Genomic DNA, 57671 nt, shown 5'->3' on the forward strand with positions numbered 1-57671 from the left:
ATCTATTCAATAAATCTATTGAATAGTTGATTTTCTTTTCTTACATTTGCCTTGTTAAAAAATTATATCATGAACACTCAGGCAATAACAGTAACCGAACTTCAGAAAATGCTGGAGAAGGGAGAAGAGGTAACTATTTTAGATGTACGCCCTCAAGATCAGCGAGACGAATGGCAGATTGCCGGCAGCCATTATGTGGATGCTTACAAGCGACTTAACGAAGGTGATCGCTCGGTATTGGATGAGGTTGATCTACCTGAAAACACAACAGTTGTTACTGTATGTGCCGCAGGCAGGACAAGTCAAATGGCATCGGATGCATTAAGAAAAAAAGGCTTTGATGCCTATTCTTTGGAAGGCGGTATGAAAGCCTGGAACTATGCCTGGAATACTGCAGAAATAAAGGATGGAGATGTGACCATCATCCAGGTAAGAAGAGTGGCTAAGGGATGCCTATCTTATATCCTTGGCTCCGATAATGAAGCGATTGTAGTGGATGCTTCATTAGACCCCGAGGTTTATGCCGCCATTGCAGCAGAAAATGGCTGGACAATCAAATATGTGATGGATACCCACATCCATGCAGATTACATCTCTCGTACCATCGAGCTGGCAAAAGCCACAGATGCCGTGCATTTGTTTACAGAGAATGCAGGCGTTGAATATGATTTTACCCCGATTAGTGACAGAGACGTTGTTCCTTTTGGTTCAGCTAATCTAATGGCTGTATTTACACCAGGCCACACACCTGAAAGTATCTCTTATCTGATAAACAATAATTACCTGCTTACAGGTGACATCCTGTTTACTGATGGTGTGGGAAGGCCCGATTTGAAAGCTGATCATAAACAGGGACTAAAAAATGCCGAGCAACTATTTACATCACTCGGAAAGATTTTAACCCTCAGCGATGAAGACCTGCTCATCCTGCCTGCGCACACTTCAAGCGCAATTGCTTTTGATGGTAACATAATCGGAGATAAACTCTCTAACTTATCCGTAAAGATAGAATTGCTTCAATTGGAAAAGGACGCTTTCGTAGAGCAGACCATGAAGCGTATTCCTCCCACACCTCCCAACTATCTTCAGATTGCTTCACTTAATAAAGCAGGAAGCTACGAAGGTGTTAACCCGGCAGACCTTGAAGCAGGTGCTAACAGATGTGCCGTTTCATAATAATCCTGTAATTCAAAAAGAGCCATTCAATGAAAAAGATACTCGTTATCATCAACGATGCCCCTTATGGAACGGAAAAAGCCTACAATGCTTTTCGCATCGCCAATCAGTTAAATAAAAATCATGCTGACGTACAGGTAAACGTCTTTCTGATGGCAGATGCTGTGAGCTGCGCTATCGCAGGACAGAAAACGCCGAACGGATATTATAACATTGAACGCATGATGAAATTTTCTCTTACCAAAGGGGCAAAAGTGAAACTGTGTGGAAGTTGCGCTGAAGCGCGGGGGCTTACTGCCGGGCAGATCATTGAAGGTTCAGAAATGAGCTGCATGGATGACCTCGGAAAATGGATTGCCGAGGCAGATCAGGCGATGACTTTTTAATCTATTCATTACGTAAAAAAAAATCATGAAAGTAATCACATTTATCCCGACGCTGTTTATCTGCGTATGGTCGTTGACAGCCTGCGGGCAAGAACACCCCGCAAATAAACAGCAGAACGCAAAACAGCTTACTGCAAGTGAGCTTTCCGCTGGTGTGAGCGACTATGTAAAAAAGGAGCAAAAAGAAAACAATGGCTATTATACAGTTTATGATTCAGTTGCAAAAAATCTGTTGAAATTAAAGCTGGATAAAATACATGACGACCGACTGGCGCATGTAGGCGACAACAATTATTTTGTTTGTGCAGATTTTAAGGGCGACGACGGCAGGCTGTATGATATTGATGTTTTTATGAAATGGGATGGTAAAGAGCTTACCCCAACGGAAAGAAAAGTGCATAAAGTGAACAGTGTTGCCAGATATGATTGGTACAAGGACGGCAATACCTGGAAAACCAAACCGGAAGGGAAGAAAAAAAACGAACACCCCACCTCAGAACATCCAAACTCCGAACATCCGAAGTCTGAGCATCCCAAACAATAGGTGGTACTGCTAAAAATATAATACTTAAAATGAATTCTCCTGATGTGGAATGGAAGGCTACATAACACCATAGTAAAAGTGGATACAATTAGATTAGGATTAAAAGAAAACTGGCGACAGTTCACCTTACTGGTACTTGTCAATATGATGGTGGGCGGTATGGTTGGGCTGGAAAGAACCGTAGTACCGCTTGTAGGAACCGATGAATTTAAGATCGGTTCTGATGTTGTCGTATTCTCTTTCATTATTGCTTTTGGTGTCGTAAAAGCGTTTACCAACCTTATTTCAGGCACCTTGGCGGACAGGTACACTCGTAAGAAAGTGCTGATCATAGGCTGGTTGATCGGGATGCCTGTTCCTTTCCTGCTTGCCTGGGGGCCTACCTGGAATTGGATATTATTTGCCAATGTTCTGTTAGGCGTAAGTCAGGGTTTAGCCTGGTCAATGACGGTCAATATGAAAATTGATCTGGTTGGCCCTAAAAAGCGGGGCTTTGCAATGGGGCTTAACGAAGCTGCCGGTTATGGTGCAGTTGGGCTTACTGCTTTATTAACAGGCTATCTCGCTTCCTATTACGGATTAAGACCGGAACCTTTCTATATCGGTATTGCCTATACTGTTATCGGGATACTCTTGTCCATTTTTGTTGTAAAAGACACACGCAAACATGCACGACTTGAGGCTGCGCAAGTAAAAACGACTACTTCAGGTGAACACGCGCATAAACCCAACCTGCTTTGGGTTTTCAAAGAAACTTCCTTTAAAAACAAAAACCTCTTTGCCGTATCACAGGCAGGGTTGATCAATAATCTGAACGATGGTATGTCGTGGGGAGTATTCCCATTACTGTTTGTATCAATGGGTGTCGGCTTGGAAGGTGTTGGATGGATAAAAGCTATTTATCCGGTAGTATGGGGTGCAGGTCAGATCATAACAGGTCCTTTAGCCGATAAGATCGGCAGGAAACCACTTATTGTTTGGGGGATGTTCGTACAGGTGTTAGGGCATATCGTTATCGGTCTTGAAATGTTTTCTCCTATGACTTCAGGAATTGTTGGTTCTATATTGTTGGGATTGGGAACGGCTATGGTTTATCCTGCTTTACTGGCTGCGGTAAGCGATACGGCACATCCTTCATGGAGAGCATCTTCTTTAGGTGTTTATCGCTTTTGGCGGGATATAGGCTATGCCGTTGGAGCATTAATGGCAGGCATTGTTGCTGGTTTACTCGGCCTCGTTTGGGCAGTACATATCGCAGGGATTGTCACCTTTTTATCAGGTGTTGTGGTTTGGATTCGGATGAAAGAGACAATGAATAAGAAATAATCAAGGAAAGGCTTGCGATACTTTGTGTCTGTAGTGAAAAAACCATATAATGATTTTTGCTCTCCTACGCCGATTTAGAATTTCTGAACTTTCGTTGGCTGATGTACAATATGTTGCTTACCTGTAACAATTTTCTCAAAGATCGTTACTATTTTATTTATATAAATATGTTGTATATCTCGCTTTTTTTACTAAATTGCGAAACTGATGAAGTCTTTCCTAAAATATTGCCTAATTATTCTTATAGGTATTTGTTACTTTAATTCAGTTTTTGAATTAGATAGTAATGAATGCAAGCAGAATTATGGGAACGAAACACATGTCTATACAAATGCTGAAAAAGACGGCAAAACCTTTACATTTAAATCTGTAAAACAACTCGATGACCTTTATCTGGTTGTAAACTTCTGCTACCGTTATTTAGTTGCTGCTGATAAAGGCAACAAATTCTATTTCGGTTTATATAACTCCCCGCCACCGAAGCCAGATAGGCTTTACCTGTTCTACTCTGTTTTCTTGATTTGATTTTATCTTCTTAATTCCTGCACGCCGGATTAATGCATAATCACGGTGAAAATTTTCATTTCCGAAAATAAGCCGGGATAATACCATTTGTCTTAAAGATTTCATTCAAATCATTATCTATATCAATATTCATGATTGATAACCTCATAGGCTTTTCTATAAGAAATAAAGCCATTATTATATTCTTTGTACTGGCATTGATTGGTTGGGGAGTTTATTCTGTAACAAAGCTCCCTATTGATGCTTTACCCGATATTACTAATAACCAGGTGCAGGTACATGCCATTGCTCCTGCTTTATCGGCACAAGATGTTGAACAAACTATCACTTCTCCTTTGGAGATTACAATGGCTAATACGCCGGGTATTATCGAAATCAGGTCTATTTCTCGTTTTGGCCTATCGGTAATAACCATTGTATTCAGAGAGGATGTTGATATTTACCGTGCCAGGGAACTGATATTTCAAAAAATTCAGGGTGCTCAAGATTTAATTCCGCAAGGTGTCGCCACTATAGAGATGTCTCCCATTGCTACAGGGTTGGGCGAAATTTATCAATATGTATTACAACCCCAGCCGGGCAGCGAAAAGAAATATTCCTTAGACGAACTCAGAACAATACAGGATTGGGTTGTAAAAAGACAATTGGAAGGAACACCCGGTGTAGCCGAGATAAATAGTTTCGGCGGCTATATAAAACAATATGAAGTGGCTGTTGATCCTGAAAAGCTAAGAAGCCAAAATATTACCGTCAATGAAATATTTAATGCACTGCAACAAAATAACCAGAACACAGGTGGAGCATACATAGAAAAACTGCATAGCGCCTATTTTATAAGAGGGATAGGTTTGGTAAAAACGCTTGATGACGTTGGAAAAATCGTTGTAAAAAATAATGGCGGTATTCCGGTTCTTATCAGAGATGTGGCGCAGGTGCAATTTGGACATGCTATAAGGTATGGTGCAATGACAACTTCAGAAACCGGAGAAGCAGTGGGTGGTGTGATACTGATGTTGAAAGGCGAAAATTCGATGCAGGTAATTACTGCTGTAAAAAATAAAATAACCGAAATTCAAAAAGCGTTACCAAAGGGTATAATCATAAAGCCATTTATTGACCGGAGTAATTTAATAAACAGGGCTATTCACACTGTAAGCCGCAACCTTATTGAAGGAGGATTGATAGTTATATTTATATTAATCTTGTTTTTAGGCAATCTTAGAGCAGGCATTGTGGTGGCTTCCGTTATCCCTCTTTCTATGTTGTTTGCTTTGGGAATGATGAGCCTCTTTGGGGTCTCTGCTAATCTAATGAGCCTGGGAGCCATTGATTTTGGATTAATAGTAGATGGGGCAGTAATTATCGTAGAAAGTATTGTTTTTAGCGTTCACCATAATTCCCGGCTATCTAAACTTAATGAATTATCACAGTCCCAAATGGATGAGCAGGTATTTCAGTCTGCTGTACGTATCCGTAAATCAGCCGCTTTCGGAGAAATAATTATCCTAATGGTTTACATTCCAATTCTTGCTTTGGCTGGTGTAGAAGGAAAGATGTTTAAACCTATGGCACAAACCGTAAGCTTTGCCATTGTGGGCGCATTAATCTTATCTCTTACCTATGTTCCCATGATGTCGGCAGTGCTGCTAAGTAAAAAAGTTTCCCATAAAATAACCCTTGCAGACAGGATAATGAGCTTTTTACATCGTATATACCGGCCAGTAATATTATTTGCCTTGCGAAGGAAAATTATAATAGTTATTACGTCTGTTACACTATTAGTAATAAGTTATTTTGTTTTTAACCAGCTTGGCGGTGAATTCATTCCTACACTACAAGAAGGAGATTTTACGGTAGAGCTTCGCTTACAACCGGGTAGCTCCTTATCACAAACAATAAAAACAACAATAGAGGCGGGTGATATCTTAAAGAAGCAATTCCCGGAAGTTAAAGAAGTTGTATCCCGTATTGGAGTGGCGAGCATACCAACGGATCCTGATCCGATTGAAACAGCAATGTTTACTATAGTATTAAAGGATAAAAGCGAGTGGGTAAGCGCTGCTAACGAGGCCGAGCTGGCTGATAAAATGAGACAGGCATTATCGGTAATCCCAGGGGTGAACTATGAATTTTCTCAGCCTATTCAGTTACGGTTTAATGAATTATTAAGTGGTTCCCGGCAGGATGTATCGGTTAAGATTTACGGTGATGATTTGGATATGCTGGCACAATTGGGAACTCAGGCTGCGACTATCATAAGCAAAGTGAGCGGTGCGCAGGATGTTTTGGCAGAAAGAACAAATGGGCTGCCGGAAATAACCGTAGCCTATAATCGTGATAAAATCGCTCAAATGGGATTATCTATCGCGGAAGTAAATACCGCCTTGGAAACTGCCTTTGCAGGGGCAAAGGCAGGCATTGTTTATGAAGGAGATCGGCAGTTTGATTTAGTAATACGTTATGATGAGCAACACCGGAAAGATTTATCCAATGTTCAGGATTTATTCATCTCACTATCAAACGGCAGTCAAATTCCATTAAGTGAAATTGCTACTGTAAAATATCAGGAAGGTCCTTCTCTGATTTCAAGAGACAACACTAAACGTAGAATAGCGATAGGGTTAAATGTTCGTAACCGGGATGTTCAAAGTGTTGTGAATGACATCCAAACTCAATTATCATCGCAGTTGAAATTGCCAACTGGATATCTTATAACGTATGGCGGTGCCTTTCAGAATTTAATTGATGCAAAACAGCGACTGATGATTGCCGTTCCTGTCGCTTTAGCCTTGATTTTTATGCTCTTATTTTTCACATTTGGCTCGCTTAAAGAAACGCTGTTAATATTTACAGCAATACCCTTTGCAGCTATTGGTGGTGTGTTTGCATTGCTGCTAAGGGGTATGCCTTTTAGCATCTCTGCAGGTGTTGGCTTTATTGCCCTTTTTGGTGTGGCAGTACTCAACGGCATTGTACTCGTCAGCTTTTTTAATCAATTAAAAAAAGAAGGAAGAACTAATATAAATAGGCGCATTTTAGAAGGCGTTAATGTACGGCTTCGACCTGTAGTGATGACAGCCACTGTTGCTTCACTTGGCTTTTTACCTATGGCAATTTCTGCCTCTGCCGGTGCTGAAGTGCAGCGTCCTTTGGCAACTGTTGTCATTGGAGGTTTAATAACATCCACTTTGCTCACCTTAATTGTGCTGCCCGTTTTATACAGCTTATTTATGTCAACCAAAAAGCCTAAAAAAGTTAAAGGCATAGGCAATGCAATCGGAATTTTATTCTTATTGGTGGTTCTTTGCTTTCCTTTTACTGGTAAAGCACAATTACCTGTCTCATCTGGTTTTCAGCCTTTACAGCTATCTCTTGATGATGCAATCAAACTTGCTTTAAAAAACAATCAGACAATTAAAAGTGCAGAATATGGAGTAAGTCAACAACAGGCTTTAAGAAAAACCGCAGTTGACCTTAATAAAACCGGATTTCAATATGGCTTTGATAACACCGTTCCAAATGGCAATAAAAGTATTGGAGTTCAGCAGTCTTTCAGTTTACCGACTGTCTATAACAGGCAAGGGAAGCTAATAAACCAGCAGGTTGTTTTAAGTGAAAAATATTTGACTATATCAAAAGCCGACCTGATAAGAAATGTAAAGACGGCCTATTATCAACTTGTATATGGGCAGAATTATTTAAAGGTGCTTATTTATCAGGATAGTGTTTATAGGAATTTTACCAATGCAGCAAATTCGAGATATACAAATGGAGAAACAGGCTATCTGGAAAAGGTAACTGCCGATGCCACCTATCAGCAAATTGTATTGCTCAGAAAACAAGCACAGGCAGATATTATCATCTACGAACAGGAATTGCAAAAATGGCTTTTTACTAATACGCCTGTTGAACCAACAGTTAACCGAGTAGAAAAGCTGCCAACGCCCATTTTATTAGATACACTTCCTGCATATCAAAATCCTATTCTTAATTATTATCAGCAAAATATAAATGTTGCGGCTGCAAACCTTGCATTAACAAGAAGCAGAGCCTTGCCCGATCTCTCCTTTGGTACTTCAAAGTTTATAGGTAATTCCGGCTTTGGTTTTAGTGTGGGGGTAAACATTCCTCTCTGGTTCCGTCCTTATCAGGGCAGAAATGAAGCGGCTAAGATGGGTGTAAAAATTGCCGAAGCAGACTACGCCAATGTTATTGACACCACAAGGGCTGCTTATAATCAACAACTCCAACAGTATCAAAAATGGCATGAGCAATTGAGTTACTATGAGAGTGCAGGCTTAAAACAGTCGGATGAAATAATAAAAAACGCAGGCGTGAACTATAGATACGGAAACATCAGCTATATAGAATATATACAAAACCTCACCCAGGCATTTAATATAAAATTGCAATATCTGGGAGCGCTCAATCAATATAACCAAAGCATCATTAATATAAACTACTTGTTAGGAAATAACTAAATTTTAAAAGATGAAACATTCAATTATACGGATTTCACTACTCTCATTTGTGTGTGTTTTCGTTTTATACTCTTGCCAGATGGAAAGCGAGGACAAGGAAAAAAAGGAAAAAGCGCAGGAGGAAGCTACCAAAGAAAAAGCAGGTCTAAAACCAGACGAAGTAATGCTTACTAAAAAGCAGTTTGACATAATGAAAATAGAACTCGGCAATCCTGTTCAAAAAAATCTCACAAACATTATAAAAGCAAATGGATTTATTACATCGCCACCACAAAATAAAGCAAATGTTTCCCCGGTAATGGGTGGGGTTATCAGATCTGTATCGGTTATCCCTGGCAGCTATGTAAAAAAAGGGCAGGTGCTTGCTTATTTAGAACATCCCGATTATATACAGTTACAAGAAGATTATCTGAAAGCTAAAAGTTCGCTTGTGTTTTTAGAGCAGGAATACGATAGGCAAAAAAACATGTTAAGCGACAGTGCTACATCTAAAAAATTAGTTCAGCAAACGCTAAGCAATTATAATACTACAAGTGCAACTGTACTTTCCCTGAAAAATAAACTTAATTTATTGGGCATACCGATTAATAGTATTGAAAATGGAAGAATACTGCAAGCCGTGCCACTGATTTCACCCATTAGCGGATACGTGCAGAAAGTAAATGCGAATGTTGGAAAGTTTGCTGACCCAACCCAAATAGTTTTTGAAATTTACGATAATAGTACTTTATTCATAGACCTTCAAATTTATCAGCAGGATTTAGGTAAAATACGCATCGGTCAAAAACTCACTTTCACTACTCCATCATTAAGTACTGCCAATACAATGGCAACTATTTACGCTATAGATAGAGCTTTTGACAGCACCAATAAATCAATAACGGTTCATGCAAGAGTTGATCGCAATACAATAGGAGACTTAATGCCTGGCATTTATGTAAATGCGTTTATTGAAACCGGAAATGAAAATGTCACTGCCCTTCCGGAGGAAGCAATCTTTAAAACAGGCGAAACAGAAAACATTTTTATCCTCTCCCGAACCTACGTCGAAAAGCAGGATACCAATTATATTTTTTCAGTGAAGGAGGTGAAGACTGGCGCTTCCGAAGCAGGCTATACACAGGTCAGTTTTTTAGAAAGCGTTCCTCCTTCTGCTAAAGTCGTTACAAAGGGAACATATTTTCTGGTGTCGGAAAAGAATAAATCGCAGGGTGGGGAACAAGATTAAAATTATTAACATTTTGAAATGGTTGTTATGAAAAATTTATTAACTATATTTTTACTACTGCATACTTTCTTGGGGTTTGCTCAAACTAATGATACTCTTCCCAAAATTAGTTTTAAAGCGGGCGGTAATCATCCTTTGCGGCAATTGTATGCTCCTTCAGCGCTCATCTTTGGTGGCATCATTTCGGAGGTCAATTTTAAAAAGTCCTTAAACTTTGAATTGTATAAAGAGAGGAATAATGACATTCCTCATTTTCAAACGGGTGCTGACGACTACCTACAGTTTTCGCCTATTATCTTGGCTTATAGTTTCGATGCATTAGGAATGCCATCAAGAACTGATTTCTACAACAGATCAGCAATATTGATGAAAAGTGAGTTGCTCATGCTAAGCACTGTTACAGTTCTTAAAAGCACTATTTATGAAACTAGGCCCGATCATAGTGCTAATAATTCAGCCCCATCAGGACATACAGCCCAGGCATTTGCTGCTGCTGCTTTTCTTTCTGAGGAGTTTGGTGCAAAATATAAGTGGGTTCCGTATTTATCTTACAGTTTAGCATCTTCAGTTGGCGTACTTCGCATAATGAATAATAAGCATTATTTAAGTGATGTATTGATAGGTGCAGGGATTGGAATATTATCAACAAAAATTTCTTACTGGACGCATCAATACAAATGGGGTAAAAGAAAAAGGAGTATCAAACGGTTTTAAATGGTATCCTTGGACTGCCACATCATAGCCATTTCTCGGATTAAAATATTATTACTACCTTGCAAACTTGAAGTCTTTCTTTAAATATTGCCTCATTCTTATAACAGCTATTTGTTATATGTCTGCCACGTTTGAAATATGCGAGGCAGAAAGAGTGCAGAATTATGAGAAAGAAACCCATACTTACATTCATGCAAAAAATCAAGCTGAAAGTTATCATCTCAAAATATTAAAACAGCTTGATGAGCACTTCTTATTAAACGACTACTGGAATATAAATTCAAATCTTTATAGCAGCGTTTATAATACTTCTTCTTTCTATAATCGTATTCGGCCTCCTAAGCCTGACAAACTCTATCTGCATTATTCTGTTTTTCTAATTTAAGATTTTTCTTTTAAAAGTCTGCTTCCGTTTCTACTAGGAACCGGCAGCAGTTCAATGCATTGCATTTTAAGCAATTAAATGGCGTCTGGTGTTTTATGATGTTTCATAAGACACCAGTATGTCCTATTTGATAGTCTGCATTATCAGAGAGTAATCTATTAGAGCATGAATAAAGTCCAACGACGGGATATGTTTCCAGTCTATCATTATTTGAAAATATTGATTCCATTAAGCACTCTAACTTTTATAATAACCGGGTGTGCTTTCCAGCGGTATCAGGCTAAGCCTATATCGGCTCAGGAGAAAATTTCCTTTTATCAGAGCCGGGGTTTGGATGATCCTCAATTAAAACAATACCTCAACAAATATTTGGATGCAATACCTCCAGATACAGTATGGGATGCTAAAGTTTTGACTTTTGCCGCTTTTTATTATCATCCGGATTTGGATATTGCCCGCAGCCAACTGGACATTCAAAAAGGAAAATTGATTACAGCCGGGCAAAGGCCCAATCCACGTGTAGGGATAAACGTTGGCTATAATTACACGCCAGGGCAAATCCCCCTTAGTCCCTGGCTTTTTACTCCTTCGTTTGACTTTATTATTGAAACAGCGGGTAAACGAAAGTTGCGTATCAATCAGGCAAATTACCTCATCGAGGCTGCACGCCTAAATGTAGGTGTGGCTGCATGGCAGGTAAGAAGTCGTCTGCGCCAGCAACTGGCAAGTTATATACTTTTTGAAAACGACCTTGAATTGCTAAAGAAGGAAGTGGTACTGCGTAGTGAATTTGTAGACAGTCTACAGACCTTGTTTGAGTTCGGTGAAATTACTATTACAGATATGGAACTGGCGCGTATTACGCTAAACGACGCCCGTTTGCGCATGATTACTGGCGAAGGATTGATGGCGGAAAGAAAAGTGTTCCTCGCTAACAGCCTCGGCGTTCCTCTAACCGCCTTGTCTGGTAAACAGTTTATCTATCCAGATTTATTTAATCCACCCGCATTAATGGAGTTGGATACACTTGAAAGTCAGGTACTGATAAATAACCTGAATATCCGCCGTGCTTTAATGGATTATTCAGTTTCAGAAGCAACCCTCCAGTTAGAGGTAGCCAAACAATACCCTGATGTTCAACTTGGCACAAGCCTCCGTTTTTATCAGGGGCAGCAAAGGTGGCAGGCTACTCCAGGTATGGATTTGCCCATATTTAATAAAAACCAGGGGCCAATTGCTGAGGCTAAAGCAAACAGGGACGTAATTGCAGCTACCTTTTTACAATTACAGGCTAACTCTCTAACTGAACTGGAAAGAGTGCAGGCAGTATATCAATCAAATTTGAAAGAATATGAAGCAGCGCAAACAATACTAAAAATAAATGAAGATCGGGAAAAGAAAATTACCGGAGTTTTTAATTCAGGCGACTTCACTTACCTGGATGTGTTAAGCGCAAAGCTGGAAACTGCATTAGCCCGGAGGGCTCTGCTTCAGGCATTGATACGGCTGCAAACCACGCTGGGCAGCTTAGAAAACATAGTACAAAAGCCATTAGATAACTCTTTTGAAACATTGCCGGATTTAGAAGTTAATGCCCGTAAACCGCAAACAATTAATCAATGAGCAAACTTTCTGAAACACTCAAAAAAAATATTCCGCTGATAGTTGTAGCTACTATTACGGCTGCATTATTCATATACCCTTACTTGGGTATCGGCGACAAATCCACACAAACAACAAATGCGAATAAAAGCCCGGTGCCTGTAGTTGTTGCCAGTGTAAGTAAAACCACCTTAAATCAACAATATAAGGCAGTAGCCACCGTACATGGAAAATCGGAAATCCCTGTGCTTTCCCAAGTCAGCGGCGTATTGCAAAAAGTAAATGTAAAAATAGGCGACCGAGTAACAAAGGGACAATCACTGGCTATCCTGGACAGCCGCTTGCAACTGGCTGATTTACGCCAGGCACAAGCGCAGCTTGTACGTTCCACTGATGAATTAAAACGTGCCCAGGCTCTTGTTGATCGTAGACTGGCGAACCAAACAAGGCTTCAGACTGCCATAGCGCAAAAATCTGCTGACCAGGAGAATGTTAAACGGTTAATGACCCTGCTTTCCTTCACCAACTTCCCAAGCCCTATCACGGGTATCATTACAGACCAACAGGTATTTACAGGGAATACCGTACAGGCAGGTAGCCCTTTGTTTACCGTTTCAGATATATCCGGTTTATTGGTTGTAGCTAAAGTTCCAGAAACAATTGCCTCAACTTTAAAAGTGGGTGATGGAGTACTCTTGCAGTCAGAATTTACGAATGATCCATTACCTGCGAAGATAGGTCACGTATCTCCCGCTTCCGATATTGTATCTCATCAAATTGGCGTAGAACTGAATGCAGGGTCAGTGTTCCCGAAACTTAAACCCGGCTATCAGGTAAGCGTATTGTTTTCAACTGCTATACGGGAACAAGCGATTACACTTGATCGAACGGCGATTACCGAAGATACACAAAGTGGTGAAGTAACGGTTTTTGTAGTGAAAAACAATAAGGTGGAAAAGCGAAAAATAGAGCTGGGAGCGGTACTTGAAAATCAGGTTGAGGTTATTCAAGGTCTTTCTGAGGGAGAACTGGTTGTTACAAAAGGTATGGAACAACTTAAAGATGGTGCTCCTGTAAAAATAATAACCGGTCCAAGTACAGATAAAAAATAAAAGTATGCCAGAAAAGAAAAAACATATTTTGGAAGTGCCTATCAATCATCCGATGGGTACACTTGCCGCTGTTATCGTGATGGTCGTTCTTGGGCTGATCGCTTTCTTAAAATTGCCAACCAACCTGATGCCTGATATTGTTTATCCAATGGTCAGGGTTCAGGTAAACGCCGGGCAAACGCCGCCGGATATTCTGATCAATACGGTTACACGTGTATTGGAACAGCAGCTTACACAAGCTGAAGGTGTGGAACTGGTTGAATCTACCACCGTACAGGGCGAGGTGCAGATTAATTTGTCTTTTAATTACAGCAAAGACATTGATGCTGCACTTCAGAACGTAGCTTCCCTTGTTGACCGCGCCAAAGGGCAATTGCCTAATGATATTGAAGCTCCCATCATCTTTAAATTCGACCCGCAAAACCTGCCGGTACTGGAATTGGTAATGACTTCTCCAACGATGAATATTATTGAATTAAGGAGCTTCGCTGACAAAGATCTGGTCTATCGGTTTGTAGGCATCCCCGGCGTTTCTGTTGTCCGTCCTGCCGGTGGCAGGATTCGCGAAGTTCAGGTGCAGGTCAGTCCTGAAAAACTGAAGCAATATAATCTCACACTTGCCGAACTCAATACGCTTCTTGCTACAGAAAATACCCAACGTTCCGTAGGTAGATTAGATGTAGCCGGCAGAGAACATTTTGCTTTAGCCACTTCTTTGGCTGACAGTGTGCAGGAAATCAGGGATTTGAAATTAAAGCTCTCTGGCGGCAATCTCATTCAACTAAGCGATGTAGCAGATGTACAAGACACATATCAGGAACAGCGGATTATAACAACCGCTAATGGAACTGAAGGAGTAAAGCTAAGTTTTTTTAAAAACCCACAGGCTAATTCAGTTGATGTTGCGCAGGCAATTACTACACGACTCGAAGCACTTAAAGCTTCAGGAGCACTGCCTTCAGGATTGAATATTGCCATTACCAGTGATGAATCTACTTATATCGTTAACAGCATTAGCGGAGCTAAACATGCTCTGCTGCTGGCTATCGCTTTGGTAGCACTTATCGTGCTTATCTTTTTAAAGAATTGGCGTTTTACAATGATCAGCATGGCTGTATTGCCCGTAGCATTGCTGGCAACCATATTTCTGATGAATGCATTCGGCCTCAGCCTTAACCTGATGTCCATCGGCGGATTGATCGTAGGGGTTACTTTGATGATTGATTATGGAATTGTTTTTATTGAAAATATTAACCGCCATTGGTTAGAAACAAAGGATGTGCGGGCTTCTGTCCGGCTTGCTGCCAAGGAAGTATCTTCCCCTTTAACAACTGCGCTTATTGCCCTGGTGGCTGTTATTACGCCATTCCTGTTTTTTGGCGGGCTTACCCTTCTTTTCTTCAAGGAGTTCATTCTGGTGGTGATTTTTGCGACCGTATCAGGACTGCTCATCGCGTTTATTCTTATCCCTGCACTTTATTCGATTGCAGGCATCTCTGGCGATGCTGACGCAAACCATGAAGGCTTAAGGATAGATAGGCTGATCCGTTATCATAAGAAGGCTATGAATATCTGCTTCAAGTATCGTAACTGGACTGTTGCACTAGCCGCACTTGCTTTGGTGATGACGGTTTTTATTTCAGGTAGGCTGGGCAATACCTTTCTGCCGGAGATTGATGATGGGCGGGTAACAATCCAAATTCAGACAGAGCCGGGCACTTTACTGACAGATATGCAAGCTCGGGTACAGCAGATAGAAAAAATGATAATGGCTCATCCCGATGTAGTGTTGGTAGATGCGACTACTGGAGGGCAGATAGGGCAGACGGTTCATGAAACCCCGGGCGAAGCGGAAATGCTGGTGCAATTGGTACCCAAAACAGAAAGGCAGCAATCCGTGCAGGATTTTATGGCTGCACTCTCAGATAAAATGGCTTCTTTAGATTTAGTAGGAGTGAAAGTGAAAGTGAAAAAAGCCCGCATCCGTGCTATCCGCACCTTTTCCGGTACCGCATCCAGTGGTGATTTTGATGTGGTTGTGAATGTGCAGGGGCAAGACCCCAGAATATTATCACAGTTAGGTAACAAAGTAAGCAACACACTTCGGTCGGTAAATGGACTGACGGATGTACGTTCTACTTTAGTTATTAATCAGCCAACGCTACGTTTTAATATAGACAAGCTAAAAGCTGCTACGTTTGGCTTGTCTTCTCAAAATATTAATCAGACACTTTCAGATGCAATTAGTGGTTCTATCCCTTCACAATTTCTGCAAGAAGGCGAATTCTATAATATCCGGTTAATGCTGGACAGGAAGACTGTTTATGGAAATCTGACCGGGTTACCGGAGTTGCCTATTGGGAAGCACAATAACGGCGATGCCCTGCTGCTGGGACAGGTAGCTGACATCAAGTACACCAAAGGACCATTAGCAATAGACAGGGTTAATCAATCAACCGTAAATATGATTAATGGAAATGCACGGGGCAGAACACTTGGAGATGTAGCTGCCGATGTGCAGGCGGCAATGGATACACTACAACTCCCTGCTGGATACAGTATTTCTTACGGTGGGAGAATGGCTACGCTCAGCCAGGGTGGTAGTGGTTTAATTTGGGTAGCGTTGTTTGGTTTGTTCCTACTTTTTGTCGTGCTGGCAATAAGCTATGAATCCTTAGCCAATCCGCTGCTAATTACTGCTATCCTTCCCGTTGGATTACTTGGTTCTGTACTAGCCCTTTTGATAAGCGGTATACCGCTTTCTTCAACTGCTATGATTGGATTTATCCTAGTTATTGGTATTACTGCCAATAATGCCATCGTACTTGTAGCTTTTATTGAACAATTACGCAAGGAAGGCAAATCACTTTACGAGGCCGTAAGTGTCGGCACCTCACTTAGAATACAACCGAAATTAATGACGGCTTTTATAGCAATGGCTGGCATGGTTCCGCTGGCTATTGCCAGAGAGGAGGGTGGAGAAATTCTTCAACCACTTGCGCTAACAATTTTGGGAGGAATGCCAGTAGCATTAATAGCTACGCTGATAGTGTTACCAGTGATATACCTAATGGTTCACGAACGTAAAATAAAACGAGAAGAAAGAAAAAGAAATTTTGATGTATGAGAACAATAACCCGAAATATTTGGATAATCTCTTTAGTGAGCATGTTCACTGACATTGCCAGCGAAATGCTTTATCCAGTCATGCCTATCTATTTAAAAAGCATTGGCTTCTCTATTGTCTTAATAGGAGTTTTGGAGGGCTTTGCAGAAGCTACAGCAGGTTTAAGCAAAGGATACTTTGGAAAGTTGTCTGATAATATGGGAAGGCGTTTACCTTTTGTGCGCTGGGGCTACTTTTTAAGTGCGATTTCAAAGCCAATGATGGCCATCTTTACTTTTCCTTTTTGGATATTCTCAGCCCGCACTATTGACCGTTTAGGAAAAGGCATACGTACCGGAGCAAGGGATGCAATGTTATCAGATGAAGCCACAACACAAACTAAGGGCACTATATTTGGTTTTCATCGTTCTTTGGATACACTTGGTGCGGTAATAGGGCCGTTATCGGCGTTAGTTTTGCTTTATTTTTATCCGGGTCATTATAAAACCCTATTCTTTATTGCCTTCATTCCCGGAATGGTTGCTATAGGGTTTACATTTTTCATAAAAGATAAAAATCCTATCCCTAAAGAGAGCAGGATTAAAACTTCTTTCTTTGATTTTATCCGTTATTGGAAAACCAGCTCGTTACAATATCGCAAAGTGGTAATCGGCTTACTCTTATTCACCTTGGTAAACAGTTCGGATGTTTTTCTCTTGCTTAAACTGAAAGACGCCGGATTTAGTGATATGGTAACCATTGGCACCTATATTTTTTACAATCTTATTTATGCTGCATTCGCCTATCCTTTAGGAATTATAGCAGACCGTTTAGGGTTAAAGAATATCTTTTTATTTGGCCTTGTATTGTTTGCAATAGTCTACTTTGGAATGTCCTTCACTAAAAGTATTTATTTATTCTTTGTATTGTTTTTTCTATATGGGATTTATGCCGCAGCTACAGAAGGTATATCAAAAGCATGGATTTCTAATATTGCGGACAAAAAAGATACCGCTACAGCAATTGGAACTTTTACCGGATTTCAAAGCATTTGCACTATGCTTGCCAGTTCAATCGCAGGTTTTATTTGGTATCAGTTTGGCGCATCCGCAACTTTCATTTTAACATCAGCAATAACAGTAATAGTGGTCATTTATTTTATGATAATAAAAACAACACCTATTTCTATTAGCAAATTAAAGTAAGGGTCATGTGTATTTTTTCAGAAATGGTAAACCAAGTAATTAAGTATTCAACAATGATGCTGACGGAAAGCCTTCCTAAAGAAATGGCATTCCATAATTATTATCATACAAAAGAAGTAGCAACAGCAGTTATTGAAATTGGGAAAGAAGCAGGACTTACATCGAACGAAATCGAAACCGTTCTTATTGCTGCATGGTTTCATGACACAGGGTATTCCATCAGGTACGTTAATCATGAAAATGCCAGCCAGGAAATTGCCAGGATTTTTTTAACAATAAACAATTACGCTATGGACAAGATAGAAAAGGTAATGGGTTGCATCGAAGCAACTAAATATCCGCAACGCCCTAACAACATACTGGAGGAAGTATTATGTGATGCAGACTTTTATCATTTATCATCCGCTGATTATCACACAAGTGAAAAAACGCTTAGAGAAGAATGGACTGTTTATTTAAAGAAGAAATATACTGACAGAGAATGGCACCAAGAGAACTACAACTTCTTAATATCTCATAGCTATTTTACTACTTACGCTAAGGATAAGTTACAGAAACAAAAGGAGCGTAATATAGATCTTTTAAAGAGCGCACTATAGTTACTATTGGAAGTGGAACACTCAGAAGTTTAGCAAATCAATTCATTAGTTAATATAAATTAAATTTTATGGTAAAAGCAGAAAAATCTGATAAGAATTTGGTAGTGGATATACTTACCAAATCGTTTGACACCAATCAAAGTGTTAACTACATCATAAATCAAGATGCAAGAAGGGTTCAACGAGTTCGTGCATTGATGGATTATTCCTTTGATATCTGTTATTTATTCGGCGATGTGTATCTATCAGACGATAAAAAAGCCTGTGCCTTGATAACTTATCCCGATAAGAAGAAGACCACACTCAAATCTATATTACTGGATGTTAAATTGATCTTCTCCTCCGTCGGGTTAAAGAACATTAAGAGAACCCTTGCAAGGGAATCGCTGATTAACAAAATACAGTCAAAGGAGCTAAAATATTATTTATGGTTTATTGGTGTTGATCCGGACTATCAAAATGAAGGGATTGGAAGCGTTCTCCTCAACGAAATTATAGAGGATAGTGAATATAAAAAAAGACCCATCTACCTGGAAACCTCCACTGTGAAAAATATTCCCTGGTATAAGAAATTTGGCTTTGAGATATACCATGAGGTTGATTTGAGCTATAAGTTATTCTTTCTTAAGAAGGAGTTGAATACAAAATAAGGCAGATGTTAGTATTTGGTACACAAATGCACATTGTCACATTCTTTTTTGTGAGCATAGAAATAGTTATCTTTTTCTATCTGGCAATGTTTCGTTTAGCCCGTCCAGATGATAAGAAGACTACGCTTAATCTGATCCTTATTTTCTTACTGCTTATTTATAATATTACTGGAGGTCTGCTTCCTGATCCCAATTTACCGGGATCGTATTTTTTACAGAATGCAATTGCATATGCGACTGGTTTTATCACACCATGTTACTTTCCATATTATGTCTATAAGGTCTTTGATTTAACGAAGATGAAATTTCACGCCTATAAGGGCGTCTATTTATTCTTGATATTTCCATATTTTATTTTTGTGTTGGTCTTTTGGTTTACCAGAGATATAAAAGATACGCAAAATCTGCTTATTATTCCTGTCCTTTATGCTATATGGGTAATTGTTTCTTTAGGAAGAGCTATACGCCTCAAGTATAATGATGACTTTTCAAGTATAGATGCCCAGCAAGAATTGGTTGTTTTGCTTTTTAGCCTGGCACCGTGGGTTGGTTTGCCAATCATCACTTATTTTGATTTCGGTCAGGCAATTGAGGCTTTGGTTACAAACATTGGTTTCTTACTCTTGTTCGGGTTGCAGGCAATAAGGAACATTAAGGAGCTACGAACTGAGCACGAAAAACTGTTAGAATCAGAGCAGCGTTTGAGAAGTTGGAATGCTGATCTTAAAGATGAAGTCCATAAGCGCACTAAAGAACTGGAGAAAATTAATGAACAGAGAACGAATAACTTTATAAACCTTGTGCATGAAACAAAAACACCACTGACACTAATAAAAAACTATCTTGATGAGTACATCAGCAAATATGGCACTGGAGAGGAATTGGATGTAATAAAGGGTGGCGTGGATAAACTAACCGCCGATGTAATAAACCTGTTCGACGTTGAGCGGTTTACAAAAGGAATAGATACTTATAAGCATAATCAGATTTCTGATTTTAGCGGTATTCTTAGAGATAGCCTTCCTTTGTTCAAGCATTATTGTGTCAAACACAATATCGAGTGTTCAACCTGCATAGATGATAATATTTTTGTCAAAGCTGATCCCAACTCCCTTTACCGGATAGTAAATAATATAATTGAGAATGCCATTAAGTTCACAGATCCCGATGGCGAGGTTCTTATTTCATTGACATTGCAGGACAATGAGATAGCTTTTTCTGTTGCAGACACTGGTATTGGCATCCCTGAAGATTTGCAAAAGAAAATTTTTGAGCCATATTACCAAATAGGATATAAAAATACCAGTCTCCAGGGTATGGGGCTTGGACTGCCAATAGTAAAAAAAGTAGTCGAAGGAATTGGCGGAACGGTCTTGATAGCTAGCAATCCGTCACAGAGACGTGGCACTAAAGTTATCGTTACGCTCCCTCGATATGAGCCAACTGAAAAAGATGCGATTGAAAAAGCAGTAGATAAATTAAGCAAGCTAAATTATAGTTTTAATCACGGCGAAGTTAGCGACCGGGACTACGATGCAAAAAAGAGAACAATATTATTGGTGGAGGACAACATTGCAATGATGAACTTCCTTTCCAATAAACTTAGGCTTTCTTACAATGTTTTTTGTGCACGTAATGGCTCTGAAGCATTGAAGAAACTGTTTGAAATGTCTGTAACACCCAATCTCATATTGTCCGATGTGATGATGGATAAAATGGATGGGTTTGCTTTTGCAAAAACGCTTTCTGAACAGGATAAGTACAGCCATATACCTATCATCTTCTTAACCGCTAAATCTACACCTACCGACCGTTTGAGAGGCTTAAGGCTTGGAGCTATAGACTTCATTTCTAAGCCATTTTCGTTTGAGGAATTAAGCCAGAAAATCGAAACTGTACTTGATAACATGCTACGGCAGCAACAGGCGATCATTAGCACATCCATTGCAGCCTTGAAGGCAGGGAAAGGCACGGAAGCTGACAATATGGCTCAGTCTGCCCTTTCAAAGTTTGAACAAAATTGTAAGTTGTTGCACCTTACAATAAGGGAAATAGAAATCGCTCGGCTTATTGTTAAAGGAAAAACATACAGGGATATAGCAAAAGAGCTGTTTATTTCAGAAAAGACCGTGACAAAGCATATCCAAAACATTTTTGCGAAAGCTGAGGTTTCCAATAAAGTAGAGCTTATAAATAAGCTGAGTAAATAAACTACAAATCGCTGATTTACTATTAATTGAGTACGGAAATAGTAGAAATACCGTATAGGTTTCCGTGGTAGCCCGCCCTACCTTTGGTGATGGCAAATAGTCGCCGAAAACTAAAGTAAAGGGTATGTGTGAAGGTTATGTATTAGAATGGCTGGATACTTTGGTTACCGTTACATTAAATCCGGTGAAAACCAAGATAAATATTGCTATAGCGGATGATATAGCAAAGATCCAGAATCAGGTAATCGTTCAAAAAGACAAGGTTCAGTCTGCCATTAAGTCAACTGTATTCACCCTTGATGACGAAGCGAAAATCAAGTGCCTAATAAAGAAGTACCATTCAAGCCTGATTACTTTGCTGGATCAGGCATTGGAAGATCTGGCGCTTATTGCGGATAACGGCCCTATAAAGCAGGTATTGAGTACCATTGTCTCCTGTCTGGATGAGCTGCTCACTCTCATTGAACATAGATTTACAAGTTACCTGAGCGTAGAGGAAAGAGTACCTGCTACTTATCTTGATGTAGTTAAAAGGGAAATAACTAAGCGGCTGACACTAATTGCTAAAAAGCTACGTGGACATGAGGCTTATCAACTGAGCTTTACAATATTGAGGCAGGCATTGGAAAAGTTTCTCAATCAGCCTCCAGACAAGCACACCTATATTTTTCAGGAAATACTGTATATAAAAGACCTGTGTTTAGAATTGGAGCGGCTTGAACCTGTGGATAGTAATGCTGCTTACTCCAAACTGGATGAATTGCTCATCAGTATGAACTTCAATAGCAAAACTTACATCTATACACTCACACAGAAATTAGCTTTCACCATTAATGAACTTGAACTACCTGGTGAAAAAATGGACAGATTGCTGTTTTATCTCAAACTTTTCAAACAATATCACAAAAAGCCAGAAGTAATTTTTAACCGGAAAGATGCTGATCTCCACAAACAGGTTTCTAACTGGTTTACTCAGGAAGTATTCTACTTAGAAAAGCAAATACACTATTCCATAGTTCCTTTGAAAGGAGTTGCAATACCGAAAGAAACTGTTAAGAAAGAAAAAGCAAAGCTTTTGTCAGTGCTGTCTGTAGATCAAATGGCACTAATATTACGTGCGGCAGATGATTTGAAAATCGTCATGGCACGTTCTCTGAATAGCGTATTCAAAAATATTGTTCCATATCTGTCCACTCCTTATCAGGAAAACATTTCGTATGATAGCATGAGAAGTAAGTCCTATTCCGCCGAAACGAGAGATAAAGAGATCGTGGTAGAAATGCTTCAGCAGATGATTAAGAGAATAAATGAATATTGAACCTCAACGGTATTTATCCAGTTTCCAGCCCGTGTCAAAATGAGAAAGGGTTGCGCGTTCAGTTTTCTTTTCGGAAAGGTCACGTTTCATCAGCTTGGCAAAAGGTGTGATGTTCTTATAGGCGATAGTATATTCCACAATAGCACTTTTGTTGTCTGCCTGTAACTGAATGCCCGTAACTTTCGTCAAGTGCATATCTGCCACCTTCACCACCTGTACATTATCATACTTCTCATCTATGCGAATAAGGTAAGGCTTTGCCTTCTCAGTAAAATGGACAATAGGTCGTCCCGCATCTTTTAGCTTCTGCGTTTTATCTATAGTTACCAATCCTTCTGCTTCCAGTCCTGCGTCCAATAGTTTTCTGGCACTGGCGGGATCACTCACGTTAACTTCATACTCGTACACCTTCGGGTAATTCTTTTCAGAACGTATAACCGAAGCCGCTTCTTCTTTCTCCAGCTTTGTCTGGCTGCAAGATGCCATGAGTAAAATGGCAAGTCCTAATACACTTACTGTTTTCATAACAATGCTTTTTAGCTATTCAACAATAATGGTCAACTAATTTCCGACTACTAATTTAAAAAAAATAATCGGTTTTCAGCCTCTGGAACGGCTGATAATCATAGGGGTACAAGGGGTACAACTTTCAATGCAAGAAATGTTGGACTTGAAACGCCTTGCTCGCCTTCGTTCTTTTGCTATCAGAAACAACAGAATACAACGGCTTTCAAAGTCGGGATGAAAAGTGTAAACGAAAAAAGCAAGCGTATGTTAAAAAACATTTCATGGTCAGACTACTTCATTGCAGTTGCCATACTATTAGCCATCTATTACCTCTTTGTAGGTATGAAGTATTTCTCAGGTGAGATCAGGGATCTACTATCCGGGAAAAGGAAACTGAGGTTTAGAGCAGCCGTCCCTAACGATCACGCTGCATACAATCCGGACAATGAGCTAAGCCTTCAGGAAACCAATGGTTTTGAGAAAACCACGGATGACGAATTTTCAGAAGTGGAGCACCTTATTGAACGCCTGAAAGCGGTAATAGCAGATGCTTCCCGTAGAAAACTTATTCCCCAGGAATTTAAGCAATATCTCAGCATGGTGCTGAAAGAATACCCTTCTGTAAGATACTCTCCCCTTCGTTCATCTATCAATGAACTGATCGTATCTGAGTGTCAAAAATATGGTGCTGTTACACTCAACGAGGATGAAGTGGAACTGCTGTGGAAAGAAGCAGTGTAGCAGACCTAATGGAGTGCGCTTCCCTGTCCCTCCCGGTGCGTAGGGGCAAAGTGATAGGAAAAAGCGGGATATGTGACGGCGAAGCCACTCCATTTTCTTTCGAGTTGATTTCAAACTTTAATAAACGTGTGTTATGGAAATGTGCAGCAGGAAAACAAAAGCAAATAACCGAAAAAGGGTTATTATGATCTGTGCCGCTTTGGCACTATTAGCTATCCATTATGGGGCATTTGCTCAGGATGGCATACAGGGTATTAACGAAGCCAACACTAAGGTGCGAAGCTACTTTGCAGCAGGTACAAACCTTATGTATGCAGTGGGCGCATTGCTTGGTTTGATTGGCGCAGTTAAGGTGTACCAGAAATGGAATGCAGGTGATCAGGACACCGGAAAGGTTGCTGCCGCCTGGTTTGGCAGTTGCATTTTTCTGGTAGTGGTAGCCACTGTTATTCAATCCTTCTTTGGAGTTTAAAAATTCAGGACGTATGCAAAGTATGCTAACGGAAAAGTTGTGGGCGTATATCGTCCACAACAATCCTGATCTGATGCTCAGCTTGCAGGAGGACTATTCAGTTACAAGCTATCTGGAGAACAAGGTAGCCGCAGTGATGCCTATGGCAATGCAGTTTCTTAGCGAAGAAAAGCCGCAATACATTATTGAGGAATTGTGCCTGCAAGCTATGACGGAAGATTTAAAACCGTCCCGCTATCAATACATCCGCTCAGTTATCGAGGAAGAATTTAATGATGACTACCTGCGGATGAAGGAAAACGGAACACTCACCTATGAAGTAGTGAACCTCATTGAAGCCTGCAAAAGCATCTTAAGTGATTTTGATTTTAACAGTGAAAATGAAGCAAACAGGCATTTGAGATATGCCATCATCGGACAGGTGCATGACTATCTCGCCTAAGCCAAAAAGAAAAGTGAAGAAAGAAAATGTGTGGTTATGGCTTACAATGTTTCTCAAAAGCTGCAAGATAATCTTGATGCTATCCGAATAGCACTGGATTATCAGAACGGTCGCCCGCTTACAGCGGAGGATGTCGCCAGCCTGAAAAAATATGCAGGTTTTGGCGGCATCAAGGCCGTTTTATATCCTTACGGCACACCAGAGGAATGGCTGGCTAAAGGGGCTACCAAAGAAGACATGAAGCACCACCAGGGTATAACACAATTACATGAGCTGCTAAAGGAAAACTATGATAATGCAGCCTATAAAGAAATTATCGCTTCATTACAGCACAGTGTTCTGACCGCTTTCTATACACCAGAGGTTGTACCCCAAACACTGTATAGTGCATTTGAAGCGAAAGGCATACAGCCTAAAAGGCTATATGAGCCTTCTGCCGGTTCCGGCGTATTTATCAGCGAGGCCGTTACAGCCTTTCCTAAACTGGAACAGATCACCGCAGTGGAAAAAGACAGGCTTACCGGGTTGGTGCTTTCTGCCGTTAACAGTGCGCTCCCTGTTAAAACAGCTACCCATATCACGGGGTTTGAAGAAGCTCCGGTTAGAGATAATGGCAGCTATGACCTTTTAGTAAGCAATATTCCCTTTGGAAACTTCTCGGTATATGACGAAGCATTTCCAGACAAGGAAATATCAGGCAAAATACACAATTACTTTTTTGCTAAAGGTTTGGATAAACTGGCCGAAGGTGGTCTTATAGCATTCATTACAACGGATGCCTTTTTGAACAGCCCTTCTAACCATGCGGCACGGGAATACCTGTTTGAACGGGCAAACTTCGTGGGCCTGGCTGTGATGCCGGACAACCTGATGAAAGATACAGGTAATACAGAAGCGCCGAATCACCTGTTGATTGTTCAAAAAAATACAGCAAAGGAAAAGATAAGCTGGGAAGAGGACTGGCTGAATGAAGTACGTGAAAGGGAGAATGAGTTTGGTCGTTTCTCTTATAACTACTTTATTTCTACGCATGATCATGATGTTGTCGTGGGCAATGTGCGTAAGCCCGGAAAAAACCAATACGGCAGGGCTTCAGAAGTAGTATGGCAAGACGGTGATATCAACCAGATACGTGATGCCCTTTATGCCAGTCTTATCCATCAATTCCAAAATCGCTTCAATGCCGAACTGTTTGAGAAAGCGCAAGCACTCGCCTTGCCAGTTACGGAAAACGAAGGCAAAAAGCTGACTTACCTGCCGATGCCGGAAAGCAAGGCAGAAGCTCCGTCAGTACAATTAGGGTTATTTGATACCGCACCGGCAGAACAGATCAACCGGGCGATGGCCTATATCAACCAACTCGATGAAACTATCATACAAAAAACAACTGCCCGTATTGTTGGTACAATCCGTACCACGGATAAGCCGAGCCACGAAAATGCGGTATTGCTTACCGCAAAGCAGCACAAAAGCAATCGCTTTTTATATAAGCTCTATTCCAACGTAAAGGAAGTAAATCAACTGTCTGCAAACTGGATGGATGCCCGCTTGTTGGGGCATGAACTCACAGGTATTTCCAATTACCTTAAACAGTTTGACCACAATTTCAAATATGAAGGCGATCAAACACTGAAGGGCTTTTTCCGCTTTGAGCAAAAAACGCCACTTCCTTTTATCGGTCTGAAATCTTATTACCAGGAAGGGACATTGGTAGTACACATGGGAAGCGTCGGAACGATAGGCAGCCCCGATCCTGAATATAAACAGGCAGTTTTCCAACCTCTCGGTCTTCAGGGTAATATTCGCTTCTATGAAAGTTACACGGCATTACGTGACGCTTATCTCGAATTATCCGGCAAGGAAGTATCAGGGGAAACCATCACCGATGTGGACAGGGACAGCCTTAACAGAACTTATGAAAAGTTTACTGCCGAATACGGGCTTTTAAATGGTCCGGATAATCGCAGGCGCATTCTTGAAGATACCGCCTTTGGTGTTATTACGCTTTCCTCTCTCGAACGAAGGGATGGTGAAAAGTTTGTAAAAGCCGACATCCTTACAGATGCTATTCATCACGTAAAAGAGCGGTTCATCACCGATGATCCCATTGAAGCGCTGGCACACAGCCTTAATGATACTGGCAAGGTGGATGTTGGTTTTATCAGCGCCGCAATGGGGCTGGAAGAAAATGAGGTGATCGGTCGCCTGGGCAACCATGTGTACCTGAATCCGACCAGCAATGAATGGGAAACTGCCGATCAATATTTAAGCGGTAATGTGGTGGAAAAACTAAGACAGGCAGAACATCTGTCCAATGAGTTTCCTGGAAATCCGCAATATAAACGAAGTGCTGAGGCCATATTAAAGGTGCAGCCGGAGCGTATTCCATTTGAACTACTGGATTTCAATTTGGGTGAACGCTGGATACCTACCTCTTACTACGAGCGTTTCGCAACAGCCCTGTTTGAACAGGACGCTACCATCAATTATTTCGCTTCACTGGATGCTTTCAAAGTAAGCACCGGGATGAACATCAAAGTATCGAGGGAGTTTGCTGTTACACCTAAAAACGGTCGCACTACTTACGGATACACGCTGATGGAACATGCGCTGGAGAACACCACTCCTTTCTTTACTTATGAAGTAAAGGGGCCGAACAATACAACTATCAGGCTGCCCGATAGTGAAGCTATACAATTGGCTCACCAAAAGATTGAGCAGGTCCGAAGCGGTTTTATCAACTGGCTGAATAAATTGCCAGATACAGAAAAAAAGCACTTAGAGAACCTGTACAATGATACGTTCAACTGCTATGTATTACGGGAATTTGACGGTACTCACCTGAATTTTCCCGGACTTGATAAAAAGGCTTTGGGAATTGAAAACCTGTACAGTAGCCAGAAGAATGCAGCATGGCGCATTATACAAAACAGGGGTGCTTTAGTTGACCACGAAGTAGGGTTAGGTAAAACGCTTACTATGATCGTTTCCGCTCAGGAAATGAAACGTTTGGGTATTGTACATAAACCCATGATCGTTGCGCTGAAGGCCAACGTTAACCAAATTGCCGAAACTTATAAGAAAGCCTATCCAAAGGCCCGCATATTGTTTCCTGGACAAAACGATTTTACGCCAGCACAGCGGCTACGGCTCTTTCATGAAATAAAGAATAACAATTGGGATTGTATCATTCTCACACATGACCAATTCGGAAAAATACCACAGTCGCCAGAGATACAAAAAGAAATATTCCAGGCAGAGCTGAACAATGTAGAACGTGACCTGGAAACGGTCAAAGATATTGGCGGTGAAATCTCTAAGAAAATGCTTAAGGGCTTGGAGATACGCAAAAACAACCTGGAAGGCAAGCTGAAGGGAGTGCTTAAAGACATAGAGGAAAAGAAAGATGCAGGTATCAATTTCAGGGATATGGGCATTGATCACCTTTTTGTGGATGAATCACATAGGTATAAAAACCTCACGTTTACAACCCGTCACAACCGGGTTGCCGGATTAGGCAATATGGAAGGCAGCCAGAAGGCGCTTAACATGCTGTTTGCAGTCCGAGAGTTGCAGAGCCGATTTAACAGCGACCTATGCGTAACCTTCCTTTCGGGTACACCCATATCCAACAGCCTTACAGAAATGTACCTGCTGTTCAAATACCTGCGTCCGAAAGAGATGGAGCGTCAGCATATTGAGAATTTTGATGGTTGGGCAGCCGTATTCGCACGTAAGACAACAGACTTTGAATTTTCAGTGACCAATGAAATCATAGCCAAAGAACGCTTCAGGCATTTTATCAAAGTACCGGAATTGGCTTTATTCTATAATGAGATTACCGACTATAAGACGGCAAAGCATATTAACCTTGACAAGCCTGATCTGAATGAAACGTTGGTGAATATAAAACCAACGCCCGAACAAGTCGAGTTCATCAAAAACCTGATGCAATTCGCTAAAACAGGTAATGGCGAACTTATTGGACGTGGCAGGCTAACGCCTGAAGAAGATAAAGGCCGGATGCTGATTGCCACCAATTATGCAAAAAAGATGGCCGCAGATATGCGACTGATCAGTGAATGGAAGTACAGCGACCATCCTGATAACAAGGTAAACGTCAGCGCCCGCAAGATTGCTGATATCTATAAGGAAAGTATGCAGCATAAGGGCACGCAAATCGTGTTCTCCGACATTGGCACACCTAAACCAACTGAGTTCAATATCTACGATGCACTTAAAGAAAAATTGGTAAGGGACTTTGGCATTCCTGAACGTGAGATCACATTCATACACGACTGGACTGATACTAAAAAGCCAGAGCTGTTCCGAAAGATGAACCGGGGTGAAATACGCATTCTATTAGGCAGTACCGAAAAGGCCGGAACTGGTCTGAACGTTCAGCAACGTGTGGTAGCAATGCACCATCTGGACATTCCCTGGAAACCTTCAGAGCTGGAGCAACGCAATGGCCGTGGCGCACGTCAGGGCAATCTGATTGCTAAAGAGCACTATGAAAACAAAGTGCGCAATTATGTATATGCAGTAGAGCAGTCGCTTGATAATTACAAATTCAATCTCCTGAAAAATAAACAGACGTTCATTTCGCAAATGAAAAATTGTGAGCTGAATGTCCGCACTATTGATGAAGGCGCCATTGATGAAAAGAGCGGGATGAATTTCTCCGAATACATCGCTATTCTTTCCGGTGATACATCACTGTTAGAAAAATCAAAGCTGGAAAAGAAAATAGCTGTAATGGAAAGCCTGAAAGTATCTCATTTCAGGGAAGTGTCCCGTAACAAATACCAGTTGGAAGCCTTGCAAAACGAGCAGGCTTCTACGGTCAAAACACTGGACAAGCTACGGGCAGATGAAACAGCGTATAAGAGCGTCCTTCAACTGGATAAGGACGGTGTGAAGGTCAATCTCATTAAGCTGGATAACATCAGTTCATCAGATAGCGAAGCTATCGGCAAGCATATTATCAAACTGTACCAGGACTGGAAACCAACTGCTGCAGGCGAGCATACTACACAGGTGGGTACATTATATGGCTTCAACCTGTATATCCGCAGGCAACAGGAAGCTTACGAAGAAAATGGCGTTTTTGAGTACCGCTACTCCAATAGCTTTTATGCGCAAAAGGACAATGAGGGCATTAAATACACCTATAATAATGGCCTTCCAAATACAGATAATCCTAAGCTGGCCGCAAGACATTTCCTGAATGCCATTGACCGGGTGGAAAGCCTGAAAGATAAATACGAACATACATTAGCTGATCTGACTACGGCCATACCGAAACTGGAACAGCTTACTACGAAGCCTTTTTTACAGGAGGCAGAATTGTCACAAATGAAAAGCGAACTGGCTAATCTGGAAAGGCAGATAGCGATTAAAATACAGGAAACCCAACTGAAGCAGCAACAGGTAGCAGAAAACCAGCCAGACGAAGTGGCTGAAGTACCTGTCATTCAAATTAACGAAAAACTCAATGGACAAACTGTTCCGAAGGAAGTAATACTTGCCACACAACAAATGGCAGAACGTCCCCGAAACAGAATAAGATTATAAACCAATTAAAGGAAATGGTTATGGCAAATAGTGTATATCAGATTAACAAAGGAATTAACCAGAGCATAGAGTTCAAGGGTTTGAAAGCGCAGTATATATGGTATCTGGGCGGCGGTGTTGTTGCCCTGCTTATCGTCTTTGCGGTAATGTATATCATCGGCTTGCCTACATACCTGTGTATCGGCCTTATCCTATCCGCAGGAGCATTCCTCGTCATGAAGATCTACGCCATGAGCAATAAGTATGGAGAGTATGGCTTGATGAAAGCCCTTGCCCGTAAGCAAATCCCGAAGCTCATCAAATCGCGGAACAGAAAAATTTTTATAGGAACTAAAGAAAAAAAATCATGAAAAGAGAATTGCCGATGTATAGCATCGAAGGAACCGACTTTGTGGTTGATGTAGCTAACCTACAGCTTATCGAAAAGGCAAACCCGGAAAACGTAATACCTCTGTCAGATATGCGGGATGTAGGCGATGGATATGTATTTGATTACAGCCCTAAAGAAAAGAACATACCGATGCTGTTCAGTGATGATACGGATGTAAAAACAATTAAAATACCTGAGCTGGTACAGCTTGACCCTATTGGAATGTCGGAAAAATATGGCTGTTCCATTCACGAGATGCAGGGTAAAACAGATTTTTCATTAATGGTAGATCAGCAGGCTCTCGGAAGAAGATTAATGGGACAACTAACGATGGTAGATATTGCCGGCCATACCTTCTTTGTTGATATCCGTATGGACATGCTTCGTCCTAAAGACGATTTTCTTTCCAAAGGAATTGTATTAAGCCAGATTGATCATTTCTATGATGATGATCGTAAAGTTTACACCATTCCTTACAATCCAAAGACGCATGAATTTCACGATCTGGACTACGATAACATTACGTCTATTCCCAAAGACCTTATCGTTGTTTCGTTCCCTCACGAAAGCGTGTTAGACCCCATAGGATATAACCGGAAAGGCGGCTGGGATGAAACATACGGATTAAAAGAAACCAATGTAAAATCTCATTTCGAGGCTAAGGTGGTGGATTGGAAAGAAACCGGCATCGAAACAACGATACAAGAAAATATCAATAAGCAGCATAAACAACAAAAGCTGCCTAAACAAACCGATAAAGAACAAAAGGCTGGCAAGCGGCAACGCAGAGGGCCAAAGCTATAATGCTGCCAGGATGCAGTAAGTGACAACAGGTAAAATAAAGTGAGATGGAAAAAGTGTTGGATGATATATTACCGATAATGGATGTGGAGCATGAGTGCATCCTGAGCAAGCAAGGCGATGTAACAGTCGTTTTTAAGGCAGACCTGCCGGAAATATTTACCCTTTCCGATCAGGAATATGAAGCCTTTCACCAGGCTTGGATAAAAGCGATTAAGCTGCTTCCCAAATTCAGTGTGTTCCATAAACAGGATTGGTTTCTGGAAAGCAGCCATAAACCCGACTTCTCAAAAGAAGATACCAGTTTCCTCAGCCGGGCCAGCGAACGTTTCTTTAATGAACGTCCTTTTCTCGCTCATACCTGCTACATCATGCTTACGAAAAAGCCGGAAGGCCGGAAAACAGCCAGCTCGATGTTTTCAAGCCTCTTGCGGAAATCCATAGTGCCGGAAGAAACTTTGAGGCCGCAGATGCTACAGGACTTCCTTGACAGTACGGGGCAATTCAAGCGGATTATGGAGGATAGCGGGTTTGTGAAGCTAACAAGATTAAGAGAAAAGGAGCTGCGCAGCCATAGCCGTAAAATGGGATTGGTAGAACAGTATTGCTACCTGTCTGAGCGAAATGATAGCTTCCTGATGGGCGATATCGTTTTTGATGAAGCGATGCGTGTGGGCGATAAATACTGCCAGCTATATACGCTGGGCGATGCAATAGATCTTCCTGCACTATGCGGCAGCCGCATCAACTACGATAAATACAGTACAGACAAAACGAAGTTCAGTGTCGGCTTTGCTTCTACGTTAGGCCAGCTTTTGCCCTGCAATCACATCTACAATCAATACATCTTTATTGAAGATGCACAGAAAACCATCCAAAAGCTGGAGAGTAAAAGGCTGAGGCTGCAATCCCTTTCTGCATACAGCAGGGAGAATTTAATTGCAAGGGACGCTACCAACGATTTTCTGAACGAAGCCATCAGCCAGCAACGGTTGCCGGTCAAGGCGCATTTCAATGTGCTTGTATGGACAGACAACAAAGAGGAACTCAAAGATCTGAAGAATATGGTATCCTCTGCACTGGCACAGATGGATGCAGTAGCCAAACAGGAAACCATTGGCGCTCCGCAGATATTTTGGGCGGGCATTCCAGGGAATGCCGCAGACTTCCCGATGAATGATACGTTTGATACGTTCGCGGAACAGGGAACCTGCTTCCTAAACCTCGAAACCGGCTACCGATCTTCTTTAAGTCCGGTAGGTATTCGCATGGGCGACCGACTTACAGGCAAGCCCGTTCATGTGGACATCAGCGACGAGCCTATGAAAATGGGTATCTGCACAAACAGGAACAAATTTATACTTGGGCCTTCCGGTAGCGGAAAATCATTTTTCACCAACCACATGGTACGCAGCTATTATGAGCAAGGTACGCATATCGTGCTGGTGGATGTGGGACATAGTTATAAAGGACTTTGCGACATGGTGAAGGGCTATTACTTCACTTACAGCGAAGACAATCCCATCCGCTTCAATCCCTTTTACATAGGCGAAGGCGATAGCCTTGATACCGAAAAGAAAGAAAGCATCAAAACACTGCTCCTGGCACTGTGGAAGAAAGACGATGAGGCATTCAAGCGGAGCGAATACGTTGCCCTGTCAAATGCCATTGGCGGTTACTACAATTATCTGGAAAAAAATACGGCCGGGTTTCCCTGTTTCAACAGTTTCTATGCTTTTCTGCGGGATGAATACACGCAGGTGCTGGAGGGTGACAGGGTAAAAGAAAAGGATTTCGATATAGACAACTTTCTCTATGTGCTGCGCCCTTACTACGAAGGCGGCGAATTTGATTACCTGCTGAACGCTACCGAAAACCTGAATTTATTGCAGGAAAGGTTTATCGTGTTTGAACTGGACAACATTAAGGATCACCCTATCCTGTTTCCGGTAGTAACCATCATTATCATGGAGGTCTTCATCAACAAAATGCGGAAGATGAAAGGCATCCGCAAAATGATATTGATAGAAGAAGCCTGGAAAGCCTTAATGAAAGAAGGGTTTGCCGAATACATCAAATACCTGTTCAAAACAGTCCGCAAATTCTTCGGTGAAGCAATTGTGGTAACACAGGAAGTAGAAGACATCATTTCTTCTCCGGTGGTAAAGCAAGCCATCATCAATAATAGTGATTGCAAAATCCTGCTCGACCAAAGCAAGTACCAGAACAAATTTGATCAGATACAGGAACTATTGGGGCTAACGGAAAAGGAAAAAGCTTTGGTACTCTCGGTCAATAAGTCCAATGATCCCGCTAAGAAATATAAAGAGGTATTCATCAGCCTGGGCGGTATGATGAGTAAAGTGTACCGGACAGAAGTAAGTCTTGAAGAATATCTCGCATACACTACCGAACAAACAGAGAAGGTAAAGCTGATGGAATACGCTGCAAAGTTTGATGGAGACATACGCAAGGGCATTGCGGCAATGGCAGAAGACATTAGGAATAAAAGTAAAGAAATATCCGATGAAACTGAAAAAACTGATACGGGATCTGTGCTGCGCAATTAAGATAATCGTGTATTTCGGCAGGGAGCATCATGCCACCATTTCTATGATGACGGGTATCTATGGAAAACAACCATTGCACAATGATATGGTTGCAGGAGCGGATACGACGCTGAGCATAACATCCTATGGCAGCTTTTATAAAATCACACGTACCGATTACATCAGCAACATACCTGAGAACGAAGAAACGTGGCTTGCTACCTACGGATGGCATTCTAACGGGCATCTGATTGAAATAGGCGGTGATCGGTACTGCATTTTCGATACGGTTTCTAAATCGCTGTACCTAGAAAAGCTAACGGAACAAGGAAAGACAACAATTGAATTATTTACTAAAATCTTGAAGCAATGAAAAAATATGTAAGAATGATGCTTGTGGCTCTTTGCATTTCCTTCACCGTTCTTCCGGTACAGCAGGCAAATGCAACACCTATAGCCATACTGGAGATCATCAAGGCGGCGGTTAAAAAAGTGATAAAGGCGGTTGACTTAAAAATTCAGCGTTTGCAGAATAAAACGATCTGGTTGCAGAATGCTCAGAAGACACTTGAAAACACTTTATCTAAGTTGAAACTGGATGAAATTTCTGACTGGACGGAAAAGCAAAAAGAACAGTACCGAAAGTATTACGACGAGCTGGCGCAAGTAAAAGCAATTATCTCCTATTATCAACGCATCCGGGATATTACCAAAAAGCAATTGCGCCTCGTGGACGAATACAACAGGTCATGGGCACTGATCCGGCAGGACAGCCGCTTTACAGCAAAAGAAGTGGTGTATATGGAAAAGGTGTATTCGGGTATTCTCGATGAGAGCCTGAAGAATATTGACCAGATCAATCTCATTATTAAATCCTTCACCACTAAGATGAGTGATGCCAAAAGGCTGGAGTTGATCAACAATGCAGCCGACCAGGTAGATGCCAACTACTCAGATCTGGTACAGTTCAATAGGCAGAACACTTTACTAAGCCTTCAGCGTGCTAAGACCCAAACTGAAGTGCAGGCAGTTAAAAAATTATATGGACTTCCTTAAATCAACACGTATGAAAAAGATAATCTTATTTCTAATACTGTTTGTATCGGCAGGGGGCAGTCTGAAAGCACAAACTTTTGCAGAATGGTTCCAGCAAAAAAAGACACAGAAGAAATACCTAATCCAGCAAATAGCGGCACTTCAGGTATATATCGGGTATGCAAAAAAAGGGTACACTATAGCCAAAGAGGGCCTAACAACTATTGGAGGCTTCACCAGAGGCGAATTCATCCTGCACACAGATTATTTCAATTCATTGAAATCTGTCAACCCCGAAATCAAGCGATATGCAAGGGTTGCAGATATAGTAGCCTTACAGCTCAAAATTGTACAAAACTACAACCGAACATACCGCAGGCTTAACGGCAGCGATGCACTTTCAAATGATGAACTGGCATACATCCGCAGGGTCTTCAGCAGGCTGCTTGATGACTGCGATAAAACACTGGATGAGCTTATCACAATTACCACCGATGGAAAAATGGAAATGAAGGATGATGAGCGCATGAAGAGGATTGATATGCTATACCTGGATATGCAGGATAAGTTCACATTCTCGCAGAGCTTTTCTAATGATGCTGTATCACTTGCAGCATCAAGATTGAAGGAGAAAATAGATGTACAAACCAGCCGTGTACTGCATGGCATTAAAAACGAGTAACAATGAAAAAGGTAATAGTAATTATATCGCTGTCATTCCTGGGTTTGCTTCCTGCTGGCCGTGCATCTGCGCAAGCCGATGAGATAGCACAGCTTTTACTCAATGTTGAGAAGCTGGCGCAATTCAAGCAGATCCTGAGTGACATGAAGAAGGGTTACCAGATTTTGGAAGGTGGCTACAACACCATAAAGAATATCTCCGAAGGCAACTTCAGCTTGCACAAGACTTTTCTTGACGGTTTAATGGGTGTAAGTCCTACTGTGCGCAATTACCGGCGTGTAGCGGATATCACTAACTACCAGATCACCTTAGTTAAAGAATACCGTAATGCGTATGATCGGTTCCGGCGGGATAATAATTTCAATCCCGATGAGCTGGCATATTTAGGCCGGGTTTATGACAACTTGTTTAAGGAGAGCCTGCGTAATCTGGATGAACTGCTCACGGTCATCACGGCAGGCAAAGCCCGCATGAGCGATGATGAACGACTGCAAACCATTGACAGGATTTATGCCGACATGCAGGATAAATTAATGTTTCTGCGGCACTTCAATAATAACACTACAATACTGGCTGTGCAACGGGCGAAAGAGCGCAACGATGCACAGACCATTCGTAAAATTTATGGGTTAAACAATTAAATAAACAGATATGGCGAAATGTGGAAAGACCGCCTGGCTGGCGGTGGTGGGGTTGATAATGCCTTTTATAAGCCGTGCACAAGGTATAGCCGATGAAATGAGAGGGATGCACGGTGTATTGGAACAATTGTATGATGAGATGATGCCCTTGTGCAGCCAGTTGATCGGCGTAGGCCAGGGATTGGCGGGATTTGCGGCAATGTGGTATATCGCATCAAGGGTATGGGGACATTTATCAAGAGCGGAACCTATTGATTTTTATCCGCTGTTCCGTCCTTTCGTTATTGGGTTTTGCGTGATGATATTTCCCTCCGTTTTGGGATTGATCAATGGCGTGATGAAACCTACTGTGACAGCTACTGCTGCAATGGTAGAAAATTCAGATAAAGCTATTTCGGTGCTTTTGCAAAAAAAGGAAGAAGCCATCAAGAAAACGGATGTGTGGCAAATGTATGTGGGAGAAAGCGGTAGCGGTGACAGGGATAAGTGGTATAAATACACACACGATAATGAGGACCCTTCCGAAGAAGGTTTTTTTGAAGGCATTGGCAACGACATCAAGTTCGCCATGTCTAAAGCCTCTTACAACTTCCGCAATTCGGTAAAGGAATGGATGAGTGAAGTGCTTAGGGTTCTATTTGAAGCGGCATCCCTGTGTATTGATACGCTACGAACGTTCCAGTTAGTTGTATTAGCGATACTTGGCCCTTTGGTATTTGGGATTGCAGTATTTGACGGTTTTCAGCATACGCTTACCGTCTGGATAGCCCGCTATATCAACATCTTTCTATGGTTACCTGTCGCCAACATCTTCGGAAGCATTATAGGGAAGATACAGGAGAAAATGCTGGAGTTGGATATATCACAGGTGCAGGATTACGGTGACACATTTTTCAGCAGAACCGATGTAGCTTACCTGGTCTTCATGATAATCGGCATAGTCGGATACTTCACTGTTCCCTCCGTAGCGAATTACATTGTTCATGCCGGTGGTGGTGGCGCATTAGGTCACAAGGTCACAAGCATCTTCGGCAGTTCTTCCAGAACGGTAGTCAATACAGCATCAGCCGGTGTGGGCATGGCCGTAGATGCTATGGGAAGCGCGGCAAACCGTATGTCGCAAAGCATGGCCAGTAGCGGTAATTCCAATCCTTACTTCGGTAATAGCAGTAGTGGCAAATCTGGCTATATGAACGACAAGCTAAAAGGCAATTCATAACAATTCAAAGGAGGATATATGTTCAAGAAAATGAAAAGTATTGATACAGCTTTCCGTCATATCAGGAGTTTCACCCTGGTAGTGATTATAGGTTGCGTACTGATATGCTGTTTTGCATTATACAAAAGTTTCAGCCTTGTGTCGCAGATGCAAAGCAAAATATACATCCTTGCAAATGGCAAGGCACTAGAAGCCTACGCATCGGAACGGAAAGACAATATACCCGTTGAGGCAAGGGATCATGTAACTACATTCCACAAACTATTCTTTACGCTTGACCCTGACGATAAAGCGATCACAGCAAATATTACCAAAGCCTTGTACCTGGCAGACCGGAGTGCCAAACGAGCCTACGATGATCTGAAGGAGAACGGGTACTATGCAGGACTTATATCCGGCAACGTCAATCAAACTGTTGTTGTGGATAGCGTGGCGGTAAATATCAATGATTACCCGTACAAATTCCGTTGCTATGCTACGCAGAGTATTATCCGACCGACCAGCATTACTACCCGTAGCCTGGTGACAGACGGTGCATTGCGGAATGTATCGCGCAGTGACAATAATCCACACGGTTTCCTTATCGAGCGATGGAGTACGATTGATAACAGGGATTTAAAAACAGTAAGCAGGCGACAATAAAAATCAAGATCATGAAACTATTTCCAAAAAGAAAAAAGGACGATGCTGAGCTAAAGCCCAATGCGCTTTCCAAAGGAATAACAGCGGGCTATCAGCGAATACAGGGTGGCTGGGCAAGTTGGATGATGAGGCGAACAGAGAATTTCTCACGGCGTACATGGTTTGTACTGCTTATTCTTTTCGTTCTGTGTACCGGCACATACAGCATTTATCTGGGAGTAAGTGCTTTTACCGGCAAAAAAAGCAATTTAATAACCATAACACCCATCAAAAAGCCGAAACACGTAACTGAAACGGGGGAAGCAAATGTTGAACCAGCGGAAGTGTCTGAGGCTGAATACAGCCGCATCAAAAGGTTCAGGGTGTATATGGATAGCCTGGCACGAAGTCCCGCGGGGAAAACTCTTTATGACAGCATAATCCACCATCGTCCAGGACTAATGGACAGTGTGCGATTTATTGAAAATTATTATCAACAATTAAAACAGAAATAAAAATGGAAAAGCAAGTAAAAACTCCGAAGGAGATCAGGCAGCGCAGGTTCTTATTGGTATTACCACTTCTCGCATTGCCTTTTATGACCATGATCTTTTGGGCACTTGGCGGTGGCAAGGTTGAAAAGGTGGAAGCCCAGGCATCTGCAAAGAAGGGATTTAACATTAACCTGCCCGACGCCAATTTCAAAGATGACAAACCGATGGACAAAATGAGCTATTACAATCAAGCTCAACTGGATTCTATCAAATTTCAGGAAATGGTAAAGAATGATCCCAATTACAGGAATATTGGATTATCAGGTACCGATGAATACCTGTCGAATGACGAAGATACCTTTCAGCAGCCTGCCAGTCCCAAAGGTTTGAATACATCACTTCAGGGAAGCCGGGGACACAATGACCCCAATACTGATAAAATCTACCGCAAGCTGGCAGAACTGGATCGGGAGATGAACAAGCCAGTACCGATATCATCAGACAATGACGAGTATGATACATACCAACCCACTTCATCAAGAAACCGCAATAGTGCCACGGTATATTCTCCTGATGTGGAAAGGCTGGAACAAATGATGAACATGATGAATCAGTCTAATGGCGAAGATCCAGAATTGCAGCAATTGAATGGTATGCTTGATAAGATATTGGACGTACAAAATCCCGAAAGAGTGCAGGAGCGACTAAGACAAACTTCTGAAGCAAACCGAGGACAAGTATTTGCGGTATCATCGAAAAAGAAAGACAATAGTATCACGCTGCTTGATACGGAGCATATATCCGGCAATACAACCAATGGCTTCTATTCACTTACCGGGGCAACAGCTATCGAAGATTCGCAGAATGCTATTCAGGCTGTTATTCACGAAACACAAACTATCGTAGATGGCTCAATTGTCAAGTTGAGATTGGTAAATGATGTTTTCATAAATGGCGTTCGCATTCCGAAAGACAATTTCCTCTTTGGAATAGCCTCATTGCGTGGTGAGAGATTAATTATCAAGATTAACAGTGGACGCTTTGGCAATTCTTTATTCCCGGTTGAATTATCGGTATATGACATGGACGGCCTGGACGGCATTTACATTCCCGGAGCGATTACAAGGGATGTTGCAAAGCAGTCCGCAGACCGTTCTATGCAAACAATTGGGCTAACCAGTCTTGATCCGTCGTGGGGCGCACAGGCAGCAAGCGCAGGTATTGAAGCTGCAAAAACGCTGTTCAGCCGAAAAGTAAAGCTAATCAAGGTAACTGTGAAGGCAGGGTATCAGGTGCTTCTGCGCGACGAAAAGCAAAAACAATCCAACTAAATATTTCAATCACTTAAAATTCCAAAAGATGAAAAAGATCAGTGTAGTAATGGTAATAGGAATTTTCCTGCTATTTACAATTTTCAAGACTAAGGCCCAAACAAACACAGCCTGGCAAACCAAAGCAATCGAAACGTATCATGTAACAGTTGCTTTCACCAAAACCACCAACATCATCTTCCCTTATGCTATCGTTAGCGTAGATATAGGAAGCAGGGATGTACTGGCGCAAAAAGCGAAAGGTGTAGAAAACATTTTGCAGATAAAGGCTGCAAAGGACAGTTTTCCGCAAACAAACATCAGCATCATTACGGCTGACGGCAAGCTCACGTCATTTCTCGTTGATTATGACAACCAACCGTCAGTGCTAAACTTGGCTCTCACAGGCGTAGGCAGGCAAAATACTATCTCCATTCCTTCAGAGAACATTAACCAGGAACAAATGGAGCATTTTGCTAAGATGGCTGCGGAATCAAAAGCGAAGACAAGAGGCATAAAGGATAAAACTTTCGGCATTCGCTTTAAGCTGAACGGAATCTTTATCCATGAGGACATAATGTTGCTACGCTTCAATATTTCCAATCAAACCAATATCAACTATGATATTGATCAATTGAGGCTTTATATCCGTGACCAGAAGAAATCCAAAAGGACAGCAACACAGGAAATTGAAATATTACCTGTACTTGTGCAGGATAATACCAGCAAGGTTGCAGGTCAGTCGGATAATACAATTTTGTTTGTTGTACCAAAGTTCACCATTCCTGATAAAAAATATCTCGCTGTGCAATTAATGGAGAAAAGTGGCGGTCGGCATCTGGAGCTGCATGTGAAGAACAAGAAGATTATAAAGGCATTGCTGATTGATTAGCATTCGGCAATGAAGCCAATCATTCCATTCCCATAAATCTCAATCAGCATCTATTTCCTCTAAAAAATTGAACTATGAAAATCAGGAAAGACGATTATCAGGAAGTCCTTGAATACCTAACAAATAAACGTTGGGAAGGTGAAGAATTTGTAGCGTTTCTCAATGATGACTTACCTGCCAGTAAAGAAGAACTATACACATTCTCTACGGAATATGATGCCAGGGAGTTCTGCTATGAAATGTCAACCGAGATAGACTTTTACAACTTCTTATCAATACGGTCGGCGTACAGGGCAATGCAGGAAGCTGCGGAAGATAGTAAGCTAATGATTGAAAGGGATGGCATCATTGACGTTTCTCTGATGGTTGCTGTTCGATATGAAAGATTAGAAAGAGAACAATTAAATAACAATCAAAATTCAAAAGTCATGAATCAGAAAAATTTTGAATACCTGCGTGACCAAGTAAAGTACACGGGGTTTGGTGAAGGGTTGGAAAATGACCTGAAGCAAAAAATTCAGGAAGGGAACCCGGAATTTAAGTTAGCCTACGAAACCAAGTACGGCAACGATACAGTAAACGCAACATTGAATTTCAGCCAATCCAAGCAAAGCGATATGTACTTCTTTAATTCCTATCAGGTGAATGTACAAAAGGAGAACGCTGCTGAAACAATGGATCAAACCTTCTACATCAATAAAGGCAACAACATTACCCTGAAAGAAGCCTATAACCTGATGGAAGGCAGGTCGGTCAATAAAGACCTGACCAATAAGGAAGGACAAGTGTACAATGCCTGGGTACAGATGGACTTTAAACAAAGTGACGATAACGGGAATTTCAAGTTGAAGCATTACCACCAAAACTATGGCTATGATCTGGAGGCTGTCTTGTCTAAGCATCCTATCAGGGAATTGAGCAACGAAGAATACAAGGCTAACCTGATGAATTCTCTCAAAAAAGGCAACCTGCAATCTGCAACGTTTCAGATCAACGGCGCAGACCATAAGCAATACATCGAAGCAAACCCTCAATTCAAGACAATCAGTATTTATGACAGCAGTATGCAAAGGGTGGATAACCGGCGATCAAAAAAAGAACAACAATCTGAAGGCGAAGGCCAGTCAGTTAAACAAGATGGTAAAAAGGAAAAGCAGACACCTGCTGAAGATGATGGCCCTGAGATGCCGAAGGCATCTAACAAAAAGAAGAAAAGGCAAAGCATCAGCTAAGGATTAAACAGACCAGCTTACTATAAGTAACCGTGATGTTGGATGTGTGAAAGGGAAACTATTTATAAGAAAAAGCAAAGTCAAATGAAAAGTCAAATAATAATGCTGTTAGTATTCATCATCGGTATTTCAGCATGCAAAAAGGATAATAATGCAACAGTAACCGAGGAAGAAAATAAAACGGTGCTGCGACGATCTGGTTCAAGCGCAGTTATGCCTGATAACCCCGACAACGCCTATGGCAGCATAGGTTATTGGCATAACGAGATCGTTGCGTATATGCAGGAATGCAAACAGCCTAACAATGAGCCGGATGTAAAAGCATCAACACAATGTATCCTCCGCTTTTGCAGGGAGAATGAACGTCCCGAACCACCTGCATCGCTGTATATTACAGTGGAGCAGACGGTACGGCAAAGCAATGAAAGCATTGAGAACCTTATTGCGAATTGTCCTTATGAAGAACCAGTAAAGGCTGCCCTGGATTCGCTGGTGCAATTGATAAAGCGACTGTCAGACAACGAAAGTCCTTATCCGGTCATTAAAGCCACTATTATGGACTATGAGCGCAGGATAATCCAGAATGATATGCTTACTCCTGAAGGACGCGGTATTGCACTTAAAGCAGCATAGGTGGCACGTTACTCCATTTATTATTGGATAAACACGCTCCCTCCTCCGGTTCCAGTGGCAGCTTTTAAGTTTAAGAACATTGTGAAATGGATTGCTGCGGTAACAAGTGATATCGGCGGTGCTATTGTGAGCGGCAATGTGGAGTATGCTGCCGATTGCAGCAGCTATGCTTATGATCTGGTGACTTACAGTATGCCTTAATTGTGTACCCTTAAAAGTCAGGTTATGAATAACAGCCTTGTGAACAGAGTGGAAGCGGAATTGAATCAATGGTGGTCAAGGGAAGAACGGTTTAGCAAACTGTTCTCCTTTAACCTTTCATCGAACAGAGCATTGCTAAAAGAAAAGCTGGATTACTATGACCGTATAGCGGCAAAATACAAAGGCACGCAGGATCTGGACGAACGGCTTGCGCTTAGGATGTTGCGGCAGGAACGCAGCCGCATTGAGAAGCAGCTTTACCCTAACCTGTTAATAAGGCTGTTGCGACGATTATTGGTAGCACCCGTAAAGGAACAAATTGTGATTAGGCAGGATAACAGGAAGACAGAACAAAACAGCCAAGCACTGCACCAACAGGTGCAGCGCACTGGCTTTCCTGATCTTTCGGCAAAAATTGATGAGCAGATAAGACAGGGACAACAACAGTTTTCCATTCCGGTTTCTTATTACCTCAACGATAAGGAAAGAATAGATCACCAACTATCATTTGTAAAAGATCAATCCGGGCAATATCATTTTGAAGGGTATAAAACTGCTTTGTATAATGAGGCAAAACCGAATGAAAAACGCCAGCAATACTTTAGTATGCGCCACGAGCATAATCTCAATACTACGGAAGCCTATAATTTTTTGTCTGGCCGGTGTATTCAGAGCGGCGGAATCTGGTTACAGCTTGACCTTAACGATAAGGACCAGCATGGCAACTTTCGTATCAAGCAATTTCATTCCGATTACGGATATGATCTTGATAAGGTACTACAGCAGCTTCCTTTGAGGGAGTTAACGAATACAGTCGAAACGGAAAAACTGAAAGAGGCATTAAAGAATGGCGAAAAGATTTCTGTGAGTTTTGTAAAGGATGGCAATGAACAACGATTTTACATTGAAGCAAATCCACAGTTTAAATCAGTTAATATTTATGACGAGCATTCAAGAAAGATAACCCTACATACGGCATTAGGCAATAAGACAATAGATGCCATGAAAGTAACCCACAAGGCGAATGAGCAGCAACAGCAGCAACATTCTAAAAAGAACGGTATCAAAGTAGGTTAAAAAATATGGGCAATGGACAGGTTATGTTACTTATCGGATTTTTTTGAAGCCATAGAAACTGATCCACGCATTAGCATTACCCATATTGGAGTTTATGCAGCCCTGTTAGAATACCGGATGCAAAAAGGTTTCACTAATCCGATACAGGTATTCAGCCATGAGATTATGAACATCGCGAAATTATCATCGGCTATAACCTACCATAAATGCGTGAAAGAATTAAGCAGTTATGGATACATCAGGTATGAACCTTCATTTAATCGCACAAAAGGCAGCAAGATTTACTTTGCCGAAAGAAGCGATTGAAATTTAGAGTTTAATAATAATCTAAGCCCGTGACGGGCTTTGTTATCTAAAAGGGAGGTGTGAGATGGAAGATGAAGTGTTGATAAGAATAACTCCTGACAAGGCGATGGAACTATTACAGAAAGACGGGATTTACGTCAATATGGAAGAAGCCCAGATTATACTCGACTTCTTGTACAGCATGGCAAATATCGTCGTGGAGCAGTTTGTAAGCAATAGGCAATCTGATGCCATAACCGCAACAAATGACAATAAATAGCAGCTATGAAAATTGCAGACCTTTATATCAGGGTGAGTACAGATGAACAGGCAGACAAAGGTTATTCTCAACGTGACCAGGAAGAAAGGCTGCGCAGGTACTGCAACATCAATAACATTCAAATACGCAAGGTTATTTTTGAAGATCATTCGGCAAAGACTTTCAAGCGGCCAGCATGGCAAAACCTGTTGCTTGATTTACGGAAGCAAAGAGGTCATTCTGACCTTATCCTTTTTACAAAATGGGATAGGTTTAGCCGTAATGCCGGGGATGCCTACCAAATGATAAGCCTGTTACGCCATCTTGGAGTAGAGCCGCAGGCCGTGGAGCAGCCATTGGATTTGTCCATTCCTGAGAACAAAATGATGCTGGCGTTTTATCTCGCAGCACCGGAAGTAGAGAATGACCGCAGGGCATTAAATGTATTCAATGGGATGCGGCGTGCTAAGAAGGAAGGTCGCTGGATGGGCACAGCTCCGATTGGCTATCTGAACAGAACTACAGAAGATGGCAAGAAATACATTGCGCCGAAAGATCAGGATGCTAAAATAATGAAATGGGCTTTTGAGGAAATCTTTCGCAATAAGCTGAATACTGAACAAGTCTGGAAGCAAGCCCGTGAGAAAGGTTTGAAATGTAGCAAGAACAACTTTTGGGTGGCGATAAGAAACCCTATTTATTGCGGGTTAATTTTCGTTCCGCAGCATAAAGACGAGCAAAGCCAGCTTGTGCCGGGACAACACGAGCCGATCGTAACGACTGCATTATTTTTTGATGTGCAGGATATGCTGGATGGTAGAAAGAGAAAGGCGGTCAGTAAAAAAGTAGTTTCACAGGATGATATTCCTTTAAGGGGTTATCTGATTTGTCCAAACTGCGGAAGGTTTTTAACAGGCAGCGGTTCAAAAGGCAGGAAGAAATATTATCATTACTACCATTGCAGTTCTGAATGTGGTGTACGTTACAAAGCAGATGACGCAAACAATTTGATGATAAACGCAATCGGAGATGAAGTGCGTAATATTCCGAAACTTAAACTGTTCAGGGAAATTATTACAGCCACTTATATGGACGTAAATCGGGTTGAAAAAACGGATCAGAAGCGCATGATGGCTCAACTAGATCAAATAAAACATCGCCTCTCAAAAGCTCGTGAGCTTTTGCTACGTGAAGAAATTGAGGGGGAAGACTATCGTACCATTAAGACGGAGGCCAGCGAAAGAATGGCTGATATTGAAGCAAAGCTGAAAGCCTCTAATTCCTTTTCAGACAGTATGGAAATGCTTTGGGATCTTCCGATTTCCAGAGTATCACATTTAGATGTTCTTTTCCAAAACGGAACTGTCATACAAAAACGGAAAATTGTAAGTACAATGTTCCCTGATAACCTGATATACGACGGAGTAAAGCTCCATCGCACCAGGGTGAGTGCAGCAATCAGCTTGTTGACCACCCGCAGAAAATGTCCACGGGAAGCTGTTGCAAATAGCAGCCAAACTAATCGGGCTGAAAGTGTTCATCTTAACCGCAAACATGCAGTTAATGATTTGCGGAATAGAATGTAAATAATTTGCACTAAAGATTGAGTTCAGAAGTAATGAAAATCCTTTGTGCCCTTCGGGCCTGTTATGCTAAGCCACGCAAAAGAGGCATCACCGGAAACTTTTAACTCGATATCAAAGAAATCACAACACGATCTTTCTGTTTTAATAATTTCCGACAATTCATGTAATCCTACAAGTCCGGAAGAAAACTGCCTAATATTGGTTTCTGATAATTTTTTGAAAGTTTAAAGTCAATTTATCGGTTAGGTTATCTCTTTAACGGGCTCAATCAATAAAATATCTATAGGCATTGTGGATCATCTTATTAAAGATCTTGCTTATAGCTTTGGTGACAGTGTTTCTTTCATTTTTATCAAAACCACGACACCTGAAAGTAAAGTGATTAGGCCCGCAATGTGCACCGCCCACATCAGGCCGAAGGAGTTTGCAACTATTCCTGCCATCAGGGCGCCTACAGCATAACCGATATCCCGCCAGAAACGATACACGCCTAATGAACTGGCTCTCCAGGAAGGATGGGCGGAATCGCTCACAGCGGCCAGTAGTGCCGGATAAACCATAGCGGTACCCGCGCCAAGGAGGATTGATCCCGCCATGCCCGAAGCAAGCGGCGCAAATATTTCAAGGCCAATAACGACATGCCCTAATACCTGTATAAACATACCCCATACAATAAGCGGCTTCCTGCCGATCTTATCTGCCAGAGGGCCCGTGATGATCTGACCCACCCCCCATACCACCGGGTAAATGGCCTTTATCCATCCAACACCTTCCAGACCAACGCCCATTGACGTAAACAACAGGGGGAACACGCCCCATGACATGCCATCGTTCAGGTTGTTGATCAGTCCCGCTTGTGAAATGGAAAAAAGGTTTTTGTTTTTAATAGAGGTTTCCTTGAATACCCAAAGCAAATCGGGGCGATGTGCTGCCTCGCCGGATGTTGTTTTTTGAGTTTGCGTAGCTTCTAGTTGCGCATGCTTACGGGTATCCTTAATTACAAAAAAGGAAAGCGATATGCCTACAATGGAATAAGCGATACCAATATAGAATGGCTCCGGTCTTAATCCATAACGAGATGCTAAGTAGCCCGTTAGCAGGGCAGTAAGGCCAACGGCACCATAACCGGCAGCTTCATTTAGGCCCATGGCAAAACCCCGCTTTTTAGGGCCGACAAGGTCAATTTTCATATTCACGGTCATCGACCAGGCCAGGCCCTGACTGATGCCCAGCAGTACATTGGCAAATAATATCCAGTTCCAGGTAGGACCCCAGCCCAAAAGAAAGGGTACAGGAAGACCAACCAGCCAGCCCATGATCAGTACTTTCTTGCGCGTGTATTTATCAGCAAGAGTTCCGGAGAATAGATTGGTGAATGCCTTCACCACCCCAAAGGCAATGATGAAAGAAAACACGACCACATCAGAGCCGATCTTGAATTCATCTGTACCGACCAGCGGCACGACAGTCCTTTCCAGCCCCACCATGCCACCGACCATCATATTAACCAGTACAAGCAAGGTAAACTGCTTCCAGTTCTCTTTTAAACCTAATCTGACCTCATCCATGAATGATCTGCTTTAATAGATCCAGTGTATCAATGCTGCCAAAGTGTTCTCCTTTTTCAAAGTCTCCTTCCTGCTGCGCCATTGTATTGGTCAGGTGCGCGAAGCAGATCACATCTTTTTCTCTGGCTATACCGAAAGCATACAAAGCAGCAGCTTCCATTTCTACACATGCGACCTGCTGCGCAGACATTGCATCTATAGCGGCCTGAGTTTCACGATAGGGTGCATCTGTTGTCCAGCTCTTTCCGTTGTACCAGAGCCTTTGATGCTTTCCGGAAAGCTGGTTAAATCTACTATGATTGATAGCAGCTTTTATCTCAGCAGGGATATAATGGTAACTGGTTCCCTCGTCCCGTACAGCTTCGGTAATGAGGACAAATTTTTTCCCGGCTTCCGGCTCAGCGATCATACCTGCAGAGGTAATGCTGATTAACAGTTCGCAGCCTGATGCGAAAAGCTGTTCTGCAACCAGTACGGCATATGAGGCGCCGACGATGCAGGGTAATATTCCGATAGAGGTTCCTTCAAGATCAAATTGATAGAGCTGCGAATGATAACAGGCCCAGCAAGTGCTTTTCTCTGCCAGTCCCTTGCTTAATAAATAGGTTAGCAAGTCACCATCGGGGTCCAGAACGCATATTTCCGGCACAAGACAATGGTCAATATTTTTCTGCCTGCGTGCCTCACGCAACAGATTTTCCGGTGAAAACACCGAATCGGAGTTGTAATGCTTGTTTTCTAATATAGACGGCATTATAATATTGGTTTAAATTTTTGATCAGGATACTGCGCACCTGTTGGCACCAGCTTCAAGATCAGCAGGATTAATGCCTTCATGGGTTCCCTTTTTATTTATTGCCGCGATTTGCAGGTAATTGGCTGGTGCCTCTGGAATGCGCGTGATCGTTTGCGCAACAAATTCGTCTTTCTGTAAACCGAGCAATTGTATCCTGGCAGATAATCTGGACAGCTTATCTCCAATGATAAGACCGTCGAAGGCAACGGTGTTAGAAGTATGTGCAGGAAGAACAAGAAGATCTTCATGGCTAAAACTTAATATCTTGCCTATCGAAGTAAACAGTTGACCTGCCTTTTGGATTGCCTGTTCGGCATCGGCCTTCAGGTCTGGTCTGCCCACACCGTCGGTAAACAAGGTATCTCCGGTAAGCAGATATTTGTCATTTACCAAATAAGAAATGCTTTCAGGTGTATGTCCCGGCGTAAATACAGCGGTGATATTGCCACTGCCAAAAGGTATACCGTCCCCGTCACTAAGTGGGGTGAAACTGTATTCGACCTCTGCTTTTTCAGTGAACAGATGAACAGCGTTTGTCGCTTTAGCCAGATCAATAGTCCGTGAAATATAGTCTGCATGGATATGGGTGTCCAATACGAATTTGATCTTCCAGTTATGATTTGTCGCAATTTCCTGATAAACTTGTGGATCTAATGATGCATCTACCACAACAGCCTCGTTTTCCGAACCGATCACATAGGAAAGACAGCCTTTGGCAACCCTTCTCACTTGAATGATGGTTAGATTTTCATCCTTAATTTCCGCCGTGTTCCACGCGTAGTTCCAGGCTTTCATGCCACCTTCTAAAGTGAAGGCGATATATCCCTTTTCATTCAGGATTGCTGTTGCTTTTGCAGCAGTAACGCCCGCTGCGCATACAGTGATCAAAGGAGTTGTTTTGGGTAGGTTGATATGATCCAGTATATGTTGATCGCCCCGCTTTAATCCTTCATAGGCGTTTTCATAAACGCTGCCAGCTATGTGCCAGTCTGCCCGCTGCTCTTCTGGCCGCACGTCCAGTACGTTTACCGGCTTTCCTTCTTCAAACATTTTTTGAAGTTCTGCTACTGTTATTTTTCCACTACCCATTTCAAAATGATTTTAATATTGCAACTGTTAATCTTTTTGTTTTATTCAACATAATTATTGAATAGATTTTTTCACTTAAAAAAAGTGGTACGAAAGACCACATATTGTCTAATTGCTGTTTAGGGTTATCCCTTCGCTTGGGCTATCGGATAACCTTTCAGCATCCATTCAGGATAACCTTCGTCCATACGTTTCGCTTTGTAACCCTTATCTTTTAATAGCGCCACTGCTTCATCAGCATAGACACAAAAAGGCCCCCGGCAGTAGGCCACAACCATTTTCTTTTTCGGAATCTTCTTTAGGTAGCTTTCCAGGTTTGCGATAGGTGCTGAAATGGCCTTGTGAATGTGGCCACGGTTGTATTCTTCTTCAGGTCGTACATCCAACAACACAATTTTACCGTTTTTGAGCAGTTCTTTTAGTGTTTCTGCATCTACGGCGTCCATGTCGCTACTGTGCCCGCTCCGAAAATCTTTGATGACTTTTTCTACTTCTGCATTATAGGCAAAACCAAGTTCTCGTAATCCTGCCCAGGCATTGAATACATTTTGTCCTGCCAGCGAGTAGTTGATGAAATTGCCATCCCGCTCGATCCTGACCAGCTTTGCGCTTTTCAGTGTTTGCAGGTGCTGTGAAGCGTTTGCTACCGATTGCCCACTGTAATTTGCGATTTGTTCCACTGTAAACGGCCCCTGCGCCAACAGGTCTATGATCTCCAGCCTTACCGGATTGGCAAAGGCTTTCGCCACCTTCGCCAGCTCAGTGTAGACCGTATTTTTAAATTCCCTTTTGTTCATAGCAATTACTTTTTTGATCTAAAATAGTTGTCGATAAATGCTTCCAGTTCTTTGCCATGCAGGTTTATAGCCACGACCTTACCCTCTCCATTGACGATGACATTATAGGGAAGTTCGCTGATGCCGTATGCTTTAGCCACAGGACTATTCCAGTATTTCAGGTCACTGGCCTGCAGCCAGGTAATCTGGTATTTATTAATCGCTTTTAGCCAGTTTTCTCTGCTTCTATCAAGAGAAACACCCAAAATCTCAAGCTTGCCTGCATCTACCTGGTCACCAAACTTTTCGTACAGAGACTTCAATACCGGTTGCTCTTTTACGCAGGGAGCACACCAACTGGCCCAAAAATCTACAAGGACGAGTTTTCCTTTCAATGAAGAAAGGGTGATGATACCGTCTTTTAAAGATGGCAGAGAAATAACTGGAGCAGTTTGTCCTATTGCCAAAGTATGGTGCTGTGCATTTCCTGTGTGCACTGAAAGCACAATTGATAGTATGGAGAACAGTGATCTCATCTTTAATCTTTTGTCGGATAGCCCTTATCTATCCAGTCAACCTTGATGTTTTTTGGGATGTTGAGCAATTCTGCATTTTTAAAACCCATTTTATTCAATGTGGAGAATGCGGGCCGGATGTTCGGACACTTATCAAAAGGACAGCAGCCGCAATAAAGGACCACCTTTTTGTCTTTCGGAACTTGTTTTAGATAATTTTTGAGCTTGGCCAAGTTGGCTGCTTCCTGGGTAGGGCCAATAGCAACTGATCCTTTGATAATTGCATCAGGCCCTATGGATAATATCAGTAGATCAGCAGTTTGATTGCTTTCGATCTTGGCAGCCAACGCGCTGGTTGCCATCAGCTGATCCGTACGCCATGGTTCCGGTTTTTGCTGGGCACTCAACAAACTGACATTGATTAACACAATTACTGTCAACAAAAGAAGATAATTTATTTTAGTTTTCATAGAGGCAAAGTTAATGAAAATTATTCTATTCAATAGTTCTATTGAATAGAATAATTAAGGAGATTGTGGAATGTATATGTCTGCACCTTATGTTACGTTAATGAGACAAATTGTAAGTGCAGAAATAGTATTTTTTTAAGTTATTTTCCTTCCGGCAATTTTGCCACTATCTTCCCATGTAGCCGCTCATTGACCAAATAACCGAGAAAAGAAGCGAACGAAGTAATGTCCTGTCCTACACTTGCCTGCTCCAAAGCCTGCATATACTCATCCCTTCTTTCAACTGGTATTATAGTCCACGGGTAACCTCCCGAAGCCATCATAGCATTCATCAGAAAACGTCCTATCCTTCCATTCCCGTCCATGTATGGATGGATAAAAACGAAGATGAAATGCCCTAATACTGCTCTCACCGATGGTTCGGTTTCTTTCTCCAGTAACTCAAAAAGTACAGGCATAGCATCCCTCATAGGATCTACATTCAAAGGAACATGCTTGGAATTGCCAATGTACACTTGGTGGCTTCGATACCCTGCAAGGTCTGCGGCTTTTAAAAGTCCTGCGGCTACACTTGGGTCAAACAGTTGCCTGTACCATTTTGAATGATCCTTGTCAACCTGCTTTCCTGCATTTGCGCCCTTCAGTATAGCTGTGATGGTATCTTTCACCTGCAGGAAGGCTTGGTAGTAACCTCTGGCTGCCATTGCATCCCTTTGTTTCCGGTCTTCTTCGTTCTCCTTGCTGTTCCATTGGCCGCTGCTTACCCTTTCGATCAGTTCCGGGGTTACACGATACCGCTCTATGGAAAGTGAATGATATGCGTCTGTAACGTAGATGTCGTCAACATCCTTTAAGTAGGCTTGCACATCATCCGGTATACCTGGGGCTTTGGGAAAGCTGGCAATAACAATTTCACGCATCTGCTCCCACATGAGCCTGATGCGATTGGCATAGGGTGAGCGTTCACGGGAGGACAAACTAAGGCTTAGTTTGGTTTCAAAAGGATCTTCTTCTCGTATATCGTAATCAGCTTGTTTTAGGGTGTCAACAATCTGATCGGCGATCTTATCCCTATTTATATTTCTAAAAGCACCCGCTAACCTGCCTGCAAAAGTTGTATGCCCATTCTCCAGTAGAATGGGTAATACTTCCGAAGCATCCCTTATCAATGCAAGGGCTGTGCGGGCATCAATCGCATTTCTTGTATAAATACTTGGAGAACTATAAACCAATGCAGCCGACAAGTTGTACATCCTAATGCCGTTTATAATAATGGTTTGCTCCGCAGGAGGAATATTTGCTTTTAAATTGAACAAGGAGGTATTATGCGGTAAGGGTGTAGGGTTATTATTGCCCTGTGGCGAACGTAACATTAGCTGTTGCGGCACCGCACTATTTCCTGCATGGATAAGTAGTGACTGATCTGCCGACAAGCACCATTCTTCCCCAAATTTGTAATTCAGGAATTTGGCAATAAAGTCCCAATAAGAGCTGTACCAAGAAGATGATTCTCCTGCTTTTTCCGCAGGGTCAGTAGGTATATACCATCCCTTTGTAACTTCCCGTATAAAGCCTTTTTTAAATAGTATCTCTCTGTATTTCCGATTGGGTATTTCATCGGTGTGAATACCGACAATCCCATTATCCTGCAATTCTTTCAGAAACTTCAATGATTCTACTAAACGTTCGCGTGGTGTTGCCATATTTCGTTTTTATTGAAAAGGGTATGTTCCCTATTAACCCGTGTCGCTTTGTGTCTATTCAACAAAGATGTGATAAATTCAGTAAATTTGGTTGTGATAATTCTATTAAATATTGTCCAATTTGATTTTTCTTTGTAACTTTATATTGTACCACACTTAATTTTTATAGTATGAAAATAGCAGACCTTTATGTACGGGTAAGTACGGACGAACAGGCCGATAAGGGCTATTCGCAACGTGACCAAGAGGAACGTTTGCGGAAATACTGCGAAATAAACAATATCCGGGTAAGGAAAGTGATACTGGAAGATCACTCAGCTAAGACTTTTAAAAGACCGGCTTGGACTGGATTATTAGGCGACCTGCGTAAGCACAAGGGACATACTGACCTTATCCTGTTTACAAAATGGGATAGGTTCAGCCGTAATGCAGGGGATGCCTATCAAATGATCAGCACGCTTCGGCGCTTAGGTATCGAGCCGCAGGCAGTAGAACAACCGCTTGACCTATCCATTCCAGAAAATAAAATGATGCTGGCGTTCTACCTTGCAGCACCTGAAGTAGAGAATGACCGCCGGGCATTAAATGTGTTTCATGGTATGCGCCGTGCTAAAAAAGAAGGGCGCTGCATGGGAACTGCACCCATAGGTTATGCGAATAAGGTTAATGAGAATGGAAAGAAATATATCGCTCCCAAGGATATTCAGGGTGCCATAATGAAGTGGGCGTTTGAGGAACTTTCCCATAGTCAGCTTAACACGGAACAGGTATGGAAAAAAGCGAAAAAAAAGGGGTTGAAATGCAGTAAGAATAATTTTTGGGTTGCCATAAGAAATCCGATCTATTGCGGATTAATATTTATTCCAAAGTACAAGGAAGAAGAAAGCATGTTGGTAAAAGGACAGCATGAGCCGTTAATTTCTGAAACTCTATATTATGATGTTCAGGATGTATTGGATGGACGCAAGCGTATTTTAGGAACAAAGATTACGGCAGACGATAATATTCCGTTGAGAGGCTTCCTGATCTGTCCGAAATGCGGAAGGATGCTTACTGGCAGCGCATCAAAGGGAAGAACACAATACTACCATTATTATCATTGCAGTTCTGCTTGTGGCATTCGTTACAAGGCAAAAGAGGCAAATGACAAAATGGTTGAGGAAATCAGGAAATATGTATGGCCTCTTTCAAGACTTGAAACATGCAAAGACGTAATCGCATCAACGTACAAATCAAAAGAACGTGGAGAGAGAGACGAACAGAAAGACTTGAAGCTGCAATTGCAGGAAGTGAATAGCCGCATTGTAAAGGCAAGAGAACTGCTTTTGTGTGGCGATATAGAGGGTGATGATTATCGAGCAATCAAATCTGAATGTGAGGAGAAGATCAATCGCCTGGAAGCAAAATTAAAAGCTGCTGTAAGTTTTCAAACAACGGTAGAACCATTGTGGGATAAGGCTTTTAGCAACATCGCTCAGCTTGATACTTTGTACAAAGAAGGTACGGTAGAACTTAAAAGAAAGATAGTTGGTTCGATGTTCCCTGAAAATATCGTATTCGATGGTTGCCAACATCGAACCAAAAGATTGAACGAAATCATTAACATTATCGCCTTGATAGATAGGGAATTAAAGCCCAAAAAAAATGGGACAAGTCGTTTGAATTTTGACTTGTCCCATATGGTGATCCCGCTGGGACTCGAACCCAGGGCCCATACATTAAAAGTGTATTGCTCTACCAACTGAGCTACGGAATCATCCCGTTTGTTTTTGGGAGTGCAAAAATAGGCGAAAAGTTTTTCTGTCCAAATTTTTTTCAAATCTATTGTAAAGATATTTATTCACAACCTACAACAACAGAACCTTATTTTTGCAAATAATAATTTGAATCATGGTATTTAATAATAAAGTTGTTGTAATTACCGGTGGCTCTGAAGGCATTGGAAAGGCACTGGTAGAGGCTTTTATTGCGCAGGGTGCTAAAGTGGCTACCTGTGGCCGTAATTACGATAAATTATATGTTTTACAATCGATCCATGCAGGCAAACCTTTAATGGTTCAGGCTGCAGATGTTAGCAATGAAACTGATTGTAAAAATTTTATAAATGCGGTAATTAAATTGTATGGCACCATCGATATTTTAATTAATAATGCGGGCATTTCCATGCGTTCGCTTTTTAAAGAAACCAATTTAGAAACGCTGAAACGTTTAATGGACGTAAATTTTTGGGGTGCTGTTTATTGTACAAAATATGCATTACCCTACATTATTCAAAACAAGGGAAGTGTTCTGGGTGTTTCGTCCATTGCAGGATACAGGGGTTTACCGGGACGAAGCGGTTATTCTGCTTCAAAATTTGCCATGAATGGCTGGCTGGAAGCATTAAGAACAGAATTAATGGATGAGGGTGTGAATGTAATGTGGGTTTGCCCTGGCTTTACTGCATCTAATATTCGCAATGCAGCGTTAAACAAAGATGCGCAACCACAAGGTGAAAGTCCGATGGATGAATCGAAATTAATGACGGCAGAAACCTGTGCCATATATATCATGAAAGCAATTGAAAAACGAAAACGTACATTGGTGCTTACTTCGCAGGGAAAACAAACCGTATGGTTGAATAAATTTTTTCCAGCACTGGCAGATCGACTTATCAAAAAGTTTTTTTATAAACAAGGTGAGTTGGTAAAATAATATTATTGCATCCAACGTTCCACAAGCATGTCAATTGTTACTTTATCATCCGATATTGGTGTTCAGGATTATATTTTAGGGGCTATTAAGGGTCAGATAATTACGCAATTTGCACAAGCCAATATTGTCGATATCAATCACGATTTAAATGCTAATAATTATCCGCATGTAGCATATATATGTAATCATGCATTCAAATATTTTCCAAAAGGCACCATTCACTTAATTTTGGTAGATTGTTTTGAAGGAAATAACGAACAATTTATTTTAGCTGAAGTAAATGGACAAATTATTATATGTCCTGACAATGGCCTCCTAACCATGATTGCTGATAAACAACATATTCAGCCATTTTCTATTTCAGTTCATTCAGCTGCTACTATTTTAGAAATTACACAAATATTGGCAGGCATTATTGGAAGATTATTGCAGGGAGAGCCCTTAACCCGGCTTGCTGATACAGCTATTACTTTTCAACAAAAAATTTCTTTACAACCCTCTATGGGTAATGATTGGATAGAAGGTCAGGTATTATTTATTGATAAATTTGATAACGTAATTATCAATATTTCAAATCAGCAATTTCAGGAAGCAGCAGTCAACCGGCCATTTGAAATTAGCATCCCAAATAATGTTGCCATCAATAAAATCAGTAAAAGTTATGCTGATGTACCCAGGGGCGAGGTGCTGGCTATGTTTAATGCTGCAGGATATTTAGAACTGGCTGTTAATAATGGTAAAATGGCTGCATTATTTGGTCTACGCAGTTTTGTAGCCAATAAAAATGCACCGGGCAGTCTGCATGCCAATGCCTTATTTTATCAAACTATAAGAATTTATTTTCTTAAAATATCATGATTTGATTGGTATAAAGAATTTTTTGCAATGAAATCTTATTCCTTTTTGAACTCTCTTTTTTCCATTTGCAGATTAGCCAGTATTTTTGCATCTGTTATTTTTTGGTTGTACAATATTGTTTTCAACCACTCATCTTAATTATTTAAATTATGGCATACGATGTTATTGTAATTGGAAGCGGACCAGGAGGGTATCCCGCTGCAATCAGAGCTTCACAATTAGGTTTTAAAGTAGCGATTATAGAAAAAGAAAGTTTAGGTGGTATTTGTTTAAACTGGGGCTGTATACCCACTAAAGCATTAATTAAAAGTGCGAATGTGTACGATTACATAAAACATAGTGCTAACTATGGTATTAATGCAACCGGTACGCAGGATTTTCCGGCCGTAATTCAGCGAAGCAGGGGTGTAGCAGATAAAATGAGTAAAGGCGTTCAATTTTTGATGAAGAAAAATAAAATTGACGTAATTATGGGCACCGGTAAAGTAAAAGGCAAAGGTAAAGTTGAAGTAATTGCTGCGGATGGTACCAAACAAATCATCGAATCAAAATATATTGTGGTTGCAACCGGTGGCAGAAGCCGTGAATTGCCGAATTTAAAACAGGACGGTAAAAAAGTAATTGGTTATCGTGAAGCAATGGTATTACCGGGTCAGCCCAAAAGCATGATTATTGTAGGCAGTGGTGCAATAGGTGTAGAGTTTGCTTATGTTTACAACAGCATGGGTACAAAAGTTACCATTGTTGAATTTATGCCTCGAATTGTGCCGGTAGAAGATGAAGAAATTTCAAAAGAATTGGAAAAACAATACAAAAAACAAGGTATTGAAATTTTTACCAATGCATCGGTTGAAAGTGTAGATACTTCAGGTAATGGCGTTAAAGCACAGGTGAAGAAACAGGATGGCAGTATGATGACTTTAGAAGCAGATATTGTTTTAAGTGCCGTAGGTGTTGTAGCCAATATAGAAAATATAGGGCTGGAAGAAAATGGCATTAAAACCGAAAA

General features: G+C 41.5%; 48 protein-coding genes, 1 tRNA gene and 1 pseudogene (1 of these 50 only partly in view). 41 read left to right on the forward strand and 9 right to left on the reverse strand.

The genetic code is table 11. The annotated features are described in order from the left end of the window. Nucleotides 1-69 precede the first annotated feature (69 nt). From AC3QLY_RS12040 to AC3QLY_RS12110, 15 genes are all read left to right on the forward strand, one after another. Nucleotides 70-1176, forward strand: coding sequence for an MBL fold metallo-hydrolase (locus tag AC3QLY_RS12040; protein WP_492467588.1), 1107 nt, complete (start codon nt 70-72; stop codon nt 1174-1176). A gap of 29 nt (nt 1177-1205) precedes the next feature. Further along, nucleotides 1206-1562 carry a DsrE/DsrF/TusD sulfur relay family protein gene (locus AC3QLY_RS12045; RefSeq protein ID WP_492467587.1) on the forward strand — a complete coding sequence of 119 codons (357 nt, stop codon included), beginning with the start codon at nt 1206-1208 and terminating at the stop codon, nt 1560-1562. Between the two features lie 25 nt (nt 1563-1587). Continuing rightward, nucleotides 1588-2106, forward strand: coding sequence for a hypothetical protein (locus AC3QLY_RS12050; RefSeq protein WP_492467586.1), 519 nt, complete (start codon nt 1588-1590; stop codon nt 2104-2106). 78 nt (nt 2107-2184) lie between these two features. Then, the gene (locus AC3QLY_RS12055; protein ID WP_492989777.1) at nt 2185-3432 is read left to right on the forward strand and encodes an MFS transporter; all 1248 of its coding nucleotides are present in this window, start codon (nt 2185-2187) and stop codon (nt 3430-3432) included. A 656-nt stretch (nt 3433-4088) separates the two neighbouring features. After that, nucleotides 4089-8438 carry a CusA/CzcA family heavy metal efflux RND transporter gene (locus AC3QLY_RS12060; RefSeq protein WP_492467583.1) on the forward strand — a complete coding sequence of 1450 codons (4350 nt, stop codon included), beginning with the start codon at nt 4089-4091 and terminating at the stop codon, nt 8436-8438. A gap of 10 nt (nt 8439-8448) precedes the next feature. After that, nucleotides 8449-9666, forward strand: coding sequence for an efflux RND transporter periplasmic adaptor subunit (locus tag AC3QLY_RS12065; protein WP_492989778.1), 1218 nt, complete (start codon nt 8449-8451; stop codon nt 9664-9666). A gap of 27 nt (nt 9667-9693) precedes the next feature. Continuing rightward, entirely contained in the window at nt 9694-10380 is a 687-nt protein-coding gene (locus AC3QLY_RS12070; RefSeq protein WP_492989779.1) for a phosphatase PAP2 family protein, read from the forward strand. 550 nt (nt 10381-10930) lie between these two features. Continuing rightward, nucleotides 10931-12388, forward strand: a complete 1458-nt coding sequence (locus AC3QLY_RS12075; protein WP_492989780.1) for a TolC family protein — start codon at nt 10931-10933, stop codon at nt 12386-12388. Next, nucleotides 12385-13479: an efflux RND transporter periplasmic adaptor subunit gene (locus tag AC3QLY_RS12080; protein ID WP_492467579.1), complete on the forward strand. Its 1095-nt coding sequence runs from the start codon at nt 12385-12387 to the stop codon at nt 13477-13479. The genes AC3QLY_RS12075 and AC3QLY_RS12080 overlap by 4 nt, the downstream gene beginning before the upstream one ends. A gap of 4 nt (nt 13480-13483) precedes the next feature. Next, nucleotides 13484-16606: an efflux RND transporter permease subunit gene (locus tag AC3QLY_RS12085; protein ID WP_492989781.1), complete on the forward strand. Its 3123-nt coding sequence runs from the start codon at nt 13484-13486 to the stop codon at nt 16604-16606. Then, entirely contained in the window at nt 16603-17790 is a 1188-nt protein-coding gene (locus AC3QLY_RS12090; protein WP_492989782.1) for an MFS transporter, read from the forward strand. Before AC3QLY_RS12085 ends, AC3QLY_RS12090 begins: the two co-directional genes overlap by 4 nt. A 53-nt stretch (nt 17791-17843) precedes the next feature. Then, a complete protein-coding gene (locus tag AC3QLY_RS12095) occupies nt 17844-18389 on the forward strand; it encodes an HD domain-containing protein (protein WP_492989783.1) in 546 nt (181 codons plus the stop codon). A 68-nt stretch (nt 18390-18457) separates the two neighbouring features. Next, nucleotides 18458-19039, forward strand: coding sequence for a GNAT family N-acetyltransferase (locus AC3QLY_RS12100; protein WP_492989784.1), 582 nt, complete (start codon nt 18458-18460; stop codon nt 19037-19039). A gap of 5 nt (nt 19040-19044) precedes the next feature. After that, on the forward strand, nt 19045-21249 hold the full coding sequence (locus AC3QLY_RS12105; RefSeq protein ID WP_492989785.1) for an ATP-binding response regulator: 2205 nt from the start codon (nt 19045-19047) through the stop codon (nt 21247-21249). A gap of 124 nt (nt 21250-21373) precedes the next feature. Continuing rightward, nucleotides 21374-22567: a hypothetical protein gene (locus tag AC3QLY_RS12110; RefSeq protein ID WP_492989786.1), complete on the forward strand. Its 1194-nt coding sequence runs from the start codon at nt 21374-21376 to the stop codon at nt 22565-22567. Between the two features lie 3 nt (nt 22568-22570). Here AC3QLY_RS12110 and AC3QLY_RS12115 read toward each other — a convergent pair whose 3' ends face one another. Then, nucleotides 22571-23092, reverse strand: a complete 522-nt coding sequence (locus AC3QLY_RS12115) for a hypothetical protein (protein ID WP_492989787.1) — start codon at nt 23090-23092, stop codon at nt 22571-22573. 246 nt (nt 23093-23338) lie between these two features. Between AC3QLY_RS12115 and AC3QLY_RS12120 the strand changes: the two genes are divergently transcribed. The 22 genes from AC3QLY_RS12120 to AC3QLY_RS12225 all read left to right on the forward strand — a co-directional run bounded on the left by AC3QLY_RS12120 (nt 23339) and on the right by AC3QLY_RS12225 (nt 46193). Next, nucleotides 23339-23815 (forward strand): hypothetical protein, encoded by a 477-nt coding sequence (locus AC3QLY_RS12120; protein WP_492989788.1) that lies wholly within the window; start codon nt 23339-23341, stop codon nt 23813-23815. Between the two features lie 184 nt (nt 23816-23999). Further along, entirely contained in the window at nt 24000-24287 is a 288-nt protein-coding gene (locus tag AC3QLY_RS12125) for a DUF4134 domain-containing protein (RefSeq protein WP_245989110.1), read from the forward strand. Nucleotides 24288-24300: 13 nt separating this feature from the next. Continuing rightward, nucleotides 24301-24729, forward strand: a complete 429-nt coding sequence (locus tag AC3QLY_RS12130; RefSeq protein ID WP_492989789.1) for a hypothetical protein — start codon at nt 24301-24303, stop codon at nt 24727-24729. A 36-nt stretch (nt 24730-24765) separates the two neighbouring features. Further along, nucleotides 24766-30306 (forward strand): helicase-like domain-containing protein, encoded by a 5541-nt coding sequence (locus AC3QLY_RS12135; RefSeq protein WP_492989790.1) that lies wholly within the window; start codon nt 24766-24768, stop codon nt 30304-30306. Nucleotides 30307-30326: 20 nt separating this feature from the next. Then, the gene (locus AC3QLY_RS12140) at nt 30327-30656 is read left to right on the forward strand and encodes a DUF4133 domain-containing protein (protein ID WP_492989791.1); all 330 of its coding nucleotides are present in this window, start codon (nt 30327-30329) and stop codon (nt 30654-30656) included. Between the two features lie 14 nt (nt 30657-30670). Beyond that, nucleotides 30671-31480 carry a hypothetical protein gene (locus AC3QLY_RS12145; protein WP_492989792.1) on the forward strand — a complete coding sequence of 270 codons (810 nt, stop codon included), beginning with the start codon at nt 30671-30673 and terminating at the stop codon, nt 31478-31480. A 44-nt stretch (nt 31481-31524) separates the two neighbouring features. Continuing rightward, nucleotides 31525-34047, forward strand: coding sequence for a TraG family conjugative transposon ATPase (locus AC3QLY_RS12150; RefSeq protein WP_492989793.1), 2523 nt, complete (start codon nt 31525-31527; stop codon nt 34045-34047). Continuing rightward, nucleotides 34004-34399, forward strand: a complete 396-nt coding sequence (locus AC3QLY_RS12155) for a hypothetical protein (RefSeq protein ID WP_492989794.1) — start codon at nt 34004-34006, stop codon at nt 34397-34399. Before AC3QLY_RS12150 ends, AC3QLY_RS12155 begins: the two co-directional genes overlap by 44 nt. After that, nucleotides 34396-35082 carry a conjugal transfer protein TraI gene (locus tag AC3QLY_RS12160; RefSeq protein WP_492989795.1) on the forward strand — a complete coding sequence of 229 codons (687 nt, stop codon included), beginning with the start codon at nt 34396-34398 and terminating at the stop codon, nt 35080-35082. Before AC3QLY_RS12155 ends, AC3QLY_RS12160 begins: the two co-directional genes overlap by 4 nt. A gap of 10 nt (nt 35083-35092) precedes the next feature. Further along, a complete protein-coding gene (locus AC3QLY_RS12165; RefSeq protein WP_492989796.1) occupies nt 35093-35743 on the forward strand; it encodes a hypothetical protein in 651 nt (216 codons plus the stop codon). A 2-nt stretch (nt 35744-35745) separates the two neighbouring features. Next, nucleotides 35746-36384, forward strand: coding sequence for a TerB family tellurite resistance protein (locus AC3QLY_RS12170; RefSeq protein WP_492989797.1), 639 nt, complete (start codon nt 35746-35748; stop codon nt 36382-36384). A 10-nt stretch (nt 36385-36394) separates the two neighbouring features. Beyond that, nucleotides 36395-37603 carry a conjugative transposon protein TraJ gene (gene traJ / locus AC3QLY_RS12175; RefSeq protein WP_492989798.1) on the forward strand — a complete coding sequence of 403 codons (1209 nt, stop codon included), beginning with the start codon at nt 36395-36397 and terminating at the stop codon, nt 37601-37603. 18 nt (nt 37604-37621) lie between these two features. After that, nucleotides 37622-38245, forward strand: coding sequence for a conjugative transposon protein TraK (gene traK / locus AC3QLY_RS12180; RefSeq protein WP_492989799.1), 624 nt, complete (start codon nt 37622-37624; stop codon nt 38243-38245). A gap of 11 nt (nt 38246-38256) precedes the next feature. Beyond that, nucleotides 38257-38739, forward strand: a complete 483-nt coding sequence (locus tag AC3QLY_RS12185; protein ID WP_492989800.1) for a hypothetical protein — start codon at nt 38257-38259, stop codon at nt 38737-38739. 2 nt (nt 38740-38741) lie between these two features. Further along, a complete protein-coding gene (gene traM / locus AC3QLY_RS12190) occupies nt 38742-40049 on the forward strand; it encodes a conjugative transposon protein TraM (protein ID WP_492989801.1) in 1308 nt (435 codons plus the stop codon). Nucleotides 40050-40077: 28 nt separating this feature from the next. After that, nucleotides 40078-40920 (forward strand): conjugative transposon protein TraN, encoded by an 843-nt coding sequence (traN, locus tag AC3QLY_RS12195; RefSeq protein WP_492989802.1) that lies wholly within the window; start codon nt 40078-40080, stop codon nt 40918-40920. Between the two features lie 74 nt (nt 40921-40994). Continuing rightward, nucleotides 40995-42152: a hypothetical protein gene (locus AC3QLY_RS12200; protein WP_492989803.1), complete on the forward strand. Its 1158-nt coding sequence runs from the start codon at nt 40995-40997 to the stop codon at nt 42150-42152. A gap of 84 nt (nt 42153-42236) precedes the next feature. Further along, nucleotides 42237-42785, forward strand: a complete 549-nt coding sequence (locus AC3QLY_RS12205; protein WP_492989804.1) for a hypothetical protein — start codon at nt 42237-42239, stop codon at nt 42783-42785. A gap of 225 nt (nt 42786-43010) precedes the next feature. Then, nucleotides 43011-44063 carry a hypothetical protein gene (locus tag AC3QLY_RS12210; protein ID WP_492989805.1) on the forward strand — a complete coding sequence of 351 codons (1053 nt, stop codon included), beginning with the start codon at nt 43011-43013 and terminating at the stop codon, nt 44061-44063. Between the two features lie 12 nt (nt 44064-44075). Continuing rightward, nucleotides 44076-44369, forward strand: coding sequence for a hypothetical protein (locus tag AC3QLY_RS12215; protein ID WP_492989806.1), 294 nt, complete (start codon nt 44076-44078; stop codon nt 44367-44369). A gap of 64 nt (nt 44370-44433) precedes the next feature. Next, nucleotides 44434-44628, forward strand: a complete 195-nt coding sequence (locus AC3QLY_RS12220; RefSeq protein WP_492989807.1) for a hypothetical protein — start codon at nt 44434-44436, stop codon at nt 44626-44628. 5 nt (nt 44629-44633) lie between these two features. Beyond that, complete coding sequence (locus AC3QLY_RS12225; protein WP_492989808.1) at nt 44634-46193, forward strand: recombinase family protein; 1560 nt, start codon at nt 44634-44636, stop codon at nt 46191-46193. Nucleotides 46194-46510: 317 nt separating this feature from the next. Here AC3QLY_RS12225 and AC3QLY_RS12230 read toward each other — a convergent pair whose 3' ends face one another. From AC3QLY_RS12230 to AC3QLY_RS12260, 7 genes are all read right to left on the reverse strand, one after another. After that, nucleotides 46511-47761, reverse strand: a complete 1251-nt coding sequence (locus tag AC3QLY_RS12230; protein ID WP_492989809.1) for an MFS transporter — start codon at nt 47759-47761, stop codon at nt 46511-46513. Beyond that, nucleotides 47754-48515, reverse strand: coding sequence for a nucleoside phosphorylase (locus tag AC3QLY_RS12235; RefSeq protein WP_492989810.1), 762 nt, complete (start codon nt 48513-48515; stop codon nt 47754-47756). Before AC3QLY_RS12235 ends, AC3QLY_RS12230 begins: the two co-directional genes overlap by 8 nt. A 24-nt stretch (nt 48516-48539) precedes the next feature. Continuing rightward, on the reverse strand, nt 48540-49646 hold the full coding sequence (locus AC3QLY_RS12240; protein WP_492989811.1) for an MBL fold metallo-hydrolase: 1107 nt from the start codon (nt 49644-49646) through the stop codon (nt 48540-48542). 125 nt (nt 49647-49771) lie between these two features. Continuing rightward, nucleotides 49772-50443: an ArsR/SmtB family transcription factor gene (locus AC3QLY_RS12245; RefSeq protein WP_492989812.1), complete on the reverse strand. Its 672-nt coding sequence runs from the start codon at nt 50441-50443 to the stop codon at nt 49772-49774. Between the two features lie 5 nt (nt 50444-50448). After that, entirely contained in the window at nt 50449-50958 is a 510-nt protein-coding gene (locus AC3QLY_RS12250; RefSeq protein WP_492989813.1) for a TlpA family protein disulfide reductase, read from the reverse strand. 2 nt (nt 50959-50960) lie between these two features. Then, nucleotides 50961-51407 (reverse strand): rhodanese-like domain-containing protein, encoded by a 447-nt coding sequence (locus AC3QLY_RS12255; protein WP_492989814.1) that lies wholly within the window; start codon nt 51405-51407, stop codon nt 50961-50963. A gap of 140 nt (nt 51408-51547) precedes the next feature. Beyond that, nucleotides 51548-53110: a Fic family protein gene (locus AC3QLY_RS12260; RefSeq protein WP_492989815.1), complete on the reverse strand. Its 1563-nt coding sequence runs from the start codon at nt 53108-53110 to the stop codon at nt 51548-51550. A gap of 170 nt (nt 53111-53280) precedes the next feature. On the opposite strand from AC3QLY_RS12260, the pseudogene AC3QLY_RS12265 reads away from it, so the two are divergent. Continuing rightward, nucleotides 53281-54210: pseudogene (locus AC3QLY_RS12265) on the forward strand (recombinase family protein); the annotation flags it as partial. Between the two features lie 580 nt (nt 54211-54790). Here the strand turns inward: AC3QLY_RS12265 and AC3QLY_RS12270 are convergent. After that, nucleotides 54791-54866 (reverse strand) — tRNA-Lys (locus AC3QLY_RS12270). Between the two features lie 134 nt (nt 54867-55000). On the opposite strand from AC3QLY_RS12270, the gene AC3QLY_RS12275 reads away from it, so the two are divergent. From AC3QLY_RS12275 to lpdA, 3 genes are all read left to right on the forward strand, one after another. Next, entirely contained in the window at nt 55001-55804 is an 804-nt protein-coding gene (locus AC3QLY_RS12275) for an SDR family oxidoreductase (RefSeq protein WP_074420442.1), read from the forward strand. Between the two features lie 27 nt (nt 55805-55831). Then, a complete protein-coding gene (locus tag AC3QLY_RS12280; protein WP_074420441.1) occupies nt 55832-56662 on the forward strand; it encodes an SAM hydrolase/SAM-dependent halogenase family protein in 831 nt (276 codons plus the stop codon). A gap of 149 nt (nt 56663-56811) precedes the next feature. Beyond that, nucleotides 56812-57671, forward strand: the 5' portion of a protein-coding gene (lpdA, locus tag AC3QLY_RS12285; RefSeq protein ID WP_492989816.1) for a dihydrolipoyl dehydrogenase. The gene runs 547 nt beyond the window's last position; only the first 860 of its 1407 coding nucleotides appear in the window; the start codon lies at nt 56812-56814; its stop codon lies beyond the right edge, outside the window.

The sequence above is a fragment of the Hydrotalea sp. GW822-HT8A01 genome, assembly GCF_058798575.1.

Excerpts from the sequence above, each read along its gene's own strand:
- AC3QLY_RS12060 (WP_492467583.1), top strand. The coding sequence starts at position 4,089 with ATGATTGATAACCTCATAGGCTTTTCTATAAGAAATAAAGCCATTATT.
- AC3QLY_RS12240 (WP_492989811.1), bottom strand. The coding sequence starts at position 49,646 with ATGGGTAGTGGAAAAATAACAGTAGCAGAACTTCAAAAAATGTTTGAA.
- AC3QLY_RS12145 (WP_492989792.1), top strand. The coding sequence starts at position 30,671 with ATGTATAGCATCGAAGGAACCGACTTTGTGGTTGATGTAGCTAACCTA.
- AC3QLY_RS12260 (WP_492989815.1), bottom strand. The coding sequence starts at position 53,110 with ATGGCAACACCACGCGAACGTTTAGTAGAATCATTGAAGTTTCTGAAA.
- AC3QLY_RS12050 (WP_492467586.1), top strand. The coding sequence starts at position 1,588 with ATGAAAGTAATCACATTTATCCCGACGCTGTTTATCTGCGTATGGTCG.
- AC3QLY_RS12250 (WP_492989813.1), bottom strand. The coding sequence starts at position 50,958 with ATGAGATCACTGTTCTCCATACTATCAATTGTGCTTTCAGTGCACACA.
- AC3QLY_RS12280 (WP_074420441.1), top strand. The coding sequence starts at position 55,832 with ATGTCAATTGTTACTTTATCATCCGATATTGGTGTTCAGGATTATATT.
- AC3QLY_RS12105 (WP_492989785.1), top strand. The coding sequence starts at position 19,045 with ATGTTAGTATTTGGTACACAAATGCACATTGTCACATTCTTTTTTGTG.
- traK (WP_492989799.1), top strand. The coding sequence starts at position 37,622 with ATGTTCAAGAAAATGAAAAGTATTGATACAGCTTTCCGTCATATCAGG.
- AC3QLY_RS12065 (WP_492989778.1), top strand. The coding sequence starts at position 8,449 with ATGAAACATTCAATTATACGGATTTCACTACTCTCATTTGTGTGTGTT.
- traM (WP_492989801.1), top strand. The coding sequence starts at position 38,742 with ATGGAAAAGCAAGTAAAAACTCCGAAGGAGATCAGGCAGCGCAGGTTC.
- AC3QLY_RS12185 (WP_492989800.1), top strand. The coding sequence starts at position 38,257 with ATGAAACTATTTCCAAAAAGAAAAAAGGACGATGCTGAGCTAAAGCCC.
- AC3QLY_RS12045 (WP_492467587.1), top strand. The coding sequence starts at position 1,206 with ATGAAAAAGATACTCGTTATCATCAACGATGCCCCTTATGGAACGGAA.
- AC3QLY_RS12275 (WP_074420442.1), top strand. The coding sequence starts at position 55,001 with ATGGTATTTAATAATAAAGTTGTTGTAATTACCGGTGGCTCTGAAGGC.
- AC3QLY_RS12110 (WP_492989786.1), top strand. The coding sequence starts at position 21,374 with ATGTGTGAAGGTTATGTATTAGAATGGCTGGATACTTTGGTTACCGTT.
- AC3QLY_RS12080 (WP_492467579.1), top strand. The coding sequence starts at position 12,385 with ATGAGCAAACTTTCTGAAACACTCAAAAAAAATATTCCGCTGATAGTT.
- AC3QLY_RS12215 (WP_492989806.1), top strand. The coding sequence starts at position 44,076 with ATGGACAGGTTATGTTACTTATCGGATTTTTTTGAAGCCATAGAAACT.
- AC3QLY_RS12130 (WP_492989789.1), top strand. The coding sequence starts at position 24,301 with ATGCAAAGTATGCTAACGGAAAAGTTGTGGGCGTATATCGTCCACAAC.
- AC3QLY_RS12165 (WP_492989796.1), top strand. The coding sequence starts at position 35,093 with ATGAAAAAGATAATCTTATTTCTAATACTGTTTGTATCGGCAGGGGGC.
- AC3QLY_RS12115 (WP_492989787.1), bottom strand. The coding sequence starts at position 23,092 with ATGAAAACAGTAAGTGTATTAGGACTTGCCATTTTACTCATGGCATCT.
- AC3QLY_RS12160 (WP_492989795.1), top strand. The coding sequence starts at position 34,396 with ATGAAAAAATATGTAAGAATGATGCTTGTGGCTCTTTGCATTTCCTTC.
- traJ (WP_492989798.1), top strand. The coding sequence starts at position 36,395 with ATGGCGAAATGTGGAAAGACCGCCTGGCTGGCGGTGGTGGGGTTGATA.
- AC3QLY_RS12205 (WP_492989804.1), top strand. The coding sequence starts at position 42,237 with ATGAAAAGTCAAATAATAATGCTGTTAGTATTCATCATCGGTATTTCA.
- AC3QLY_RS12210 (WP_492989805.1), top strand. The coding sequence starts at position 43,011 with ATGAATAACAGCCTTGTGAACAGAGTGGAAGCGGAATTGAATCAATGG.
- AC3QLY_RS12090 (WP_492989782.1), top strand. The coding sequence starts at position 16,603 with ATGAGAACAATAACCCGAAATATTTGGATAATCTCTTTAGTGAGCATG.
- traN (WP_492989802.1), top strand. The coding sequence starts at position 40,078 with ATGAAAAAGATCAGTGTAGTAATGGTAATAGGAATTTTCCTGCTATTT.
- AC3QLY_RS12075 (WP_492989780.1), top strand. The coding sequence starts at position 10,931 with ATGAATAAAGTCCAACGACGGGATATGTTTCCAGTCTATCATTATTTG.
- AC3QLY_RS12155 (WP_492989794.1), top strand. The coding sequence starts at position 34,004 with ATGAAACTGAAAAAACTGATACGGGATCTGTGCTGCGCAATTAAGATA.
- AC3QLY_RS12230 (WP_492989809.1), bottom strand. The coding sequence starts at position 47,761 with ATGGATGAGGTCAGATTAGGTTTAAAAGAGAACTGGAAGCAGTTTACC.
- AC3QLY_RS12150 (WP_492989793.1), top strand. The coding sequence starts at position 31,525 with ATGGAAAAAGTGTTGGATGATATATTACCGATAATGGATGTGGAGCAT.
- AC3QLY_RS12095 (WP_492989783.1), top strand. The coding sequence starts at position 17,844 with ATGATGCTGACGGAAAGCCTTCCTAAAGAAATGGCATTCCATAATTAT.
- AC3QLY_RS12040 (WP_492467588.1), top strand. The coding sequence starts at position 70 with ATGAACACTCAGGCAATAACAGTAACCGAACTTCAGAAAATGCTGGAG.
- AC3QLY_RS12140 (WP_492989791.1), top strand. The coding sequence starts at position 30,327 with ATGGCAAATAGTGTATATCAGATTAACAAAGGAATTAACCAGAGCATA.
- AC3QLY_RS12120 (WP_492989788.1), top strand. The coding sequence starts at position 23,339 with ATGTTAAAAAACATTTCATGGTCAGACTACTTCATTGCAGTTGCCATA.
- AC3QLY_RS12100 (WP_492989784.1), top strand. The coding sequence starts at position 18,458 with ATGGTAAAAGCAGAAAAATCTGATAAGAATTTGGTAGTGGATATACTT.
- AC3QLY_RS12125 (WP_245989110.1), top strand. The coding sequence starts at position 24,000 with ATGATCTGTGCCGCTTTGGCACTATTAGCTATCCATTATGGGGCATTT.
- AC3QLY_RS12170 (WP_492989797.1), top strand. The coding sequence starts at position 35,746 with ATGAAAAAGGTAATAGTAATTATATCGCTGTCATTCCTGGGTTTGCTT.
- AC3QLY_RS12070 (WP_492989779.1), top strand. The coding sequence starts at position 9,694 with ATGAAAAATTTATTAACTATATTTTTACTACTGCATACTTTCTTGGGG.
- AC3QLY_RS12225 (WP_492989808.1), top strand. The coding sequence starts at position 44,634 with ATGAAAATTGCAGACCTTTATATCAGGGTGAGTACAGATGAACAGGCA.
- AC3QLY_RS12135 (WP_492989790.1), top strand. The coding sequence starts at position 24,766 with ATGGCTTACAATGTTTCTCAAAAGCTGCAAGATAATCTTGATGCTATC.
- AC3QLY_RS12235 (WP_492989810.1), bottom strand. The coding sequence starts at position 48,515 with ATGCCGTCTATATTAGAAAACAAGCATTACAACTCCGATTCGGTGTTT.
- AC3QLY_RS12245 (WP_492989812.1), bottom strand. The coding sequence starts at position 50,443 with ATGAACAAAAGGGAATTTAAAAATACGGTCTACACTGAGCTGGCGAAG.
- AC3QLY_RS12085 (WP_492989781.1), top strand. The coding sequence starts at position 13,484 with ATGCCAGAAAAGAAAAAACATATTTTGGAAGTGCCTATCAATCATCCG.
- AC3QLY_RS12255 (WP_492989814.1), bottom strand. The coding sequence starts at position 51,407 with ATGAAAACTAAAATAAATTATCTTCTTTTGTTGACAGTAATTGTGTTA.
- AC3QLY_RS12220 (WP_492989807.1), top strand. The coding sequence starts at position 44,434 with ATGGAAGATGAAGTGTTGATAAGAATAACTCCTGACAAGGCGATGGAA.
- AC3QLY_RS12200 (WP_492989803.1), top strand. The coding sequence starts at position 40,995 with ATGAAAATCAGGAAAGACGATTATCAGGAAGTCCTTGAATACCTAACA.